Below are 57,671 nucleotides of genomic sequence, written 5' to 3'. Positions count from 1 at the left end.
CCAGGATTTCCTGGAGAATTGTGGCACGCAAATTGTAGTGCTTACCTATATACCACAGTGCAAGCTCCAGCCGGCGAACAACGCATTGGTGCTCCACCATCACCAACAGCATCACGCCAGCCGCATTGCAACTCTTGGGAAAGGTACCTACTGATGTGTAAAGCAGTTGCCATGCAACCAGTCACAATGACCATGGGGTCTGTGCAAGGCTCCCTCGACAGAGTTTGGGAGCTACAACATGGCCCGAAGTTAACCTTCAACACCAACCAGATCATTGAGGCCAAGCATATTGTTATCAGCAATACCATACTGGTCACTGTCATGCCTGGTCGTTTACTGCACAATAGCCATAAGCTGAAACTGAAAGGGAAATCGTTAAGGAGGGTAGTTAGAGAAATTACTTCACCTGATCTGTAAGATTGCTAATATCCAGATTCCAGCATTGCGAACGCAAGCTGAGCGAGTTTTAGCAGAGAAATTGATCGGGATCGCCAGAATGGCCTCCACACAGGTTGTTGGAGACAAACAATCCAACTAGTTTTGCTTCAATCACCCATAAATTATTCTCATAGGACACATCGAATGATCGATAAACAGCAAACGCCGTTACCGAATGCTAGGAGCAAAAAAATCCTGCTTTACAATTTCCTGGAGAAGTATTGATTCACCCAATACCATCTATCCACAGCCTGTGAGTTCATCCGTTTATTCAAGGACATACGTTTATGAAAAAATCCCATTGTTTCTTATCACTCCTTCTATTCAGCCTGCTTGTTGCATGTTCGGAAAGCCTGATTGTGCAGACACCTAGACAAGTGTCAGAAGCATTCATACAGGCCTACTATATTGGTGATAATTTACAACAAGCAAGAGCGCTCACCACCGGACAAGCCAGAGATAGGCTTGATAAGGAAATCACCCTGGATAAAACTTATGGCGAACATTCCAGCGATCATCCGCACATTCACAGCGAATTTATAAGTCGCACCAAGATTGATAATAATGCTACTGAAGTGAAATACAAAGTATCTACCAAAGAAGAAGGCTATTTAATTTCCACCCTTGGACTTACGCGTAACACCGAAAAGAATACTGATCAATGGCGAGTATCCACACTCGTTGAAAATAATCATTTCTCGCCGTAAGATTACCTTTCACCAGTTACAAATAGCGGCTTCAATTTTTGCATAATAATCAATAACCTATAAATAGTTCCTCCCATTGAAATCCAGATCATGGAGTTTGAAAAGCACTTTTTGACCATGCGTGAATCACCTTGGGTGATTCACGTAATTAATCGTAAAGTTTTTAGGAAAGGTTTTCGGCAAACACTCTGTAACAGCCCGGTGCTTCTAAGCAAAGTGGAATACGCTCATGAAAAGTTCAGAATGGTGTTACTGTTGATCTTTACCACTGAGAAAACGTTATCCTATACAAAAATAAATTTTTACCGCACTGTCTCAATTTAGAAATTGGCTGTAAGCAGAAAAAATTCATCCTTTATACTACCGGGTCAAAAGCAAAGAATACCCTCCTCTCGGGGTACGCTGTAAATACCTTCCTGTACGCTCGTAATCGGCGCCCATGCCTCATACGGTGCCGAGATAAGGGTATTCTTCCCTTCCGCCTTGTTAATAATTTTCAAATTCCAGAGCGGCTTGTAAATTTTTCTGTAAAAGCATCGATAATTTCAAATATTATATAGCTCACCCAGCCACTTGTAAAAACTTCTATCCGCAGTAATAATACTGCAGAGTCACCGAATTCGGAGACTACTTTTCTGGCCGTTATAAAGTTTCTAATTGGTTGTTTTTTTATGGGCATTACCAGATTGGTTCTGACAAAGTCAGACCTAAACAGTAACGTCCCCCTTGAGATAGCGGGATCTATTTATTTTCCACAGGTTCGGTTTTATCAATAGTTGCCTCCTTAATTGATGTATATCAAGCTCCTGCTTCAAACACAGACTAAAATACTATCTGAGATGAAAAGCACTTATTTAAGGTATAGCATCCCATACAATGAGACCTTTAGGCTTGGTGACACCTCATCCAACTGGCACAGACTTTCTAACACTTTAACCACCTCTAACAATACAGAGGCTTGTGTGTCGCCATGGTTGTATGCTTAAAACCCGCGTATTTATTGTGTCTATTCAAGTAGCATGCATAGCTGGGGTTGGTTGCATGAAACGCTTTAAAATCACATTGATGGGTACCGGTAGCTGCTGTAATTATGCAACACAATCTTACTGTACCTTCAAACAGTGTAGAGCACTACGAATAAATTCGAAGGCTCTACTGGCCTTAATACCGGGTCGGAAGGGAGGAATACCCTCCCTCGGGGGCACGCTGTGAATACCTCCCAGTACGCTCGTAATCGGCGTCCATGCCTCATACGGTCCCGGGATAAGGGTATTCTTCCCTTCCGCCTTGCTAGTAAGATCAGCAGCTCTCCTGAACACCAGCGTAAAAATTGCTTAACGGAGCCAGCACCGTACAAACAACTACCAATAATTCACTCAAAGGCTTAATTATAGGTAGATGCCATCCACTCACGGGTTTAAGAGTCTAGCTATCTGACTATTGTCGATCGCTTTCACTACACGTATATTATGAGAATTAGAGGGATAAAAGTTTTTATACTTAGCTGCATTTAAATTTAGTTGGTAGTGTATGCACCTGGATAACTGCCCTTTGTGGCTACTATTTCTGTTATTAGGCTAAATAATTGCAACGAACCATTGGGGAATATAGCAATGATGACAAATAGAAAACACAAAATACATAGTGTAGGTATTATAATGTTTTTTCTGGAAGGCGTAATCTGGTCGACGGGTATGCCCACATTTGCAGAGACTGATTCGCACCTTCCGATTGAGCATGCTGTGCTCACGGCGGCACCTTTCGTGCCTCCCCCCATTTCTCGGAATTATCCGGCAAAGGTGATTGTCACCCTTGAAACAATAGAAAAAGTTGGTCGCCTGAGCGATGGTGTTGAGTACACTTTTTGGACATTTGGTGGCCAGGTACCCGGTAACTTTATTCGCATTAGAGAGGGTGATCATGTTGAATTTAACCTGAATAACCATCCGTCGAGCAAAATGCCACATAACATAGACTTGCATGCTGTTACAGGACCCGGTGGCGGTGCCACCTCCTCCTTTACCGCACCGGGGCATTCTTCACGCTTTTCTTTCAAGGCGCTGAACCCGGGTTTATACGTCTATCATTGCGCCACGGCACCCGTTGGTATGCACATTGCCAACGGTATGTATGGGCTGATTCTTGTTGAGCCCAAAGAAGGTATGCCGCCGGTAGATAAAGAATATTACATCATGCAAAGCGAATTCTATACCAAGGGAAAGTATGGTGAAGAAGGTCTGCAATCTTTTGATATGGAGAAAGCACTTTCCGAAAATCCTGACTACGTTGTGTTTAATGGCTCTGTAGGTTCGATAACGGGAGATAAGTCCATACGCGCCAATGTAGGTGAGGCTGTCCGCTTATACGTCGGCAATGGTGGCCCCAATCTGATTTCTTCATTTCATGTCATTGGTGAGATTTTTGACAAAGTATATGTAGAAGGTGGTGATATGGTTAATCACCACGTGCAATCAACCCTTGTTCCTGCCGGAGGTTCAGCAATCGTGGAGTTTCTAGTGGATGTCCCGGGTACCTTTATACTAGTCGATCATTCTATTTTTCGTGCATTCAATAAGGGTGCACTGGGTATGTTGAAAATCACAGGCACTGAAGACCTCGCTATATATTCTGGCAAGCAGGATGATACGGTCTATCACCCTGAAGGTGGGGGTATTCAAAGCATTGCAGAAAGTGACAGTGCATCTGTCAGAGCCCGAAGCAAAGAAGAGCGCATATTATTTGGAGAGCGTACCTACAATCAAAACTGCATGGCCTGTCACCAATCCGGGGGTCAGGGTATTCCCGGAGCCTTTCCTCCCCTGGCAGGATCTGACTATTTGCTCGCAAAACCCCACCGTTCAATCGGCGTACTACTCAATGGGCTCTCGGGCAAGATCACAGTCAATGGACAAGCATATGATGGAGTTATGCCGGCAGTGCAATTGTCTGACGAAAGTATCGCCAATGTACTGACCTATGTGTTGAATAGCTGGAGCAACAATGGAGGTGAAATCACACCTGAACAAGTTGCCAAACGGCGTATACATTAAGGAACTGTTGGAATTGAGAAAATGAAAAACAGGCGCTTGATAACAACTGGCCTGTTGGGGTCTTCCTTGCTGATATGTCAGCCAATCCTCGGACAGGCTGATCAGGTAGCAAGCCAATTCCGCAAGCCGACTCAGAGTGAAATGGCTTATATACCCGGCGGGCAATACACTCCACTTTTCAAGGACAGTACCGCTTCGCCGATTGTTGGGCCATTCTTGCTTGACCGCTATGCTGTTACCAATCGCCAATACCATACGTTTACACAGCACAATCCAAAGTGGAGTAAAGATAATATCAAGTCTGTATTTAGCGATGAAAAATATCTACAACATATGACTCCACTTACATTGGATACACTGGCTGAGGCCCCAGTGACTAACGTATCCTGGTTTTCTGCGCGGGCCTATTGCGAGTCGATGGGCAAGCGCTTGCCATCACTTGATGAATGGGAATATGTCGCTCAAGCCAGTGGCACTAACAGGAATGGTCGTAATGATCCGGCGCACCGCCAAAAAATCTTGGAATGGTACTCCAGACCTACTGGCAGCCTGCTGCCAAATGTAAAAGATACTCCAGCAAACTATTGGGGTGTGTATGGCATGCACGGCGTAATCTGGGAACTGGTTAACGATTTCAATACCGCACTGGTTACCGGAGAATCCCGTGGAGATACACAACTGGAGCTATCCCTATTTTGTGGTTCCGGTGCTGTTTCCTCTGTTGACCCGGGTGATTACACAGCATTTATGCGCTACGCACTGCGCAGCAGTTATCGCGCATCCTATACAATGCGCTCTCTGGGTTTTCGTTGCGCGAGAGACACAAACCAGCATTGAACAATATTGGTTTTGTAATTTGATTTAAGTGGATAGGAAGGCAATAAAGCAATTCAGTCTGATTACTTTATTTTTAGGTCAAGAACCCAAAACACCCACGGAGTAAGTAATGAGCAGGTTGACCTCATATACCAGCATCTCTGGAATTGAACACGTTGAAATCAAAGATAATGAGAAAATACAATTCACATTCCTTCTCAAAAATGCAATATCAGCATCAATCACACATTACGCAAAAAATATACTACGAGCATTTTATCGGCATCACAGACGCAGGGCTACGCAAACTCTCAAACGCGAAATACTGAATCCACATTCCCAATGGATTAAAAAGGTCACCGCAGGATTTATAACCTTGATTCTGCCATTATCCTCAACCTGTTCCTTTGCTGAACTTCCCGATGACTCTGTTTACCACGCTGAATCAGAATGGCGGGACCAGAATAATAATGAAATAACTATTTCTGCCTTACAGGGAAAAGTGCAAGTAATAGCTTTTGTTTATACTTACTGCCAACATAGTTGCCCGGTGATACTTTCCAAATTAAGAAATATTGAGAAGAAAATATCTTCATCCGACATCACGGCAGTCCAATTTACCCTTGTTTCCTTGGATCCAGAACGAGATAGCCCAGAATTATTAAAACGTTATATGCAGGAGCATGATCTAGATGAATGTCGCTGGGTGATGTTGAATGGTAATCCAGATGACGTAATTGAGTTCTCAGCCCTGTTGGGTGTGCGCTATAGGCCGATGAATAATGATAAAAAAGACATAGCACATTCGAATATGATTACAGTACTGGACAAACAGGGAAAAATTAACTACCAAATGAAAGGATTAAACGAAGGGCCGGAAGAAACTGTTTCGAATATTTTAGAATTGGTTTTATCAGACATTGAGGGGGAAAATACACTTTCATCGGCCAACTGCCCGCAAACCGCCAATAATTGATATGGCAAAACTGAGGCTCCCTGAAAAACTGGTTTATACGATGGCGATCGGTCGCCTCTAGTTGCGGCTCAGATCTCGACAGATCGAAGCTGGATGCCATTCCAGATAATCCGCAATCTATGCCTGTGAATGTCCAGTTTGTTTCAGGCTGTAAATCTAGTGTCGTTCGTTTTCGGTCAGCTGGTTAAAGCTCATCAGTATTTTTTCTTGCCGGGGAAAGCGCCGACTCTATCAACTGGCCAACGCCTTACCAATTGAGTGTATTACCTAAAACCCCGTTATTATGGATATCCAGTTATTTCACGAATGGATTGATATAGCGGTTTCATCCGCTTATACATTTCCAAATACACTTCTTTATACAGTCGACCATATAGCTGCACTGTTGGAAAGTGCGGCTCAAATACATCCCCTTTTCGAGTCATATGCTGGATAGCCGTCAGGTAATCCGGGTATTCTCCCAATCCCACCGCACAGTTAATCGCGGCCCCAAGCCCAGAAGCCTCATAAGTATGTGGACGCTCTGCCGCAAGACCAAAGATATCCGCAGTTAACTGCATGGCGGCATCGCTTTGGGAGCCACCACCGGACACCCTCAGGCGTGTAATTGGAACACGGCTACGTTTCTCTATCCGTTCCTTTCCCTGCCGCAGCTCATAGGCCAAGCCCTCCAGAATCGCGCGGTATATATGTGCTCTTTTATGGACATCACCAAAACCAATCAACGCCCCTTTTCCCTCAGGTCCTGGCTGCCGCACACCCGGAGACCAATATGGCTGCATCATCAAACCCATAGAGCCGGCCGGCACCTGGTTTAAGAGATCATCAAAAAGCTGTTCTGCCTCTAGACCGAGTGCTTTTGCCTTGCGCTGCTCATAATGGGCAAACTCATTCTTAAACCAGTTCACCATCCAGAACCCACGATAGATCATCATCTCGGTGTTATAAAAGCCTGGAATCGCTGCCGTGTAGGGGGGGATAAATGGAAGGATCTCAATATATTTTGACGTGGTTGTATTAATGGTTGCCGTTGTTCCATAGCTGAGACAACCAATATGCGGTTCTGAGCCACCTGCTCCCAATACTTCACAGGCTTTATCAGAAGCTGCGGCAACCATGGGCAACCCAACTGGAAGACCTGTCATTTCTGAGGCTTTCTGCGAAATATGCCCAAGCAACTCTCCAGTTTTAACCAGTTCAGGCATCATATCCCGGGTACAGGAAAGCAGCTTCCACTTTAAATCGGACTTTTTAGCCCAGCACTGTCGTTTGTAATCATAAGGCAGATACCCCATGGTGGAGCCGGTAGCATCTTTCAATTCACCAATGAGCTGGTAGGTCAGGTAGGCTGACAGACTGACATAATGGCGTGTTCTGCTCCATATTTCCGGTTCATTCTGAGCAATCCAGTTACACCGTGATTTGGAGCGCAAATCCTCAATCAGGTTACCGAGTCCCAGCAGTTTGATACCAAAACCAATGATTCCACCAAGAGGCTCTTGTGATACTGCTCTTCTCTGATCCATCCAGACAATAGCCCGCCGCAAGGGCTTCTTCTCTTCATCCAGATTAATCATGGTGTATCGCTGGGTTGTCAGTGACACACCACGCACCTCTTCAGGTCTTACTTTACCCGCTGCCCATAACCCGTCAAAAGCTTTCCCCAGAGACTGCCAGTAATACTTCGGGTCCTGCTCAGCCCAGCCGGGGTGCTCAGAAATATAAGGATCAAGCTCTACTTTGCTTTTGACGATTTCATTACCCTGGTTATCAAAAACCAGCACACGCACACTCTGGGTTCCATTATCGATAGCTAAAAAATAATGTGACTGCTTCACATTCGTATTCCCAATTTCAGAATATTATTCTTTCTTATTCAGGCCGGGACACTGTAATGTTGTTGCCAGATTTTTTGATAACGGACTTTTTCTTCGGTCCATTTTTTCTCAGTCCAGCCCAAGGCTTCACGACAGATAGCGCATATCTTGTCTTCATAGACCATTCCGCCTTTTGCTAAAAGCAAACCCAGTCGAGTTCTGCGCAGTAGTAAATCATCAAGATGCACTACCGCCTCGTTGGCTGCGACCCAGCGCAGCTCTGCCCAGGTTGAACGGGTTCCCGGTATCAGGTTAAGTTCAGAACGGTTCGCACCAGCAACCAATGGCTCTGCATCTTTACCATAGTAACCGCAAAACCGTTTTTTCAGGTAGGAAGGGAGCCCTGCAAACAAACTATTTTCTGGCCTGTACGGGGAAAATATCGCCTTTGAATCAGCCTTGTTTTCATATTCGCGCAGATATTTGCTGGCAGTAGACAGTACATCGAGAGCAATCAATCGAAATGTGGTTAACTTACCACCACTGACCGATACCAGACCACTATCATCCCATACACTGTGATTTCGCTTTTCTTTGGAGGGGCTTAGGGCACCAGAGGCAATCAATGGCCTTACACCGGCCCAGGATGACAAAATGTCATCCTCTTCCAGTTCTGCTGAAGGAAATTGATAACGAGTCACTCCAATCAGATAATCCATTTCTTCACGGGTCATATTCGCTTCAACATTCTCAATAGCGTTCTCATCAAGATCTGTTGTACCGATTACAGTTCTGCCTTCCCAGGGGTAGATGAATATTGGTCTTCCGTCGTGCGGGTGAAATGTCGTCAATGTCTGTGCCACAGGCAGTCGCCAGAAAGGCACCACAATGTGACTCCCCCGGGCAGGTCGAATATTTTTCTCCTTTTCCATCTCACTGCGCAGTTGATCCACCCAGACACCGGTAGCGTTAATCACCACTCTGGCTTTAAGTTCGCGGCACTGATGGGTAAGCGCATCTTCTACTTCAACACCAACAACCCTGCCATCCTGTTTTAACAGGTGCCTCACGCCCATATAGTTAACAATGGCCGCTCCATCTTCCTGCGCTTCGCGCAATACCCGCATAACCAACCTTGAATCGTCGGTTATGGCATCAGTGAACTGTGTTCCGCCTACCAGATGTTTTTCATTAATATGGGGGCAAACCCATTTTGTTTCCTTCAGCGAGAGCTTCTTCCGATAGCGCCGCCCGGCAAAAATATCATAGATTCCAAGGAGAATATTAAACACCAGGGGGCCTGGAAACTTGCCTTTATAATGGGGCATCATAAAGGCCATTTTATCCACCAGACCCGGCACTTCATATATTAAGCGTTCACGCTCGTGTACAGAGTGCACTGTGGTTTTGATATCACCGGCGGCGATGTATCTCAGCCCACCATGCACCATTTTCGAAGAACGGCTGGAGGTACCCCAGGCAAAATCACGACGTTCCAGTAAAAGGGCTCTCAGGCCCCGCCGTGCGGCTTCCCGGGCAATACCTGCTCCTGTAATGCCTCCACCTGCAATGATCAGATCCCATTGCTCAGTTTCATTTTCAAGCTTGTTGAAAAGCGTTGCCCGCTGACCGGACTGCCATGTTTTCTGCCACATTGACTATCATCCCTGCCCTGATTCCTGAACCAGCAAGGTTCCGGGGTTCAGGCGAAAATCACTGTCAAACTCTTTTGTCAGGGTACGGATGATCCGCATGCCAAGCTTGCCTTTTTCTGCCTCCAGGTAGAGGGCGTGATCCTTGCCAACGCCGTGCTGATGAGAAATGGTTGCACGACTACGGGCAATCACTTCTGACGCAGAAGTTTTCATTTTTTGCCAGCGCTTTAGTGTTGCCTCGTAACTGTTTGCGCAGCGGAAAAAATAAGTTGTATAAATACTGCACCCCTGTGAATACATATGAGAAAGATGGGTAAACACCATGACTTCTTCGCTTTCATCTTTCAGAGCATTTTCCAGACTTTCTTCTATACCCTGTAGAACAGAATCCACATTCTCCCAGTCCGTGGAAGTTTCCAGTGTGTCGATGGCGATGCCTTCCTGCCAGGTAGTTTCACGAAGGTAAGGAAACTTGAAACGCCCATCTGCCCAGATCTTACCCATCACCTGGGCAATAGGGCCTCCAATACCGCCATAGCCTTTCAATATTTTTCTAATCTGCTTCAGTGAGGTTTTGTTTTGAGCCTTTGACCCCGTTACAGCAAAAGTCAGCATACAGCGATCATTCCCCAAGCCACGGAAACGCAGATAACGATCCAACAGCTTAAACTCTGACTCTTTGGTCCCTAGATGGATATGCGCCTTTGCCTCTTTGGCATTGCTGACCCGCATCATGGACATGGGTACTTTTTGTTGAATCAGCTCTCGCACCGCCTTTTTGGCAGAATTCCAGTCCGGCATAAAGACCACAAGGAATTTCTCTTCCTCCGCCAAACGGGTCACTCTCAGCTGCACTTCTGTAAATATTCCCAGTCGACCTTCTGTCCCCATGGTCATTTCACGGATATCCGGCCCTGCTGATGACGCCGGAATAGAGGGTATATCCAATGTGCCGTGAAGCGTTTCCATACTGCCACCGGCAAACAGTTGTTCTATACGCCCAAATCCAAGAGACTGCTGACCGGAAGACCGGGAAGCAATCCAGCCACCGACAGTTGATAGCTCCCAGGATTGTGGATAATGTCCCAGGGTATAACCTTGCACCCGTAGCTGGGATTCCACCAGAGGCCCGGGCGTGCCTGCGCCAAAAGTAGCTATCTGGCTTTCTTCGTTAAGATCCAATAATTGGTTCATTCTGCCCATATCAATGGTTAGAATAGCCCGTTGACTTTGCTGCGGAGTAATATGACCGGCGACGGACGTCCCACCACCATAAGGAATCACTTCAAAGTCCTGCTCAACGGCAAGATCCAGCAACTTCCGAACCTGTGAACTGCTTTCCGGATAAGCGACACCATCTGGAAAAACACCATAATCACCACTGTGCATAGCCAGCCAGTCTGGAAAGCTCTGCCCCCGGGCATGACGAACCCGTTCTTCCGTCCCTTTTGAAATCAGAAAATGGTCCGGCAATCGGGAAGGTGGCACTTTGGCCATAACCGCATCAAGGGTAGTATTGGGTAATGATTGGGGTACGCCAATGACAGAGTGGATTAAACGACGACCGTGATCAGAAACTTCTTTTACGTAACTTTCGTCACCCCAGCCATTCCAACGTCGACCCATGCTTTCACCTTACCTTAGTCTAAAACACATTAATTCTAGCTAATTATCAAGCCAACAGGAAAAGTTTAATTGACCAAACGGGACAGATGAAGTAGCAAATTCTGGTATAAGGAGCATAAACACCCTATTGGCCATCATAAGCAAACACCGATCTTGATTTGCGGCCTCTTTTCTGGGCATCTCTAAAAATTACTTATTTGGTGCCCATAAGCACCGAATGATGGGGGTCTCAGAGCCATAAATTAAAGAAAAACTCAATTTATAGAGATGCCCTTCTGTCTTTTCTGCCTCCTCAAGTGGAAGATCGAGCCAACTTTCACCGGTTTCAGCTTTCGCTAAACAACGTGAACGGCTGACCCATGAACGGGGTTTCAACTGGCTCGCAGTGACACTAATGCCTTTACGCTCACTTTAAAACATGCCTGATTACCACGCATGTTAAGCCGGGTTTTAGCAGTTTTCCGGTAGTAGTCGTGTCCTGAGAGACACGTAGGCGAGCCGTGGAATGAGCGCACAAAGGTCGAATCTGCGATGGATACGATACTGGAATTCCGCCAGATAACGCTGCGCATATTTTAGATGTATCGTGTGGTAGGTACCACGCAATGCACTCTTTCAGTTGCCGAGCAGCGTGTTCACCCAATAGAATTCAGGCTCCTCAACGGAGGCCCGATCGCCTCCGCAGACGATTTTGTCGTGGTCACAGCCGACCTCAGTGGCGGCATTGAAGCACGTGAGACCATCCGAGATAAGGGTACTGCCTTTGCTTAGGTGGCACTTGCTCCATGTGGCGATTTCAGTACTTCGAAAAGCTTTGGCTACGCAGGGTTTGACTCGGGTGGGATGGCCTTCCCTGGTGGTTTCAACAGCGCCCACGAAGCGCGCCTTGCCCTCAGCGCCACGCGCCGGCTTACATCCGGTACGCTCGCCACCGCGATTGGCGTCGCCCAACCCGATGAAGCCGGACAACTTGTATCGTTGGTCTGGCTCCAGCATCACCAGTATGCGCTTCTGTTTTATGTGCCAGGCGACGTTGTAGGAGATACCCAAATGGCAAGCCAGCTGCATGCTGGAGATGCCCTTTTTGTTCTGGATAATGCGGAAGATGGCCAGGAACCGCACGGTAAGGACCAGCATGCTGGAATCGTATATGGTGCCGGCAGTTTGCTGGCGGCAGCGGTTGTACTGCTGTGACTTCCGGTGGGTGAGTTGGCAGCACTGGTCGTGACCACAGTGAGAGCAACGAAAACCCTCAGGCCATCGCCAGTGGTAGAGAGCATTGAAGCACTTCCTACCGCTGCCATAATGATTAATGAATTCGCTCAAACCAGTGCTTTTTTGTACAACGGTATACCCTACAACACACCCTCGGTGTGATTCACAAAATCGTATTCTATGGGTCACAGATGCTAGCCCACACGACGAAGAGGGGCAGTATCACCCAATTTTTGGTAAATTAACCCGCGCAAATCTCGGGGACTGCAGAGGCTTTCTGGCTGCAATTCAATTAAAATGGAGTTTGCTATGGCCCCACCAAGGAAGGGCAAAAAACGACAAAAAAGGGCATTTGGATCAGGCTATCGACCAATTTTCGGCACTTCTGAACTCGACCATCAGTAATTAAACTCGTATTGAGGTGATCGCCCAGATCCAAGCGGGGCTGAACACCTATCGTGCACAAGCTAAAGACATGCCCCCTGACGAGTTGGCTGACGAAGGGCACAACGCAAGGCTCTTGGGGCAATTCATGACTGACGACGGCGATCCGCGTGCGCACCCACTCTGCCATGCCCATGCCATTATCTCGGGAAAGCATAACGGCACGGCCAGAGTGCACGCGGTCTTGGCATGGTTCCAGCGTAAGCGATCGAGTAACCCCACCGACAAGTTCAGCCAGATTTTTCTACTCTCCTGATTTTAATGATCAGAAAATTCAGAGACCTAATGTTTACCTTAGCCAATGATTTAAATAAAATATCTCTGCGGAAAATTGAATAGAATTCGAAGAATCCAGCAAGCCTGAATAAAAATCAATCTGCAAAAATAAAGGTTCTATCATGAGAACACGTTGTAGCCATGTTTTGCTATGGGTAAAAGATATTCATCAGGCGGTGCGAGACTTCCGCCAACTTGGGTTCACAGTAGATTATGCGACAAAGAAGCAAAATGCACAGCATGCTCATATCTGGTTTCGTGAAGGCGCTATCATAGAGCTGTTAACATCACCCTCCAATGCCCACTATTTCAAATGGTTAATTGATATCTTTGCCGGTCTGGGTGCAGGGCGCAGGATGATACGTTGGTCTCAGGAGGGAGAGGGTTTTTGCGATGTTGCCTTGGTGAGTGAGGATTTTGATAATGATTTGTCGACATTACAGCAGTCGGGAATTCAGATGGGACGAGTAGTCCCCTGGCGCCGTACCAAACCCGATGGGCAGAAAACTCGTTTTCGCTTTATTTATCCTCGTTCAGAACGGCTGCCATTTATGGTGAGCCCTTACAATCCTTCCCAGCATCCCGATGAAACGAATCATGAGAACGGCGCTACCGGTTTGCACAAAGTGCATATGGACGTGAGCGCGCAGGATTGGCAAGCCGTTCGACAGCTAACGGCTGCAGATCCCACTTTTAATCTCAAGCACGGCGCCATAACGAAAGTTACAGGCGTAGAAATTAACGGCCTCAAAGAAGATCTGGACCCGAATTTATTGCATAGTGGAAAAGTCAATCGGGCAAATTTCGTATAAATTGACTGCCCATTTGAAATCAATAAGACAGATCAACCATTTAAAGTGGCTGATCCGTGATCTTTCAAAGAGCCAGAAGCAGTTATCAGCGCATAGTTAATAACAGATTCTATCAAATTAACTTCTTATGAGTCATTATAGGCGGTAAATTGCCCCAATACCCGCACGACGACCTTTTGCCGGGGCACCAATTCTGGCCGAGGGTGCAAATATCGCATTGGTATAACCATAAAATTCAAACTGTTCATCGAGCAAATTATCGGCATACAGGTACAGCTCCATGGAATCGGCTTGCAATGCCAAGCGTAGATCCAGCTTACCATAGGCATCCAGGTTGAAATGGTTTTGTGCATCGGCTGGTCGCTCATCCACACGGCGGAAGCTAACACTGGCATTGAATGTCGGTGCGCTCAACCCCATGAATTCTGGTAATGGATGAGAATAGTTTAACGACAGGTTCGCACTCCAGCGTGGTACATCAGGTACTTTATTCCCTGCAGCGACAGGTCCACCAGAAACACCCAGCACGGCACTTGTAATTTCTGTATCCAGAAAGCTCAAGCCACCCGCGATATTAAATCCTTCCGTAACAAACCAGTTACCTTCCATCTCAACTCCAAAGGTTTCCGTATCGGCATTTACCGCAGCAGAGGCAAAGGTGGTAAAGTCAAAACCTAGTAAATGGTCATCTTTGACTGCACTATAGAACACGGCACCATTGAAGCTCAGCTTGTCTGACGCATTTTTAAAACCAAATTCAATGCTATCGACAATGGCTGGCCTATAAGGTACGCTATCGGCAGATTGCGTAGCAAAATCGTTAAAGCCACCCGATTTATACCCACGTGCAGCCACTGCATAAATATTGGTAGACTCGGTGATGGAGTAGCCGAGGGCCAATCGCCCCGTCGTATAGGTATCATCCAAATTCCGCCGGTCTTGTAAAACTCGTGTGCGTCCGCCTGGGCCAAAAGTAATATATTCCCCAATGTAATCTTTGTTCTCCCGGGTATAACGTATCCCAGCAGTGAAATCGAGACGCTGGGTTAACGGGAGCGTTGCCTCGCCATAGAGGGCCTGGCTGTCAATACCAAAATCCCTGTTTTGAGTAGCAAAGGTCACCAAATCCTGCGAATCGAAGCCTCTTTCAGCATCATGCAGATTGACCCCAGCTACCCAGAATATGGCGGCATCTGGCAGGGATGATAAGCGCAGATCCTGACTGATAGCTCGCTCATCTTGCATATCGCCGCGAAGATATTCTACCGGGAAATTGAATACAGCCCCGGCTGTGGTCTTGTCAAATCCGGTTAGGTAACTAAAGTCAGTATTAACCAATGCGGTAATCGAGGTTAATTGACTGCGATCCCACTGGTGACTGATTTCAGAGGAAAAGCGTTCAACGGTTTTATTATTATCATCGAACACTCCCGGCGTATGCTCACTGCCAGGGCTGTCCGTAAAAGGCTGCAATAACTGCAGGTTCAGAAAACCTTCTTGACGTTGCTTCTCTACTATAACCAAGGCTGACGTCTCTGGGCTGAGATCCCATAGCAGGCTGCCTCGAAACGCCAGGGCTTCAGGCTCTGTCATTGGATCACCATCCGTGGTATTTTCAATCCAGTGATCTTCACTTGTTTGGCGGACTGCCAGGCGGCCACTGAGCGATTCAGAAAAGGGACCACTGAGGACTGCCTCGTATAACCGCTGGCTTTGCTCTCCGAGCTCAATGCGACCGTAAACTTCTAAATCCCCGGTTGGCTTGTTGGTAATTATATTTATGGCGCCAGCTTCGCTGTTGCGCCCAAATAAAGTGCCCTGTGGACCTTTCAGTATTTCCAGCCTGTCGATATCCAACGTGCCAAGAGAAACATTTCCCGCTGGCATGGATACACCATCAATATTCACAACAACGGAACCGTCATCCTTGTTCACCTGGGTTAGAGAGCCAACTCCGCGAATGCGGATATTGGCGTCCACAGCCCCACTTGAAGAATAAACATCAACCCCAGGCACACTGCGCAGAGCATCCTCCACATTGAGTAACAACCTGTTTTGCAGGGTATCTCCATCGATCGCATTCACACTAAAGGGAACATCTCTGGCGTTCTCCTTAGAGTGTCGGGCAGTGACCACTACAACTTCCAGTTCAGTGTCCGACAGGCTATCGGTATTCGCAGGTTCCACAGCAGAGTGGACCATAGAGGTAGTGAGTAAGGTGGCTGACAATAATGAAATTTCCTGCGCAATCTTTCTTTTTTTATTTGGAATTTTACTGGGCATTGATCAAAGCTTCCTGTGTTTAAGTAAAAATGAAATCTTAATGTGGCTATTTCGCAGGGACTTTCGTCCTTCCGAGTAAGTTCTGCGCTGGATCACGCTGATAGGATGGCCAAACATCCAGCGCCAATACCTGTTTCGAAGGCAGACGATCAATCAGCCTATTTCCATTGATGACCTCAGCATCCAGCTCATTGATATCGGTCAATAAACGATAGCTGGCAGTTTCGGTAACCGGCTGCCACCCGCCTTTCTCCCAGCGCCAACGCTGCCCATCCAGGCGTATCTGGCCAGTTTCCAAATACTCGACTGTTAAAGCTGATGAAAGAGGAGCCCCAAGCATATTTTGTGTACGGGTCACGCCCACATAGGCGTTCAGCACACTCTCGATATTTTTCTGCTTCTGAACATCATCGAGTAATGCAGACAGGGATTCCGGGGTTTGATGAAGTGTCCAATCCAGTGCGGCGACCGGCGCGTAATACCGAGCCCAACCAGAAATCGGCGCTGTGCTTAAACGTTCAACAGGGATCTCGCTACCTGCCAAATCTCTAGTCGTTTTGTCGGAGTAGCGGACCAGTACATCATCGAGCACTTCGATGCCGTCCATTTCTGCAACACACAACAGGCCTATCGCTCCCGAAACGCCATCGCTTAACCATGCCGAACCGGCAATACGTCGTAAATCCGACCTGGCAACTAGATGCTGTCTGGCCAAGGCTCGGGCAATATCAACCCGCCTCAGCCAGCGTCCAGTTCCCTCATCGGCGATATCCCAGTGAGGCCCTTCAGACAATTGCAACAAGGTACCGCTGGCCCGCGTCTCGCCGAGTCCTCTCGGCCACTGGGCAATTCGCTTAATTTCGATATCCGTACCCAGCCGTTCATTAACGCAGGCCTGCATCTGGCCCACATCTTTTGTAATGGCGGAAACCATAGTAGAGCGGTTGGAATCATGGGGAATTTCAAAACCATCGAATTCTGCAAGTTCCGTATCAGGTGCCCATTGAATGGCGAAATCCAAGGGACCAGTTGTACTGCCGTGTTCGCTGAAGACAGGCTTGTCAGCGCTTTTAATACGAACTTGCCAGCGCCAGTCCCCTGAAGGGGCCGCGCCCTCAAGGGTTGTGGCAAGCTGTGCGGTTGGCAGCGTAAACTCATGGCTTAAACCCAGTGCTTCGCGCTCTGCTGGCACCCGCAAAATACGCTCGGGATCAATGCCTAGACGCGGAACAATATCACTGGCTTGTAACCAGACTCCGCTGGGTGTCAGCCCCGAGGGCTCCCCCTCAGCTGACCAGCCGGGAGCAGTCAGTTGCCACGATAGTTTGATATTACAACCTGGCTCAGGGCAGCCTGAGATTGGCAGAGACATATGGTCGTAACGTTGTTCAGCCGTTACTTCTCGCCCATCCACTAAAGCGTTCACCAGGACAAACCCCTGGGGCAATTCAAACTGTAGGCCCTGTCCATCAACCTGGACTTGGTGCAATTGCCACTCAGCTTCCACTGTCTGATTATCCGGGTTGATACTGATTTTCAGATCACCTCCAGATACTTCAAACTCACTGGCTTTCGGCAACCAGTATGTTTCCCAGGCTGCATCTTCCCGCTTCAGTTGCTCCGGTGATTGATAACCTCCCTGCACTACCAACTTGTCTTCCAGTACAGTACCCAGTCCAAGAAGAAATAGAGCGGAACATGCCACCAAGGCACCCTGAGGGGCTATAAGACGAGAGCGTATCAGGGCAAAGCCCCGGGACATGCGGCTATCCAATCCTCTTGGAACCCATAAAGCAGCCAGGCCGACCATCAATACGGCGAGTGCAACTTTGAATCCATCCAGGGCTAACAAATAACCGATCCAAGGTTCCCAACCACTGAGAGCCGACAGTTGAATATGTGCAGTGATACCCACTTCATAGGGAGGGTAATGCACCAGCTCCAACTCATGATTCAGTACCAAGATAAAGGTCACGAACATTGACATGGAGTAGGCAAAGCCCGCATGACGGAATAGCGCATGCACCAGGAGCACCATCATCGACAACTCCAATAACGGCGCTGTCACTATCAACAACTGGTAAGTAAATGCCTGGCCAATATCGACAGAGGCCGGTGCAGAAAGAAGCACGGCAAAGATGCCCGATAACCCCGGTAGCAATGCCAACAGCACCGTCATAGCAAATACCGTAAGGGCAACACCAAACAGGCGCATATAGTCCGGCGCTGGGGTAGCCGCCAGCATATCCTCAAACCCTGGCACCTGATCCCTGCGGCATACCAAGCCGGTCAGCGCCGCGATCACAAATGCGATCACAAGAAAAATAACGTCCTTGAGGAGCGGCAACAGCATTTCCAAACGCGGTGCCATAGGCCCTTCGGCATGCCAGATAATTTGGGTAAAAGAGCTGACGACTCCCATCACGACGAGTATCGCCACACCAACCCACCAGGCCCGACTACTCCATACATGGAGCAGCCTCCAACGGGCTTCCAGCATTAATTGACGCAGGCTGCAGCCAAGCGATGCGCTATCCGGCTTGGATGGAGAGAGATTTACTACTTTACTGGGAGCTGTCTTTTTGCTGGCTTTAGTGCGAGAAGATTTGGCTGCCCCTTCCAGAACCAGGGACTCCCTTCTCAGGTATTTCAAGTAGACAGCTAAAGCAAGCAGCGGTAAAAGGCACCAAAAAATCCGGTTTAATACCGAACCCAGAGTAAAGGGCAATAAAGAAGAGGATTTTTGCAAAGGTGTCCAGGAAGTGACTTCCGTATAAACGAAAGTAAACAGCGAAGGGTCCATTACCGCAGCCAGCTGCGGATTAATGCTTGCACCCTGAAGCACGATCACAGCAAACATCCACAACATCATCAAAGCCGCAGCAAGCCCGAAGGGGCCTGCCAGGCTTCGAGTCCGCAGTGTCATAATAAAATACAGAGCACCGATACCGACGCTGGCGGGAATCTGTAGCCAGATCCATGCAAAGCCGAGGGCTTTCCAGGGGGCTGGGCCAATCGCCGCTTCAGGCAGTAAGCCCATCCAAACCAATACCGGCGAGAATAAAAAGCCCACCAGCGCCGAGGCACTTAATATGGCCCCTATCACCGCTGCACCGATAAACCGCCCCCAAAGCATTACGCTCAGGGAATTCGGAGTTGTATAAATAACTTCGTGCAAACTGGCTTTGCGATCGCGCAGAATCGGTTGTGAGAATACCCAGGCCCAGGCAAAAAACTGGAAGAACATACACCCAGCACCCATCAGATAAATGAGCGATGGCGAGTTCCGGGGGATATCTGTAGCCCCCATTTTTTGCATATAGTCTGCGTTTACCAGATTCAATAGCAGGTAGATCACAAGCCCCCAAAAGGCCAATGCCACAATGCCGCTGCTAAAACCGGCCCTTATTTCCAGCTTTGCCTCATGGGCAATAAGCGCCAGCTTGTTCATGCCGCCTCCCGCTGGTCTTTTACCTGCTCAATCGCCAGGTGATAAATATCTTCCAGGCGTGGGGTATGGGCCGTAAAGCGAGGGTCTTCGGGTTTCTCACCGTGTACGATTACCTGGGTGCCATCGGGCTTGGCGATATTGTGCAGGGATTCCGGTAACTGCTCGCCGCGAGGAATCAGTGCTTGCCACATCTTGTCTCTATGGGGAGCAGTCACTTCCGGGGCTGTCCCCTCAACGACAATGCGCCCTGAGGCCAGTATCGCCAGGCGCTGACACAGGTTTTCGATATCTTCTACGATATGGGTGGAGAGCAATACAATGGCATCCGCCGCGACATCCGCCAAAACACAGTGAAAGCGATTGCGCTCAGCGGGGTCCAGGCCTGCTGTGGGTTCGTCGACAATAATTAGGCGCGGCTCACCGATAAGTGCAATGGCAATACCAAAGCGACGCAGCATGCCGCCGGAATAAGTTGATACAGCTCGATCGGCCACATCGGCCAAATTGACCTGCTCCAAAAGCCTGTCCACTTCGCGACGCCGTGCACTCGTTTGGGTGAAACCTTTAAGCCAGGCAAACCGATCCAATAATGCCCGCGCGGCAATTCCGGGGTATGCGCCAATATGTTGCGGCAAATAACCCAATTTACTGCGCATAAAATCCGGGTCTGCCAGAACATCCACACCATCGAGAATAATCCGGCCACTATCTGGCGTTTGCAGGGTTGCCAAAGTGCGCATCAAACTACTTTTCCCGGCGCCATTCGGCCCGAGCAACCCATACATTCCGGGGCCAACTTCTAAATCAACACCGTTTAGCGCTTTCACCCCGTTTTTATAAGTCTTAAAGAGCCCTTCAACGATCAACCCTGATTGCTTTTGCATCTCTCCTCCTAACCCCGTTTATAAGTAAAAATTCCGTAATCACTTTTTGTGCTATTTGCGTATTCTTTTAGTCGCAAGCCTGGCTAACAATATCGGTAAGCGCCTGCACTGATACTGGCTCCGGTTCCCAGGGCTGGATTAATGCCGGCATACCGATACGCGCAGTTAAATCACTCCATACCATCGACACACTCAAAGCCCACTGGCCGCTCTGCTTGCGTCTTTCGGGTTGCGCGATATCGGCGCAAAGGGAATGCAGAGCCTGGATAACGGCCTCAGGCCAAGTGAGGGCAAAAATATCGTGGTAACTGCGCATGTCCGTATCACCCAGGGTTACCATGCTGGGAACCGCCAATCGCTCGGTACCCTCACCGCTAAGTATCAGCCTGCCTGTTTGATCCCGTGGTGAATGCAGCCTTGGATTCCACAGCACGGGGCCGTGGGTATCGGCCAAAGTTAGAACACCCCCTTCACTACCTATAGCAAGTCGATGCAGTAACAGGGAGTGATTGTCCGGGTCTTGTGGGTGCACCTGATTTTGTATGCGCAACGTCAAGGGCACTCCACCAAGAGTGGCCGATAAACTTTGAAAAGGGTGTCCTTCAGCGTGTACCGGCTCGCTAAAAGACCAGGGGCGAAGGCCGCCTACCGCGCGGCCAATAACATCCAGCAGCGGATAGGCCATCTGGCTGTTACAGATAGCATCGATCATTTCCAGGCGCTGGTGCTGACGTAAATATTCGGCCGCCGCCAAAAATTGCCTGGTAGGACGCAAATTTGGATGTAGCGTATTAACCGCGTAAGCCGCATTTCCCTGCTTTGCTGCCAGCAGGTTTGCAGTAATTTCCTTGGTGTGGACCGGGTGCTCCTGCAATACATGAATACCCCGCTTGAGTAGCGATTGGGCCAATTCAGAACCCTCGCCCCCCGTTGCCCCAGAGCGAACAACAACACAGACTATGTCGACATCATCGGGGATTTGCTCTGCCTCGGTATAAAGCGGCACCCCATATTGTTCGGCACAACTTCTGGAATAATCACTACCCCGAGCCAATAAACCGGCCAATTCAAAATAATCCCGATCGGGTAATCTGGAGGAAGTCAGGGCTTCGAGATAAATACGGCCAAAGCCTGTCCCTGCAACGACAACCCGCTTGCGCTTATCAATTCCCATAGGACGAATCTCCCTGATGACTGCCCATGGACTGAGCCCATTCCTGCAACTGGGCATGGTCTACCTGTCCCTCAAGCGTCAGAGGCAACTGGTCCAAAACCTCGATAAAAATTTCTGAATCAAAATGATCGATATATTCGGCCAGGCAATCTGCCGTCAGTCGCATTTGATTTTGTTTGGCTGTACAGGCAAAGAAGCGATGCCCCTGTCTGGATAGGGGGTGTTCAGAGACAGGCAAATCCATAGCCAGCTGTAAGCCGGCAGCCTCCAGGGCATTGTGCCACTGGGAAAGTGACAGAAATGTTGCGCCGGAATCCGTGCGCTCATCGACGGCATCGACCAACATAAATGCCTGTGAAGCCATCACCCAGAACTCCTCACTGGTTGGCTCGGTCATAATGAACCAACCTCCCGGGCGCAATAACTCAGCCACTCTTCGCAGTGAGGCATCTGTGTTATGGGCGGCATTAAAAACACCACCGGCAATAATTACGTCGAAGCTATTTGGAGAAAATCCCTGGCTGCGCAACGGACGGTCAATATCAAACAAACCACGGTGCAACCAGGGGCGTTGCTCCTGATCACCATGTTGTGCAAAAAAGCTATCGAGAAAAGCCGCAGAGATATCCGTGAACTGGTAATCAAACTGAATATGGCCACTGGCACCGTCCAAAATGGGCAAGAGGGCCTGGGTTGTCGCGCCAGTGCCTGCACCAACCTCTAAAATTTTCAGGGGCTGTGGCTGCCCTTCCCAGTTATTTAAAATGGACTTCAATAAAGCATTCACTGCACGCTGTTGGTACCTGGCAGCGATACCCTCCCGGTAAAGCGCACTCGCCAACTCAGTGCTGCCACGAGGGAACAACAGGTGCACAGCCTGGACTTTGCCTCGAATCAGATCTGGTAATTGCTCCGCATTAGCGCGGGCGTAATCGATCGTTTTGCTTGCTCCAGAAAGTGCTCGCCAAGCCTGTTCCAATTGACCCCAGGCCTGGGCAAGAGCGGTATCACTGTAGCTATCTGGATCAACTTCGACACGCCAGCTGTCACCGTCAGCACTAAGTAACTGTTGCTCTTGCAAAACCCTGATCCAACGTTTAATCAAGGCTTGGTGCTGTTGGGCAACCGGTGGGGTTTCGAGTATCTCTGCCAAAGTGTGTGCTGAGTGCTGATCACAAAACAGTCCCAGGTGACTAAAGGCATTCAGCATGGAGAGCAAAGCGGTAGCGTTAAGCTGTTCGGTAACCTTTACCGCATATTCCAAGTCAATATGGGCAAATTCTGTATCCAGCTCGGTATTAATTCCTTCAAATAACCCAGCCATATCGGGCATGCCAGGCTTGTCCTGTATCTTCTCCTGTACCTTAGCTTGTGCAAACACAGCCCAGCAGTCACCCCCGGTTAGGGGCACAGTGGCAGAGTTGGCGACAGCGGGGTGTTTCGCAACGCTCTCAGTGATGGCCTCAAGCTTTTGGGTTAACGCCTGCTCCGCCTTTGCAACAGGTTCTATATCCATCTCGCTACAGACCCAACCAGATATCTCACTGGCTAAAAGGCGCCGAGCATCCTGCAACAGGGGCTGTGCCAGTAACACTTCGGTTTCATAGAGCAGACATTGCAGATTTTTCAAGTTTGTCAGGGCAATTGCAGGATGTGCGACCAATCCCTCTAATAAAGTTGCCGGCAGTACTACTCCACTAAACCCCGAGCGCTCCAAAACAACCAGTGCTTTTGCGGGATTGATTTCAGGCGACTGTAAATAGACAGAAAACCCACTACTCCATGCCGCAAAAATGGCAAATCGAGCAAATTTATTGAGAGGGGAAAATACCCCTACACTGCCCTGAAAAGCCCTTAGCGACTCTTGTTGGGATTTATACAGTGTGAAATTTGCTTCAGCGATGTCAGCCTCTGTCAGCCCCTTATCTGTTAACAACAGGGAAAGTTCTTCTAAATCAATTTTCAATAAACCTGAGGTTTGTACTTTAATTGCCAGGGGCTCAACCTCTGCATTAGCCTGGACTTCAGTTTCAAACCCGATCCCCAACCTCAGCGCCACCAAGTGCAAAAACAATGGAACGTCTTCTCTGCAACTATTGCCTGATAACAGCAGTAATTTACCTTGCAACGTATCCAGCTGTTCACTCAGATTCCCTGCTACCTCTTTTGTCCAGGCCAGTATCTGGTTGCCACTCCACTCATGGCCATCAAGGGATAATGCCGGTGTTTCCCCCAACTGCTCTAATCCACTTAAGATTTCTGCTGTTATTACTTCGATTTTCATCACAGCCCCTTAAATAGCTTTTGCAAAAAATAGAGTTTGACCCGCGACGGATAATGGCGATGTCGATGCAGGTAAGAAGCACTTAACCTCAAAGCCGGCCACAACCAGTTCTTCCTGCCATGCTGTGCTGTCGATAAACACCTGGTCGGTTCCCCCTCTCCGGTCTTCACTCCCCAGCAGAGGCTCCGATTCTGCGGGGGAAAGAAGAAACTGCATTGCCGTTAACATGGCATGGTTTTCCCGAGTGGATTCGCTAAACAACAGCCAGCCACCATTGACCAGAGAACGACGGATACACTGTAGGGTCTGACCAATATGAGCGGCGTTGTGCAAAACATTACCGGCCACAACAATGTCGGTGCTGGCTGCTGGGATTGACTGCGCGGTGAAATCCGCATTGATATCGAGCAGGCTGCAACGCAAACCAATGTGATTGCGTAATTTCTTCTGGGCAACGCTGGTGAATAGAGGCGATATATCCGTAAAGCGATAATTAATCGGCCTGCCGGCCAGAGTATCTAAAATTGCAGCAGTGGTTAGACCCGCGCCGCCGCCTAATTCGAGCACTCTTAACATAGGACCGGGTTTAACAGCCTGTTTTACAATGCTTGCCGCCGCATAATTGAGATAAGTCGTAAACCAGTTGTTCTGGTAGGCTGCCAATGCGGTTAGTATTTCGTCATTCTCGAACAGCAGTTGATTAATTGAGACCTGATCCCGCACCAGTTCAGCCAAATGCATGAGGAGCTTTTGGTGAGACTGAGCCATTTCCGGGGGAAATCCCAGCGCATCGTAGGCCCCCGGTAATTTATCTGCCCCGGCTGTACTCTCGGGAATTTTTTCCCAGGAGTAGTTGCCATTACTCAGCTTCAAAAACTCTCGTTCAACCAATGCCACCAACCAGCGGCGAACCAGCCAGTGGTGTCGGCAGGCGGCACCTAGCGTATTAATAATTTCGTCACTGCTGCGCCCAGCATTTTCGGCGGTCAACGCGCCGCTGGAAGAAAGCAACTCCATAATCGCCCGCAGGCTGATGAATTCCAGCCTCTGCATTGCAGCAGGCAGTTGCGCCAAACCACTGTCTACCGTCAGCTCAGCGGGTAGAGCTGCCAGCCCAGCCTCATGGGCGGTATTGGCAGTTGGAGGTGTTAGGTTTTTCAAATGGCTCCCTCCTCAAGGCACTCCATATCTTCAATACTTGTTTCCAGGGTGGTTAAAAAACTGAATGCCTCAATCTCCGACATGCGCTCCATCGCTGACGCCGGCGGCAATACTTGGGCGCAGTAGTGACAACCCGCTGGGATTTCTTCGCGAAGTACAGCCAAAGTGGTAACTGCGGCTACCGCTGCTGTTAGATCTGCATTACCGGTGCCCCGCAACACCGCCGTGCGAGTGCGCTCTTGCCCGTTGTATTTACCGGTAAGCTGCAAAAGCATGACCACATAAGGATGGCGCCCCGCCAGATCCAGTTCACTGGCCCGACACAGCGCAGCCCGCGCTTCATCGCGGCTTAAACCATGGGCTGTATTAAAGGCTGATAAAATATAAGAGCCCGTAATCGCGTTATACCAATCGCCTTCAGAGAGGGATAAGTCGCGGGCCAGGCGCTCGCTTTCACTGTTTAAATAAGGGAGTACAGTGGCTGTGTCGGGGAAAAATGGCAGTTCCACATCGGAGCGGCGCTTCAGCACACCATTCACCCGGCGACCATTACGCCAGGCCGCTAAGGGCTTGCTGTGCTGGTCGTTGGCGCCTTGCAAATAATCATCGGCGGCGACATCGGTAAACCGGTCGCGCAGGCCAAAATAACTGGTCAGCCTCTCTACCTGCGAAAACTCCTGCTCTGCCAGCCAGCGTGGTAGCAGACTACTAAGCCCCGGCTGTAATCCAGCAGATAAGACTGCGATCAATCCACTGTTCTGGTAATAGGATGAATCGAGTTGCTCATAGAGAGTCTCATCACCAGCAACATCGATATAGGCTGCTCCCACTTGTGCCGCAGCCTTGGCAACCCTGTCGTCAATTAAATGTGAAGGTCCTGCACAATTAATCAGGACTTTACAGCCGGATACAAACTGATCCAGTGAAGCTGCATCCAGGTAGTCCACGGTCTGATAGGAAATTACTGAATTACTGGATAACGGCTGTTTATGTGCGTTGCGACCACCGATACGCAAAAGCCCCATTTCCAAGGACTGTAAATAACCCGTAACGGCTGCGCCCACATCGCCATAACCACCTAAAATTGCAATTGTCATAGGCTCAACTCCTTATCGGGCTCAACCAGGCTCCAGCCAGTTGCCCGGCTGCGCTGGTGCCAAAAATGTGCATAAAGGCCTTGCTTTGATAACAATTCACAGTGATTTCCAGTCTCAGCCACAGTACCTGCATCAAGCACGATGATTTGGTCCGCATTCATCACGGTGGACAATTGATGGGCAATCACAATAAGAGTGGAGCCCTGTTGTAACTGCCTCAGGGAGCTGTTCAGGTATTTTTCATTGCGCGGGTCCAGCGCCGCTGTCGCTTCATCCAGCACAACGATCGGTGCGGCTTTTAATAGGGCGCGGGCAATAGAGACCCGCTGGCGTTCGCCACCGGAAAGTGCAGCGCCTCCCTCCCCTACCTGGGTCTGCCACCCCTGCGACAAGCGCTCGATAATCTCATCCACGCCAGCCAGTTTCGCCACACGTTCCAGTTCTGCCTGACTGGCTTCGGGACAGCTCAAACGAATATTCGCTTCCAGGGTGTCGCTGAACAGGTACACGTCCTGCATAACAATAGAGATCTGCTGCATCAGGTCTTCAATGCGCAGCTGCCTTAGATCCACTCCGCCCACTTTTACCTGGCCCTGATCGGTATCAAAAAAACGCAACAACAAACGGGTGATGGTGGTTTTACCGGAGCCTGAAGCACCGACAATTGCTGTGGTGGTGCCCGGAGAAGCCCTAAAGGAAAGCTCCTTCAATACCGGTTGCCCCGGCTCGTAACTAAAATTCACATTTGAAAATTCAACCAACCCACCCTGCTGGGTAAAAGGCTGAGATCTGGGTGGCTCAGGTAGCGGCTGCTCAAAAAAGATAGCGGCCAGTCTGCGTAAATCATTACCGGCCATGCGCAGCAGACCACTGCGCCCGGCGAGTTCCGCCAGAGGACCGGTAAATCGGGCCGCCAAAGCTAGCAAAGCCACCAATTCAATAGAGGGAAGTTGTTGATTGAGCGTGAGCCAAATGCCCACGGCAATCACTGCGGCAAAGGCGAGTTGCACCATTAATCCCCCTGCAAACAAACGGGGGAAGGTCTGCCGCAACATGGAACCAGCGGCTCTGCTTTGCCCGGCAATCGCCTCTTCCAGTGGGGGATAACCGCTGACATTTTTGCCAAACGACCTGAGTACCGCTTGATTGCGGGCAAACTCCACTACCCGGTTACTGGCGCGGGCACCGGCAGCATCCACTTCCGTTTCCATGGCGCCTATCCACTGGGCGGACCAGCGGTGGCCAATATAAATCAAGGGCACAAACAACAAAGCGGTCAGCCCCAGTCGCCAGTCAAACCACAACATTGCCACCCCCACTGTCAGTGGAGTGACAACACCGCTGACAACAGGGGGTAACAGATGCGCGAATACGTTGGTCACCATCAAAGTGCCCCCGGTTGCGCTGCGGGATAAACGACCCACTTTTTCAGAGTTGAACCAACCCAGGGGAAGTTGAGAGAGGTGTTCCCCCAATCGATTGTGCAGGGTTTTCAATACCAGAATGGCCAGCGCAGCCCCTTTAACGGTTTGCTGGTAACGGGCAAGGCAGGCGATCACAACAACCGAGAACAGAGCAATCAACCAGAATCCAACCGCCTGCATCTCAGAGGCCAGCAGTGCACTAAGCAGAGGCACCAGAAGTGTCACCGCGATTCCCTGCAAAACGCCATAGGCGAGAAGCCATATTGCATAAATGCCAACTTCACGGCGATGCGCGGGTCCGAGAATGATAAGTAAACTGCGAATCATGAAGGCACCCCGCTAGCTGCCTGAATATCACGATCCAAAGCCTCTACATTTGCTTCTGCATCGTTATACAGGCGCCACTGTTCAGCGTAGTGCTTGCCCTCAGCCAACAATTGTTGGTGAGTGCCACATTCAACCAAGCGGCCGCCGTCCAGGACCGCAATCTGATCCACATCGGTAATCGTGTGCAGCTTATGGGCTATCACCAGTACCGTACGATTCCTCACCAAACGCGATAATGCCTGCTGAACCAGGGCTTCAGATTCGGGATCAGCATGAGCCGTGGCTTCATCCAGAATCAGCACAGGAGCATCTGCTAAAAGCGTGCGTGCAATACTTAAACGCTGGGCTTCACCACCAGAAAAAAAGGCATCCTTGCCAAATACCGCCTGGTATCCCTGGGTGAACTGCAAAATTCGCTCATGAATGCATGCACTGCGCGCAGCTTCAATCAGCTCCTGGTCACTGGCATCCGGTCGTCCAAGACGCAGGTTATCTGCTACGGTACCTGCCAACAGCTGGGTCTCCTGAAGTACAAAACCCACATGTCGATATAAATTGTCTGGAGCAATATCACGGACATCGGCGTCCCCCAGGAGCACAGCACCTTGAGTCACGTCATAAAAACGAGGCACCAGCTTGGCCAGGGTGGATTTCCCGGCACCGGAACTCCCCACCAATGCTGTGATCGAGCCGGGGCGACAGCGCAAAGTAATATCGCTTAAGACCGGCCGATCCTGGGTATAGGCAAAACCGACCTGCTTTAAGAGCAGCCCTGCATCTTTGGGCTCTTTGGGTTTAGAGGTAACAGCCAGGGGCTCAACCTCCAATAATTGATCGATCCTGCCTGCGGCAGCTTTGGCTTTTTGCTGGGCCGTCAGCCCCTGGCTCAAGGTGAGAATGGTCTGGGGAATTATCACGGCGATCAGCGTTGTTGCGAGAACATCAATCGGCTGAATGGCAGTATTCACCACCAGCCAAGCTCCCCCAGACAAACTCACCAACATAATGACTGGCACCGACAAGGCCAGAGAGGTTACGGCCTCCAAACGGACAAGCGGTGTCACCCAGCCCGTGTAACGGCGGCTGAAATCCTCGACGGCCTGTTGGTAATTTCTGTGAGCGCGGCCGGTTTGCGAGAAAACCTTAACCACCGCAATGCCGTGAACAAATTCGACAATCGCAGCACTGACCCGAGCAAAGTCCTTATCCAGCTGCTGCATTTTTTCCCCGAAACCACGCATCATCCAGGCGTAGGACACCAGATAAACTGGCAGGGTAAGTACTGCCAACAGGGCCAAGCGCCAGTCGAGCCAGGTTAAGTAACCCAGGCCCGCCAGTGGCAGTACAAACGCAGCGGCCAACTCCACCTGGTGGTGCGCAACCATATGGTGAAGATCATCAAGGTCGTCTTGCACCGCTTTGCGCACCGCGCCGGAGGTGTGCTCGCTGTACCAACCCAGGGGCACCTGTCCCAATTTCCGCACCAGGGCCCGTCGCAGTTCCGCCTGCATACGCTGGTCGGCAATATGGGTTAACCACAAACCGATCACAGTGCAGATCCAACCCATCGTCAGCCCGGCAACTATCGCGAATACAACGGGAGTAATCGCATCGGCGATACCACTGATATCGGGCGCCAGGAACAGGCGAGCCAGCTCAACGATACCGATAAAAGGAATCAGTGAAGTGAGCGCACCACAGGCACCGAGCGCCACCCCCAGCCACACAAGGCCACGAAATGGACGCATCAGTTCCCGCAGATTGGGCTTTGGCAAAATTTGCTCAGCCATCTATTTGCCCGCTTTACCGCGCTGTAATGGTTTTGCCAAGTGCTCAACGACAGTGGCAACCTGCGGCGGCTCCATCACGCTGAAGTGATTGCCCGGCACATCGATTAATTCAAAATCACCCAGACAAACATCCTGCCAATAAGGCGCGGCCATATGGCCTACGCCGGCAGTGACACCGAAGGATTGCTCTTCCTGGCAGCGCAAGTAGGTCATATCGCCAATATAGGGAGGCAGATCAAAACAGGCAGCGCGCATACTGTGTCGGCACACCCGGAAAAGCCCCGGTATCATCGCAGCTTCAACCGGCACACCCGCCTGGGCAGAGGCCATCTCGGTATAACCGGCCAGGCGCTGCTCCTGGGTGAGTTGAGAGCGTTGCCGCACGGCTTCCGCTACCGCTTTAAGCCCGGCATCACCGTCGAGTTCTGCCATTGCACCGGCGGGAACACGACCGTTGTGTTTCTGCATTAAGGTCTCGATCGCGCGGGAAATATCTTCGCTCTCGATATGCTCACCAAATACCGCTTTTACCGGGTCGAGATTCAGGTTGGGGGCGAAAATTGCTTCGAAAGCCAGCTCTTCATCGGTATCTACAAACATTGGGATACTGTCGATCAGGCTCAGGTCAATCACATCGACACCGCGCTCCAGCAGTCTCCGCGAAACTTCCGTTGCCAGCAGACCGCCCAAGCAATAGCCAATTAACTGGCAACGCTGATAGCCCTCGTCGATGATTCTCTGGGCGTAATCATCGGCGGTGTACTCGATTAACTCTTTGGCATCAATGGACAGATACGCTTCTGTATCGGCGACAGCAATTCCAATGACCGGGCCCAGATCCTGGGCCGCAAGCGCTTTGCCCAAGTGCTGGAAATAGTCCAGCGTACCCAGGGCCGCATGGAACATAATCCGCACCGGCGCCTTTTCTTTGGATGCCTCTTTACCCTGGCCCTTACGACTGAAAGGAACCATCAAGGAGTTGCTGCCCTCGCGGGTAGTTGCAACCAGGTTTTCGCTATCAGTGTCTGCCTGTTCCTCGGCAACGGCACCCGGCTCAACTCTCAGTGCTCTGGCCAATGCAGCAACCGTTGGTCCATTGAGCATGTGGCGCAACAAGGCGTCGTAGGTGAACGGTTTCGCCTCGGGAATCTCTTCCAACAAGCGCCCTGCAACCCGCGCCATAATCAGCGAGTCACCACCGAGATCGAAAAAGCTGTCCTGTCGGCCCACATTATCGAGGCCCAGTGCATTAGCCCAGAGCTTGCACAGAGCCGTTTCCAGAGGGTCCATCTGCTCTGAGTGCGCAGCCTCTTGTGCATCGCCAGTCGCAGGGCGCCAACCGGCGAGCATTTTGCGATCGACTTTGCCATTGGCGGTGAGCGGCAGCTGGTCGAGAACTTGTAAATGGGCAGGCACCATATGCGCGGGCAATCTATTCGCTAAGAAGTCCCGCAGTTTCCCGGCACTCAAATATTGCCGATCAGTTTTCATCTGCGCGGCCAATAAGTTCATACCAAAAGCCGACAAAGGATGCTCATCTTCCGGCAGGCAGAGCACTTGGCCGGCACCATGGGCTTTTAACAGCGATTGCCATTTTTCGATAGACAGGAACTTGGTCGCACCACAAGCGCGATCATCGCCAGCCGGGTCCATCATAAAACCCTGGGTGAGTAAGATATGGGCGTGATCCACCGTTGGCTCAGTCAGGATTAACCAGCCTCCGGGCGCCAGCAATTCGACAGCACTGGCAATAGCCGCCTCTGGATCTCGGGTACTGTTGAGCATCCCAGCACATAAAATGACATCTGCACTATTGGGCGCCAAACCCTGGGCGCGATAGTCTGTATTGAGATCCATTAACCCGAAGCGCACCCAAGGCCATTCTTTAAATTGACGGCGAGCCTCAGTCAGGAAAAATGCGGTCATGTCGGTAAATAGATAGTCAACGTCATATCCATCCAACATGGGAATAACCAACGCACTGGTAGCCCCTGTGCCAGCGCCCAACTCAAGAACCGTTAACCCTCTATCGCTCTGGGCGGCAATGCGGTTAATGAATGCGGCAACGGCGGCATTGTTATAGCGGGCAATAAGATCGTCCCGATAAAGGGACAAAGCCACCTGCTGGTCGCCCTGGGGGAACAACAATTCAAACGGGTTTTGTTGATTCGCTAGTAACTGGGGTAATAACTCGACATGATCCCGGTGATATTGCAGGAATTCCCGATTACAAAAACCACTTTCAATTCCCTGTTCAACGCGCTTCCACGCTTCATCAACAGTAGAGATGTCGACTGCCTGGGTACGCGTATATTTTTCCTCAGCAGCGGCGCTGATAGTGGATAAGCTGAGCAGCTTTGCATTAACGAGAAGGTCCAACCAACGACGCACCAGCCAGTGATGCTTTTCGTGGACTTCGGCTAGTGAAAGAATTTCTTCTGCACTGTACCCCCGCTCACAATCTGTAAATGACCCCAGGCCCATCAAACCGTGAAGCATCGACAACAGGGCCGCTTGTTCAAGCGCCTGCACATAGTCGCCGATGCTGACAGCTTCCGGCTCACCCGCCTGGTAGTGTGCAAACTGACGTACTGAATTTATCAGCTCGGGATCGATAACCGCCGGCTCTGCATCGTCCAAGCAGCGACTTTCCACAAAGCCCAACAGATTTAAGTCCGCTCCCGAATCGCCCTCTTTCCTCTCAATTACCGCCGCTGCTGTTGATACTGCGGGGTGGGCCAATAATGCAGACTCCACTTCTCCCAGTTCGATACGGTGTCCACGAATTTTTACCTGTCCGTCTTCACGACCCAGGAATTCGAGTTCACCACCGGGCAAATAACGGCCCAAATCGCCGGTGCGGTAAAGGCGCTGACCGTCCACCGGATGAGAGAAGAATTTCTGTTCAGAGAGGGCCGCATCATCGAGGTAACCATCGGCTAACCCCAGGCCAGTAATCATCAACTCACCCGCTACCCACACAGGGGCATCGCGCAACTGGCTATCCAGCACCCGGAAGCCCTGGTTCGTCAGCGGCACGCCATAGGGAATACTGCTCCAGGCGGGATCGACTCGCTCAATACGGTGGTAGTTGGACCAGATTGCAGCTTCTGTAGCCCCACCCATGCCGATCAGATTGAGTGCGGGCACATGGCGCCTGATATGTTCCGGTAAAGTAACCGGAATCCAATCCCCCGATAGCATTGCCAATCGCCATTCAGACAGCGGCCGAGGTTCTGTATCCAGATAGGTGGCCAGCATTTGCAACTGCGCGGGGACGGAGTTCCACAATGTCACCCGGTGCTCATCCATGACCTCCGCCCAATGTGAAGGGTCTGCACCGCGGGCCGGATCGGGCAATACCAAAATCGCACCGACTGCTAACGGGCCAAAAATATCGTAGACCGACAAATCAAAACTGAGTTGGGCCAGCCCCAAAATGCGATCGCCCGGGCCCACTTCGAAGCGGCGATTAATATCCAGCACCGTATTTAAAGCGGCCCGATGATTAATCATCACACCCTTGGGTTCGCCGGTAGAGCCGGAGGTGTAGATAACATAAGCCAGCTGCTCGGAGTCACCATTACTGGCTACCGGAATCTCAGTTTCAGGTGCCAGGGTATCAACACTGATCACCTGCACTTCTGACGGCCACTGAATTTGGCTGGCGAGGTTGCTGAGTGTCAGGACGTATTCCGCCTCGGCACTAAGCAACAGTTTATTGAGCCGTATTTCCGGTTGTGCCGCGTCCAGTGGCAAATAGATACCACCAGCCAGGAGCACACCGAGGGTCGCCGCTATCTGCTCTCGACCTTTCGGCATTGCAATGGCCACGCGACCACCCAGCTGGAAACCTTCTTTGCTCAGCGATTTGGCGATACCCGCCGCTTTTTTCGCCAGGTCGCCATAGTTCACACTGCCATTGCTATCAATAATGGCAGTAGCTTCCGGTGTTGCCGCAGCCTGAGCAAATACGCCCTGATGCAATAATTCTGAAGGAACTGGCCCATCGGTTTGATTAACCTGATGCCTCTCCTGTTGCTGCCACTCGAGTAAAGAAACCGGAGATGTGCTAAGCCATTGCCCATCGCCACCAGCGGCAAGCGCATTCAACAAGCCGGTAAAGGCCGCGAACATATCCTCCACCAAGCCCGATGGAAAAACGCCCTGGCGCACGTCCCAGTTAATTTCCAGACCATCGGCATCGTCCCTTACCTGGCAATCCAGGGTGACTTGCGGTGTCTGGGTAATTCCCCTGCCGGACTTTCTACCGCTGGCAGGTTTTTCGGTATCTCCCAGGCCAATAGCACTGGTAAATACCACCGGCATCAATGCGGCCTCGGGTCCTCGCGCACGGGACATTTCCCGCAGTACTTCCACACCGGAGAACAAGCGGTGATCAATATCACTGAACAGCTGTTCGCCAATGCCAGCCGCCCAATCGCGAAAGGTTTTTCCATTGGAATCACCAATCGCCAATACACTGACCGAAGTAAAATCACCAATCAGCTGGTTAACCTGAGGGTGTAAGGGCAGCCGATTCAATAAGGTAAGACTCAGGCTAAAGCATGGCTGGCGGCTCCACCGCTGCAATACCGCTCCATAGGCAGCCAGCACGGCAACCGACGCGGTTAAGCCAGCAGTACCGGCTCGCTGCTTCAGTGTCTGCCAATGCGTCGTGTCCAGGCGGTAGTGGTGGCGATTAAAACGTACAGATTCCGCTTCTGAAGCAGGCGGCAAAACCGGTAACTCAGGTGCCGGCGGCAATTGCTCAAGGCGATCCAACCAATAGCGACGATCATTTTGGTAGCCCTGGCTGTCCAATAGACTTCGATCGGCCAGGAGATAATCGCGAAAATCAATCTCCAGTGACGGCAGGGCTGCACCGGGGTGAGACAGCAGAAGGTCGAGCTCATTAAATAAAATGCCCGCACTGGCCCAGTCTGCGATCAGTGCATCCATAGAGAAATGCACTATATGGCCCTTATCTGTGCGGCTATGGCGCAGCTCGAACATGGGCCACTCACCAATGGTGTAGTTGCGGTGGCCCAGTTCATCCCTCACCGATTCCAAGGCAAGTTCCAGGGCGTCCTCGTCCAAACCGGTAAGGTCCTGGCTTTTCATTTCGTAGTGCGGCACTTGGGGGAGAACCCGCTGGTATCCCTCCTGCTCGATAACCGCCCGCAACATCGGGTGACGTTCAATAAGTTGGTTCCAGGCTTCCTGTAAACCTTTTGGATTTAATCCCGGGTATTCCAGCTCCAGGTAGCCGTGGCAAGCAACGCCGCCGTAGCCAAATGCATTTTGTCGACCCAACAGGTAAGCGGTCTGCACATCGCTTAAAGGGAAAGGTTCATGCCGATTTTCCCTATCGGCCTCAACCACCACTCCCAGATCCTGGTCGTTGCCAGCGGCTGTTTGAGCCGCGCTCAGTATTTCGATAATTTGTAACTTGTGTTCCCGCAGCCTCTGCTTGTGCTGCTCCGTCAGCAGACCTTTAGCTGCGCGAAAGCGCAGTTGTTCAGACTCGGTCCAGAGTTCCACCCCAAGCCCTTGTAATTCGTCGATCAGTTCCATAGCCGTCATGGGGTTAAAACTCCGTCCAATCGCTGAAAAATAAAATTGCCGACAAGGTCATATCACGCCCTCTTCCACCGTATCGGGATCAACATCCACTAGCGGTTCCATTGCACTTAGGGCACCGGCAACATCTGCCAGTCTCGGGGAGGCAAATAAACGTCTGAGGGGAAGCAGCAAACGGTGTTGCTGTTTTAAGCGGTCAATAAAGCGGGTTGCCAGTAAACTATCGCCACCCAATTCAAAGAAATTTTGATCGCGGTTTATTACGGGCAGGTTAAGAAGTTCCTGCCAGATCAGTGCTACCAGGCGTTCGTTATCTGTCGCCAGCTCAACCGCTTTTTCCTGTTGCGGTTTTTCCACCGCATTCACGAGTTTTAATACTGAAGCCCGATCCAATTTGCCGTTTGCACTTAGGGGCATTTCCGGCAAACTCACAATGAAGTCAGGGACCATATAAGACGGCAGATGGTGGCGAAGGTACTCGCGCAATTCATCAGTATTAAACGTTGGTGGGCATTCGGGTGTGAGCACAACAGCTGCCACCAGCTGTTGTTCTTCTGTGGCCAGCACCAGTGCGTGCTGCACAAACATCTGACGATTAAATACGGTTTCGATTTCACCCAGCTCTATGCGATAGCCACGGACCTTGACCTGGCTATCGGCGCGCCCCAAAAATTCCAGGCATCCATTGGGCCAGTAGCGCCCAAGATCCCCTGTGCGATACCAGCGCTCACCATCGACCGTAACAAAGCGCGCTTCGGTCAACTCGGGCGCCCCGCGATAGCCCATGGCGACACCATCACCACCGATCCACAGCTCTCCCGTTGTCCAGTCAGGGCAATCGAGCCCCTGGGTATCCACCACCCTGAATTTCTGGTTAGCCAGGGGGTATCCGTACGGGATCGAGTGCCAGCTTGGGTCGACGTCTACAACTTCAAAACTGTTAGACCAAATAGAAGCTTCAGTGGCGCCACCCAGTGCGATAAAACGGCAATCGGGCTGTACTTGCTTTAAGCGCTGGGGTAAATCCAGGCCAATCCAATCGCCGGAATTTAATACCAAACGCAATTTGCCAGGCGGTGTACCGGCACCGACAGTGAGTAACATATCCAGTAGTGCCGGTACCGTATTCCAGATGGTGATGCCGTAGTGACATACCCGTTGATGCCAGCACTCGGCATCCCGCCGGTCCTCCTCATCAATTAATACCAGCGCACCACCGACCGATAGCAGTCCGAAGATATCGTAAACAGAGAGGTCAAAATCCAGGGCTGAAATGGCCAGTACACGATCATTTTCATCAACAGAGAAGCGTTCGTTGATATCCGCAATGGTATTCCAGGCGGCACCGTGACTGATTTCGACGCCCTTGGGTTCACCTGTGGAGCCGGAAGTGAAAATGATATAAGCCAGTTGCTCAGCTTCTGTTGCAATCGGTTCACCAATAGAAGCGAACTGTTCGGCCTGTTGAATTGCACTTTGGTCGAGTACCACTTTTACATCGGCACGGCACAACATTGACTCACGCCTTGCCTGCGGTTGATCGATACCGACAGGTAAATAAGCAGCTCCCGCTGCGAGTACCCCCAAAACAGCGGCAATCTGGTCGGGTCCTTTCGGCAGGTTGACGGCCACCACCTCAGCAGGTGAAACCTGGCTTTCCAATAACCAAGCAGTGATGCGCAAAGCACGCTCTGCCAGAACGCCATAACTCAGAGAATTATCGTCTCCCCAATATAAGGCGATATTGTCGGGATTCGCTTTTGCCTTCTGAAAAAATCGCTGCGACAAATTATCCGTTGGGTCAATTGCGATACGCTTTTCAAGCTGAGTTCTCAGCTCCCGTTGAGACTTGGGTAATAAATCAGGCGGTGTGGAATCCCATTCAGCGTCACCCGCCCATTGGAGCAAGCCGATATAGGCCTGGAACATTTCCGCACACATCCCCTCTGGGAAAAGCGCTTCGACAACATCCCAATTTAAGAAAACGCCACCCTCGACTTCGACCACCTGGTGATCCAACCAGACTTGCGGCGTTTGTGTCAGGGCCCAGACGGGCTCCCGCAGAGGTCCATTTTCCGGTGCCGCTGTACCACCGGGAATACCCAGTGCACTGGTGAAGACCACGGGCATTGTGGCTTCTGCGTCGCTCTGCCGGCGGGCTAATTCCCGCATCAGGCTAACACTGGAAATATCGCGATGTTCCAGGGCCGCGCCAACTTCCCCTTGTATTTTTTTTGCTCGCACCAACCAGCTGTCACCGGCCTCTGGCCGGTAACCCACCAGGGTCAGGGAGGTGAAATCCCCCATCACTCGATAGATATCCGGGTGAACTTCACGGCGATCAAACAGTGTAAGGTTCAAGCTCAGGTCGGGGCGACTGCTCCAACGACTAAGCACTTCGGCAAAAGCCGTTAAAAGGAGGCTCGAAGGCGTGATTCCCTGCTCAGCCGCGCGCGCAACCAGGTTTTGCCAGGTCCCTTTATCAATATGCTGTTGATGACGCACAAAGTGCGGGCGCTCAATGGATGCCGGCTCCCGTACAATGGGCAGCTGGGGCGCGGGAGGCAGCTCCGATAATTTGTGCTGCCAAAATGTTTTTGCGGCAGTCAGTGGACCTTCGGCAAGATCACTATCAAATACGGCGGTAATTTGCGGCAGTACATTGCGCACATAATCGCGGAAAGAGAGTTCGATAGAAGGTAGATGAGTATCAAGGCTCTGATAGAGGATATTTAACTCTCGGTAAAACAGCAGAATACTGAAGGCATCGAGAATCAAATTATCCAAACCGATAGCCAATCGGGTATTGCGGCCACAGCGCACCGCACGGACATCAAACAGTGGCCACCGGCTTGGCTCAAACACCTGCTCCGCGCACTCCTGTCGCAGTTGCGCAAAAGCAGAAGTTGGATCGCTGTCTACCTCTGTAACATCAATGGAAAATCTCGGCACATCGGCAAGGATGCGCTGTCGACCTTCGCTGTCGAATACAGCCCGCAGCATTTCATGGCGGGCAATCATCGCGTTTAGCGCAGACTCCAAACGCTCCAGATCGAGATCAACAACGTGGTATTCGCGATAAAAGTGACAACCGATACCACCCAAAACAAATTCTGGGTCCCTTCCCAGCCAATAGGCCCGCTGAACATCGGTAGGTTCAAAAGCGGCGTACCGATTGGCCTTATCCGATTGCCACTGTGTAGCAGCAGTTTCGGTAGTACCTTTGTTTCGCTGTGGGTTCTCAGTTGGATCTTGAACTAATGTCGCAGCAAAGTGGGCCAGGCTGGGCTGGCTAAATAATTCCGACAGTGTGACACCTTCAAAGCCAGACTCGCGCAGGTCTCGCACAACACGGGTTGCTAATAGGGAGTCACCCCCAAGTGCGAAGAAGTTATCGTCCCGCGCTATATCGGTAACATCGAGGAATTTGCACCAGGCGGCAGCCACTTGCTGCTCTAATTTACCTTGCGGTGGGTTCTGCTTTGCCTGGTACTGCGACAGGGATTCATCGGCAAACTGCTGTAAACCACCGCGATCAATTTTGCCATTGGCGGTAAGAGGTATTTCAGCGAGACAGCAAAGCTCACTGGGCAGCATGGCGCTGGTCAATCGTTGGCTCAGGAATTCACGCAGGTCGTTCAAGGGTTCCTGCAACTGCTGCAAATCAACAAAGCACTTTTCTGGATTGATATTCCCTTGCGATAATTTGGATTCCAGAGCGACAACCGCAACCACACCTCGCTGAGTCAGCAATGCAACCGCTTGCGCAATCCCTTTGTGTGCGGTCAGTGCCGCTTCAATCTCGCCGAGTTCAATGCGGTGTCCACGCACCTTGACCTGATTATCGGCGCGGCCCAAAAACTCCAGGCACCCGTTCGGCCAATAGCGGCCCAAGTCTCCGGTGCGGTACCAGTGCTCGCCTTCGTCTGTCACAAAACGGGCTGCGGTGATACCGGGAGCACCTCGATACCCCAAAGCAACGCCAGCACCACCGATCCACAACTCCCCTGTCACCCAGTCAGGGCAATCGCGCCCCAGGGCATCCACCACTCTGAATTGCTGGTTGGCTAAGGGGTAACCATAGGGAATAGATCGCCAAGAGGAATCAACTTCTTTGACTTCATAATTGTTCGACCAAATAGAAGCTTCAGTGGCGCCACCCAAAGCGATAAAGCGGCAACCGGGGTTTACGCGCTTTAATCGTTCCGGCAGGTCGAGGCTGATCCAGTCACCAGAATTTAATACCAGGCGCAGCTCTCCAGCTGGAGTATCACCACCCGTGGTGAGCAGCATATCCAAAAGGGCCGGTACTGTATTCCAAACCGTTACGCCATGTTGGCACACCAGCTGATGCCAGCGCTCAGCATCCCGCCGGGATTCCTCTTCAACCAATACCAGTGCACCGCCGGCGGACAAGAGCCCAAAAATATCGTAAACGGAAAGGTCAAAATCCAATGCCGATATGGCGAGCACGCGATCATTTTCGCTAACCGAAAAGCGCTCATTAATATCCGCTATGGTGTTCCAGGCACTCCCGTGACTTATTTCGACGCCCTTGGGTTCACCGGTGGAGCCAGAGGTAAAAATGGTATAGGCGAGATCTTTTGCCTCTTCCACAACAGGCTGGGATAAAGGCGCGACACCGGAGAGCACAGACAAGGTATCTATAACCAGTTTGGCTCCAGCAAGCTTGAGTACGCGCTCCCTACGCAACGGTGGCTGGTCTATACCCAGCGGCAGATAAGCCGCTCCTGCCGCTAATACGCCCAAGGCTGCAATAATCTGCTCCGGCCCCTTAGGTAATAAAATACCGACCAAATCACCGGGCTCAACACCTTGAAGCTGTAAATACGCGGCCATCGCCAAAGCACTGTGGGCCAACTCCCCGTAACGGATTTGATCACCGTTCCAATAGAGAGCCACTGCTTCAGGGCAGTTTTTAGCATTGCTAAAAAAATGTTCGTGTAATTGGTGAGGCTGGTATGGTTTGGCTGTGGAATTTACCTGCTGGCGCTGCTGCTTTTGCTCCGCTGGCAGCAGCGATGGTATCGGCTGGGCCCAGAATTCCGGGCTGCCGATCAGGCATTCCAATAACTGCGTAAAGGCCGCAAACATGCCATCCAGGACGCCGGGAGCAAAAGCAGCTTCCCGCGCATCCCAATTTATGGACAGGCCGCCTTTGAGCTCCATAACCTGTACGTCCAGCCAAACTTGTGGCCCTTGGGAGATAATCCAATTGACATCTCCAAAGGCACTGCGAACTGACTCGCCAAATAATTCTCCCAACCCAAGCGCACTGGTAAAGACGACCGGCGCAAACACCGTTTGTCCCTGTTGCCTGCTGAGGTCACGCAGCACTTCTACGCCGGAATAACTCCCGTACGCTACATCCTGACGGAAGTTGTGTTGTAAACGCTGTGCACGCTCAACGAAGGTTCCACTCTGGCTGCCCTGCCAGGCAAGCAAGATCGAAGAAGTAAAGTCTCCTACCAGGGAGTTGACATCCCGGTGCAGGGATTCCCGGTCGAACAGGGGGAGATTCAGCAGGAAATCTGACTCTTCGCTATAGACCGTAAGCACTTCGGCAAGCGCCGCTGCCAGGGTCATGGACAAAGTAATACCGTGACGGCTCGCAAATTCCGCTAGCTGGTTTTTCCGATCAGCAGACAGACTATAGTGGCGACGAACCACTCGACGAGTGTCTTTGGACTCAGCGCCTATTGCGGTTGGCAACTGAGGGGCACCGGGCAAATCTGCCAGGCGTTCCTGCCAGTGTTCTTTGGCCTGCTGCTTCTCAGCTCGGCGCCCTTCCTTTGAGTGGAGAGCGCTGCGATCAGCCTGGTAGCGCGAATAACTGTAACTCAGCGGTACCAGAGACTGCTCTGGTTCCAGGTAGAGCTTGGCCAGGTCATTCAGTAACACGCGCAGGCTAAAGGCATCTGCAGCTACCATATCCAGATTAATATGCAGGCGTGTGCCGCCAGCTTTTAATTCCGCTGGTAACAATGAGAGCTGTACATCAAAAACCTCGCCCTGCGATATATCCAGCTGCCGATGGGAGAGTTGCTCCCTAACAGCGATAAGACTCTGCTCCGCTTCTGCGGCAGCCTGATGCCTGAAATCATGAACCTTTAAACCGGGCCAGCTCACTTCTGCGGGAATCTGCTGTCGACCATCATCGAGGATTTGAACACGCAGCATCCCATGCCGCTCGAATAGGGATCGCACAGCCTGTTCCAATCGATCAGGTACTACTTCCTGGCCACCAAACTCATGATAAAAGTGTGCGGCAACGCCCCCTAAATATTGATTCGGGTCTCGCCCAATCCAATAGGCATGTTGCATCGGTGCCAAATCAAAGGGAGCACCTTCATCAAAAGCGTCCGGCACAGATAAATGTTCACTGGTACCTTCTTTGGTTCCAATAGCCAACTGAGGTAGAGAAAGCCAGGCTTCCAATCGAGGCACCGCGATAAGATCAGCAAATTTTACCTTGATCTTTTTCTGCCTTAATTGGCCAGCAATCTTCATGATTTGTACTGAGTTGAGCCCCAGCGCAATTAAGTCAGCCTGCGGATGAATGCCATTAATATCGACATCAATAGCCTGATAAACTAAATCCTTTAACAAACTGGCCGGGCTGATTGGCTCTGATTCACTCTGCGTCTTCTGCGACAAGAGATGCACTCCTTATTGCGTCCCGGATGACACGCATTTTTATGCAACTTTCACGATATTCGTGGGTAGGGAGGGAGGCTTCAACCAGTCCGCAACCAGCAAAGAGTGTCACCCTGCCTTGGGTTAAAAGCGCAGAGCGCAATGCAACGGCAAACTCCCCTTCCCCCCTGGCATCTAACCAGCCAACTGGCCCGGCGTACCAACCGCGGTCCAGGTTTTCATTTTTGCGGATATACTCCAGTGCTTTTTGCCTCGGCAAGCCTCCCACTGCGGCACTTGGGTGTAAATCGGATAGAACCTCCAATAGATTTACCCCTTGCTTAGCGCAGCCATATAATGGCGTCAGCAAATGCTGAATCTGCTTTAATTTACAAAGCTCGGGCTGGTCTGATACCCATACACTCTTGCAATGCTTGCGTAAAATGGAAAGGAGGTGACACACCACCAAATGATGCTCAAAGCGGTCTTTATCGCTGTTGAGGAGAGATAACCCCAGACTATAATCAGTCGCAAAATCTTTTCCCCGAGGCGCACTACCCGCCAGGGCTACAGTATTAACACACTTATCTTTCAATGCGACCAAACGCTCGGGTGACGCGCCAAGAAAGCAGCTCTTTTCCCGTACGAAAGCAAACAGAAATGCACCGGGATAGTACTCTCTCAGATACTTGAGAATATCCCCAGGACAACAATTCACGGATAGTGAGTCCGAGCGTGCAAGGACCACTTTTTGCAATTCTTTACGCTTGATTGACTCAACCGCATCAACGACGCGCTGTTGCCAAACCACTGGATCAGTATTACTGTTGTAAAGATCAACATCCTCCAGCAATAAACTGTCATTGTTAGGCGTTGTTAAGGCGCAGGATAAAATACTTTGCCACTGCGCGTTTGCTCGCTCAGCAGCAAGACTACAATCCGTTTGACTGCTAACCATCAAGTTGATTACCAGATAACTGCGGTTCTCTTCACAAAAAAGGGTCAGCTCAGGCAGTGTCAATACGGCTGGGGGAAAATCTTTCCAGAGTGGTGACGGCGCTCTCTGGCAATCAAAGGCAAATCCGCCACACAAAACCGGTTGATGGTCTCCGATCACCACCGAGGACACCAACAGCTTTTGCCAGCTAGCTTGGATTTCGGACCAGGATCCTCCAGGGGCACAGCTAAACTCACAGGCAGAACCAAAACCCACGGAGTAATAGTCACTAGAAGGTGTGCCCCACAAGCTCACGGTGCGTCCATATTGATAATTTGCCGCAAACAGTGCGAGTGGATCGCGCCTGTGGCACGGCAATGAATATGATGCCAGCACCTTAGACTGCTGATGCTTCGCTCGGGATTTTGCTTCTTGCAAGCATTGCTTCAAGCCAGCAAACTCAAAGCGCACCGTCATACATCCTCTCCCATCGACGCACGATAAGTTTTACGCCAATGCAGTGTTTGCTGATTAATAAACCACCGAATAATGTCGGTAAATAGCAATTCTATGTAGTCAGCACACAGCTTTTCCTCCTCAGCCCAGTGACGCCGATCAATTAACATAGCCACAACCCGGTCTGGAGCGGAAATACTGGTTTCATCTGGTTTGAACTGTGCGGCAGACAATACATAGCCCATACGTTGCTGCAACAACCTGATGATCTCGCGGTCTATGGCATCGATTCCCTGGCGGATTTCATTCAGATTTTTACATTCCATTGGCAACCTGGCTGCTTGCATAAAAACTCCATCACTGTAGAGCCGATCTTTTCATTGCTTTTGAAAATGATAATGATTATCATATTGATTTGCAAATCAATCAATGGCCTGGAAGGTGAGATCGGCGCCTAACTGTTCTTCCCCAGCCCAGTGACGATGATCAATCAACCTAGCCACAACCCGGTCTGGAGCGGGAATACTGGCTTCATCTGGTTTGGGCTGTGCGGCAGACAATCCATAACCTAAAGGTCGCTGCACCAATCTGATCATCCCACGGTCTACGGCATCGAAACCCTGGCGGATTTCATTCAGGTTTCCACAATCCATTGGCAGCTTGGCTACTTGCATTAAAAATCCACCACCCCAAAGTCAATCTTTTCATTGAGGCTGTGACGTTATAACATATCATTTTTCAAATCAATGGATTATTTTGAATAGCCTGATTGATCAGAGCAGAGGGCAGTGACTTTTTAGAAATTTGATGATTACGAGACTATACGATATTTACATTCCACCCGAAATTAGTGATTCAGGATGAACCCTGTAGCGGTAAGAGTAAGCGTAAAGCTTTAAACAGCAGGTTGATGGAGCGACAAGAGCACCTCAGATGCCCTATTTCGTTGTTATTTTTTACCGCGGATGCAAAAAAGTGCACCCGGCAGTGTATTTAGAGCGATCACGAGTTGAATCCGTGCAGGATAGGCAGCAATTAATTGATGATTCCCTGACAAGTTCGATCTTTTGCAGAATTAAGTTAGACCCAGTTGCTTTACTACGTGACTAACCACTAAATGGGGACTTTGAGACAAATAAAAATGATTGCCAGTATATTCATAGATGTGAAAATGACAGTTGGTCCACCGCTGCCAGCCACGAGCATCATCAGGGGTAAGCTCAGGGTCATCCCGACCCACCATGGCTGTGATTGGGCAACTCAAAGGTTGATCTGAGGACACCTTGCTGGTTTCTATCAAACGATAGTCCTGGCGTAGTGTCGGGAGTAGCAAGGCCCGTAATTCCGGTATCTCTAACAATTCGGGAGCAGTTCCACCAAGTTGTATGAGTTGTTGGCACAGGGAATCGTCATCCAGCTGATGTTGGTTTCCGCCTTCTTGAAACTGAGGGGCCTTGCGGGCAGACACAAACAAGTGCTCAGGACCACACAGGTTTCGACACTGCAAGGAGAGTATCAATTCATGAGCAACTGTTGCACCCATACTATGCCCAAATACGGCCCAGGGGCGATCGAGAATAGGGGTGACTGCGTTACCCAACAAGGTGATTAAACTCCGCATATCTGCGGGCATCACCTCATTACAGCGCTGCTCTCTGCCCGGCAAACAGACCAGCACCAATTCAATCGAATCCGGCAGTAGCTTTACCCAGGGTCGGTACAGTGCAGCAGTACCACCAGCATGGGGCAGGCACAAAAGCTGTATTGCTGCATTGGGTTTGGGATGAGGAATATTTAGCCAGGCGCAGGACATAAAACCTATCTTTGTAAAGGACTTGGATAGTAGATACTACCCTTTATTTTTAAATTTAGGAATGTGAAATAGTACCGAGTCTTATTAGTCTGCTCCAGCCACTAATTACAGGAGATCAGAATGAATAACGATTTACTTAACGGTTTCAAGCCCCATCCTGAAGAAATCGAACTTCATTACAAACAACAGAAAATTTGGGATAATCAACCTATTTGGGAACTGATTACCCGCACAGCCCGGAATTTGCCAGACCGCTGTGCAGTTCGTGATTTATCACACCAGCTAACTTACGCCGAACTGCTTAAAGAGGCCGACCTTTTTGCCGCAGGGTTACTGGCAAAAGGTTTCAACACAGGGGAGCGCGTGGTATTCCAGTGGAGTAATCAGGTCAGTTTTGCCACAACTTTACTCGGAATATTTCGAGCAGGACTGGTGCCAGTGATGGCTTTACCGGCACACCGCCAAAATGAAATCTGTCATTTTGCCCAGTTGTCTGGCGCAAGTGTGTATATCACCTCCGGTGTTGAGGGGGATGCAAGCCGACACAAAATGATAGAGCAAATCGCTGAGCAAGCCAAAACCCTGCGCGGCATATACAGCGCAGATGACAAGGATCCGTTTGAACCCTTACCCAAAGGGAAGGGCCAATTTACTCCCCCCCCCATTGACCCCGATGCCCCGGCTTTGTTCCTGGTGTCAGGCGGCACAACGGGCCTCCCCAAGCTGATTCCACGCAGTCACAACGATTATCGTTACAATATTGCCTGCGCCACTGCCGCTTGCGAATTACAAAGCGGTGAGGTTTATCTGGCCGTACTTCCTGCTGCACATAATTTCCCACTTGGCTGCCCCGGTATCCTAGGCACCCTGGCAATGGGGGGACAAGTGGTATTCACTCGAGATGCCAGCCCGGATCATTGCTTTGAACTGATAGAGCGCTTCGGTGTTACTGCTACTGCGCTCGTCCCGGCTTTGTCCCAAGTCTGGACCGCAGCGACCGCTTGGGAGGAATCGGATCTAAGCTCCATACATCTGTTACAAGTTGGTGGTTCAAAGCTCGCTAAAACCGATACTCAAGCTGCAATGGCTGCATTTCCCGGCGCCTTGCAACAGGTTTTTGGTATGGCCGAAGGGCTGGTTTGTTATACCCGTCTCGAAGATACAGATGAAGTAATTGCCACTACTCAGGGCAGGCCCATGAGCCCGCTGGATGAACTTAGAGTAGTCGATAATCAAGGGCAAGAAGTTGGCGCTGGTGACGAAGGGGAACTGCTCACTCGGGGTCCCTACACACTAAGAGGCTATTACCGAGCCGAGGAGCACAACCGCAGCGCTTTTACCTCCGACGGTTTTTATCGCAGTGGAGATCGCGTACGTATCCAGGCCGATGGCAATATAATTGTTACTGGGCGGCTCAAAGATGTTGTAAATCGAGGGGGTGAAATTTTTGCATGTGACGAAATCGAAGAGCACCTACTTGCACACCCCAACATACAACAAGCGGCTGTGCTACCTTTGCCAGACAAAGACCTAGGCGAACAAGTTGGAGTAGCGATTGTATGCACTGGCAAAACTATAACCTTACAAGCATTGCGTGACTTTTTGACCGAAAGAGGATTGGCAGCTTTCAAATTACCCGAGCGCCTAAATGTGCTTTCACACCTACCGGTAACCGCTGTAGGTAAGATTGACAAAAAGCAGATTTTATAGATCCACATGCCACCTGGATGTCTAGTTGTTTTTCTTGTTGCTGAAAATTTTAACTAAGGCTATCCGCCTCACTGTGGCAGCAATAACAGAAATGCGGAGCCATGGCATCGTGGCCTGCCCTTGCCGTAGCTGTGGCCCCTTGGCCCCTTGGCCCCTTGGCCCCTTGGCCCCTTGGCCCCTTGGCCCCTGGCAGTGTGCCGCCACTGTGCTGCCCACGCTATTGCCGCAGTGGACACAATCGCGGCCATTGGCCAGCCTCAGTAGTTTTGGGATACGGGTGGGCTGTAGGTTTACTTTGTCTCCCCAGGCATCTCCAGCCTGAACACTTAGCCCCTCCATACGCCCCCCTCAGTAGCTTCAAATCGTGAGATGTGAATACATCCTTGTACGCTCGTAATCGGCATCCATGCCTTATACGATCCTGGGAGAGGGTATTCTTCCCTCCTGCTTTACTAATAAGTGTCAAATGTTGCCGGCAGGTGCAACATATCCTTATTTGTTATGTGCAAGTTTAAGTAGATGCCTATATTTAATCAAATTAAAGTGACCATAATTCCTGATATATCCATCTAAGCCCTTTAGCCAAACCAACAGGGAAAGTTGAATAGTGATCTGTGCCTTGAACAATTTCGTCCTGTAAATTTAGCCCCTTATAATTTCTAGAACGCAAGCGGGAAACAAATTTTTTCTGTCCACTAACCATTTGCTTCATTCCATTTTCAGGTGTTTCTAACGAACCAGTGGCGTAAAAAATATTTATCTTAAGATGCTTATTACTGGCAGCATAATGCTCTTCGGTTTCGAAGATGGCATCACCTTTCCACCAAAGAGACGGGCTCGTCAATATATAGCTAGAAAATAACTCTGGTTTGGTGAGAAAGACCCAAGTACCAAAAGAACCTCCAAGTGAATGCCCGGCAAGGATACGTTTTTGGGGGTCAACACGATACTTGCCCTCAACAAAAGGGAGCACTTCACTTTCGATAAATGCAAGATACTCGAGAGCTCCACCTGTTTTGTAGCTTTTCCAGCTTTTATCATGCTCCGGTGTAAGATCACGAACTCTACTAAATTGGCCATTTTCTCCATGGGCAAAAGAAATGCCAACCACTATTGCCTTATCCATACTGCGAAAATGTGTAACACCTGAAGCAACTTTGAACGTATGGGGACCATCATTCAAATATAGAACTGGATACGTTTTCTTTTCATTTTCTGTGTTTGAATAATCATGTGGAACCTTAATATATATGTCGTATTTACGCCCAAGCACAGATGAGCTGATGGAAAAAATCTCGGAATTTTTTATCTCGAAGGAACTATCTACCTTAGTTACAGCAGCAAAAGCACTTATCTGTACTAAAAGAAAAAATACTGTAACCAATAACGCTTTATTCATATGACCTCTACTAAATGTGGATAACTCTGGTACATAACGCTTACAGCATGTGCGCGGGGATTTTCTGCGTCGCATACCTGTGATTGTGTACGCCCAGCATGGGCATATACTAATGAGGTGAAAGTCCTCTATAGGAGAGCCTGCTCACCGGGTTACCAATGATCATAACTACTAGCCGACGGCAAGGGCAACCCCGCGAGGGCTTGTCTGCAGGAAGCCCGAGCGCAAACCTGCGAGCCGACGAACAGAAATCGTATATAAGCTCCAGCTCCAGGGACGAGTTAGTACAAAGTAACGAAGTCCACAGGTTCGAGGGGTAGGGACAGTACGGCGGCTGTGCAGGGACAGATCATGTTCTTATCTGGGGAGATCTGCACCACAGGCCGGGGGCGACCCCAGCGCCACGAGGGGCGACAGTGATCTCTCCAGAATCCCAACACTGGGCCAGGCGGCAGGCAGTGCGGTTGATACTTATGCCAAACCCTCGCCCGCATCGGTTACTGTCGCACTTCCAGCTTCCTGTCCACTCATGGAATCAGTTTCTCCAGACATAAAAAAAGGGCTCAGCGGCTGGGCTTTTATTAAGGTATCAAATGTTGTAGTAGGCGCAACCTATCCTTATCTGTTATGCCTTTTTACTTATTTTTATGATTGACTCTATATATTCTTTCAAAGCAAACGCATTGTTTAATTTTAATTCCTTGGAGCCAAATAATAATGTAACTCTTTGCTTGCTGAATTCCATACAGAATTGTTCGACAAGCTCTCTTTTTTCATTTAGTTCATCGAAATATTGTATTTTAAATTCGCCCCACTTTTCTGGGTCATGGTCATACCATTTTCGTAATTCATTGGACGGAGATATTTCTTTAATCCATTTATCTATCTTGCTTTTTTCCTTAGATAGACCCCTTGGCCATAGTCGATCGACAAGGACGCGTTCACCGTCCTCTTCTTTGGCCTCTTCATAAACTCTTTTTACCTTAATTATCATCGCGTTACCTTTGTGCAGCAGTAGTGGTAGGACAGCCGGTTGCCCTAACTGCCTCCATGCAGAGCCAGACGTTTACCGTGCCCCAGGTGCTTGCTTTGTTAAGCTTTGAGCCACTTCTAATCTGGAACATTGTGAGACCACGAAGAGTGCAGAATACGCTCTGTTATAAGCCAACCATTTACACTTTTTAAAATATTAGTTGATGTCGTATGCTGCCAAGAAGAAACATTCGTTGAAAACACATTCAAAAGTTCAATTAATTCCTGTGGGTTGCCTTTCGGGCCGCCTATAGCAGTATAGTCCAATGTAGCATTATGATGAAATAGGTTTGAAAAACTCTCCCAATCCAGATCATCCAAACCTAAACAGTAGCCTGCCAATAAATCTTGTATTTCAATTCGATCATCTATTGTTAGTGCCACTAATTTATCCCCTATCAAATTTTTGAGCTGGCTTGTAGCTTAACCTTTAATACTGATCATCATTGCTAGTATCCCAAAAACTACCACCGAGCGGCATCCTCAGCATTTGACGAGGGTTATCACGCCAGTCAGATCCACCTCATCCTTCCCAGTGAGTTCAAATTTTTATAAAAAAAATGGTGTACCCTACGTTGAAACACTGTCGCAGCGCTGTCGGGCACGAAAACGGGCCCTGCTCGTTCGCCTTCCGGGTCATTAGCTCACTCCCATAAAGCTGCTCACTATGGCGCCGCGAGGGGCGAAAGTGCTCTCGCCGGAATCCCAGCACTCAGCCAGGCGGCAGACGATGTCATGAAAATCATTCTCAACACTCCTCAAACACTATCGCATGACAGCCCAGCGCCTGCAGCGGAGTCGCAGGGATTTGTGTCAGGCCCACACCCATAGAGGTGGCTATCCCACTTTCGGCTTTCTATCCATTCTTGGAGTCACTTTCTCCGGGCGTAAAAAAACCGACTCAGTGGCCGGTTTGGATGATGGGTCTCTGGCAGAGACAACAATCACAAAGTAGCTGATTGATACTCCCAAAACGCAGAAGTACCAAAACAGTAGTGGTTGAGACTAACATCAACCGCCCAAAATTCATTTTCCTTCCATTATTCACGTATATAGAGCTGGCCGGGCTTATCCAACAACCAGATATGTTGTGGCAAGCACAACATATCCTTATTTGTTAAAGTTGCCAAAAACCATGATCAACAGCCCCGTTGATGTAGATTGCAAATATTCCCTTGCCGGGGATTTCTAGCGGTGGAACAGCAATTTCTGCACCTTGAGCTTTCACTAGATCTATGGCTTTTTGGATATCATCAACTAGCCAGTATGGGCGGACTATTGGTTCTTCCGTCTCTCGCAAAGGCACACGTATACCGACAATACTACCATCAGCCAAACTGCATGTTCTGGCCCCACCGAGAAGCTGATCCGGCGCACCAAATTGGACATTATGGGCTGCTTCATAGGCTGCGCATATCCCATCAACGTCTGGAGAAACAATTTCTAGATAATGTACTTTCATGGTTTTCACTCCATCTCTGGTTGCCGTTGTGGTAGAACACCCCGTTATTGGGGCGCCCCCACGCAAATCCGGAAGTGCGAAACTACCGCATCCGGCTCTTCAGCTATATTATTTACGGCTTTCCCGCCCTTTGACTACTATGAGTTGGTCCGACGCGCAAGACACCATCGTTCGTTTCGCCTTTCAAGCAACCCTGCCCTACCCATTCCGTTGGGAGTTACCTTGGGTCTCACAAGTTCTCATTACCTCTCTGTATGCATGCCACAGCTTAAGAACTCCGCCAGATTTCCACAATCTTGCCATTCAGATAGCGAGAAGCTCTCCCTTCTGAGTCGATTGCTTTGCATGGATTTCGATGGCGTTACAAACCTCGTCACCTGGAATTTGCATTTCGAAGCGATACCATCACTTCAGGAGCGCGCACTCCCTATGGCCTACGTACTTCTCGGTCTACGCGTCACGTTGATTGTTCGCTCATGCATCCTACCTCTAAAATATCTCTAATTTAAAGCTGCGCACAACGCGCAAGACTCGATACTGGTGAGTGGCCAGCTCTTACCAGGCAGCCTGACTATAGTTGCAGCGCTCAGAGCAACCTACTTACACTTTTCCAGCCACTCACTGACTGACCACTGCCCGATAAAAAAATGGGAAAAACACCTTGCTTTCACCAACAAATTATTTCCTCAATAGCACTGCACAATACCGCTATGGACTTATTGAACCGGATAACTTAAAAAGAAAGTACCCAGAACCATACTACAGACGCTCTGCTTCGTGAAATTCTGATGTTGGAATGCCAAAACAGTATTCCGAAGCAGATTTTTGCAAGCACTCTCTATAAAATAGATCCGGTACAATAACGCTTTAATAAACTGACGAGTTAGCGGCCGGCCGGGTTGCTTTGACCTGCTCGATTTATTAGTTTAATAAGTTCACTCACGTCCCAATCAGGTTGGTCATCCTGGACAAAGTGACCGCTTCGTTCGGCCATGATTGCTCCCCCACGTGGAAACTTATGTACCCACTCAGCTTGATACTTTCCCCAAAGCTTGCGAGCTTCGGCTTCATCAAACAATCGTTTTGGCTCTTTATACTTTTTGACGCCAGCAATTAATATGACGGGTATATCTCCAATATCCTTGAAGCCGATCGAAGAACTTTTATCCCATATATCTTAAATAAGGCACCAATTAGTTTTTGCCCCCTTAGCTAGATCAGATTGCTTCAGCCCCTCATTTGCTTGTGCACCATTAATTGGATCGAGGGATTCAATAATTTCAACGTCTCTGGGATTGATGGGATCTAGAAATAACATAGCAGTTATTTTTGAGGGGTTACGCTTTGCGTACTCTCTAGCCACTTTAGATCCGTATGAGTGAGACACATAAATAATGGGGGTTGATATCTTTAGTGTTTTAAATAATTTCTCCACATCATCCACATAATCTTTAGCACTTAAGTCGCCATGACATGCAGAAGATCCACCTTCTCCTCGCCTAGAATATCTAATTGCAGTTGTATCATCAGGCAGCTTTGACCAGATACTATTCCAACCTGATATACCAGAAGTTGCACCTGCATCAAAAAGCAAAATAATGCTGCCATTTCCTTTTATTTCATATTCTATTTCAGCACCATTAATATTTATTTTTCACCATGTGCAAACAGAGATACTAGATAAACTCCGGCCACAACCAAAAATTTAAAATTCAAAACTTTCCTCTTCTGGAAAGCTAACGCTCCGGTAAAATCCGGAATTATGGTGGTTGCTTTGTGTTATTAAAGCACAAAATGAGTAAAGTAGCGAGCCTATCTTGCCCTCACTTCCGTAGTATCATACGAATGATCGGTATTTATCCTCGCCAAACTCAGTCCGAATAAAAGCGGTAAGCGCAACATATCCTTATTTGTTATAAATCTTAATTTTCTCTATCAACGACGACTTCGTACTTATTTGTCTTGAGGCCAATGATAAAAGACATAGGCAAGAAACCCATCAACAAACGCCAATCTATTGAATAGGAAATTAACATACCAAGGAATATTATAACTGAACAAACCATAGCTTGTTTTTCACAAGCCTGAACTACACTTCCACATTCAGTACATTGAGTTTTATCCTTTATTCTCGGGGAGAGTTTTGCCTTACATTTTGGACAAGCACCAAATAAATTCATGTGTTTTCCTTCACGCTTCATAACACTCGTCGCATAGGCGAGCAGCCTGTTGCGAGCCCAAAGCGCGAAGCGCGCTTATGTGTCGGCGCTTGTTATGACCACCGCCACTCTGCCCACAGAGTCTCTGAACCATTATCTGGAGGCACTTCCCCCCATGAAAGCACAATACTATTTCCTCCGTTTTGTGTAAACCTTTGAATCTCAAAGAAGCACCATAATCCATACAACCCTGAACTAATATGCAACCTCTTTTGGCCTCAATTTCACAACTGCCAAGCCTGAAAATTATTTAGGTAATAATTCACCCTCACCATACGAGGAATGAACTCTTTGAACACCTTTACTGGCCGCCAGCCTCTCGAAATAAGAATATAATATCTTTAACCGCTCCCGAGATAAAGGGCGCGCAAACTGGACTGCCTCCGATTCTTCACCACAGCTAAAAACAGGATTTATTACTGCTGTAACAAATGATAATACAATTACGATTCTCAGATTTATTGTTTCGACCCGCATTCGGACCTTACTCATAACAACCACAACAGAAGCGACCAATGCTATGCACCTTTTGTGTGAAAATAGAAGCGCAACAACCAGCACAAAAGGTGCATAACACTGGGTATCCCTTTACTTGCGTTTGTTATGATTTTGTACCGCTAGGTCTCAGCTAGCTGCTTTAGCTTTGCGAGAAAATTATCTCTAAATGTACTTTTTCTCTGATTGTAAAATTCTACAGATTCTCTGGTTGCACGCTTGGAATTAATTTCTGGTTCAAACCAATTGTAAATTCTACTCATGAACATTGATACTTGCGTCGCACCATTGGATTCACTGATGGAAACCATAGCTACGCCTTGAGATTCTTCGCCTTCTTCTACAGCAGGAAGGTTTGCCAAAAGGATCATCTTTTGAGGTATTATTTTTACCACCTCAATGTAAAACTCGCCATACAAATGAACACGATCATTTTCAGATATTTGGCTATCTTTTGGGTTTCCTTGATTCATCCATGGCATCCATTTTCCCATTTCAAGTACGTGAGGCCAGACTTCATTCGCAGGCTTGTCAATGATAATTTCAAAATGATCCACATAGTAGTACGAATCACCCAGGTTAGATTCAACATTACTCACCTGTGCAAACACATGAGACGCAAGAACAGAAAGAATAACAAATCTTATAATTTTCATTTTTAATACTTCTCTTTTTCCTGGAAACCATAACGCTTTTGGAAGGGGTAAATTGTGGCGAAGCCACGTTTTATTTTGTCCCGCTTGCCCAATTTGTTAGATAACTTACTGCTGAAACCATAGCTCCGTGTCAGTATGTTTTCTGAAGCCGTTATATTTAGTCAAATTTTCAAGCCCCTCACCCGCATGCGCTGAGGGGATAAGCCGACCTGAAACATCCCAAAAACCACGATGACAAGGATCTATAAGCCCATTGTAGCCATAAGCTTCAGCCGGTTTGAGCATACAGCCCAGATGCGTACTCAATGCTATATAAATAAAATACTCAGGCATATTCTCTAATGTGTAATTGGGTCCATTAGCAACAGTATTTAATGAAACTAGATAGTTAGCAGTTTCTTGATCTGGTTTATAAATCATAATCGGCATGCCGCGAGACACAATTAACTTGGAACCACCCGCTGGAATTTTAGCAACATCGACAATAGTAATTGTCACACTTTTTGGGTTCGGTGACCAGCTTGCCACAAATGGGACGCTAGCGAGCAGAATGCCTGCGGCCATTAGCGTAAAAACACATGTTATTAAGAACTGCTTCCTGGTCATGGTTACTATCTAACATTTATATACAAATCACCACGACCAGTATTTCAGAATTAATTTCGCGCCAATCCCTCAAAAAATCACTGCAAATCAATTAGATACAGGAGGTTAGCACTAAAGTCCCACATGGAAAAACGATTATCTTGACCAGTATCCCAAAAATGAACAATGAATGTAACCCGTTGGATTTATTCACACTTTAGGAGAAACTACCCTCGTCTCAAAAATAACGGTCACGGTGACCGAATTTCCGCTTCGCACCTGGTCATATTGCCTGTAATACGGCACCACTCTCCAGATAGGCGTATCGCCAGAGCGCTCTCCCTCTCACCCGTTGACACATCTTTCCGGTACAGCCACGGCAACACCGTCTGCAGTGATCGAGCCTTGCGCACCTACAGCGGCACCCGTGCGGAGCAGAAGAGCACTGGCTTGCCATCTTGACTACGCTCACCTCCCCATCATGACCGTACAAGAAGGCAAGCGTTTGCGATGCTGCTCAGCGCTACGTCTTTTTATTGGGGGGCTTGAGTGGTCTGAGGATGGCTGGGGGCTGATCGGTCGAGCCCTCCTCCAGCGCCCAGGCCTCTTCCAACAGTTGCAGTAAACGCACGGCCCGCATCACGCGGTTACCCTTGCCGGGGGCAATATGCAGATCCACAGCGTTCTCTCTGATAGCGACCAGCGTGATAATAAAATACCCACCCAGGTTCATCGGTTGAAACAATCGACAGGGTAATATAGGCATCTTTAAAAGCTCCTTGACTCACCTGTGGCGGAAAGGCGCAGAAAAAGTGCATCGCTTTGCGCCGTTTCTCTCGCCGCAGGCGTGATCCTTGTGAAAAAAGGGGAAACTTGCAGAAAGGGTGCGCAGCCAGAGAGGCGGTGCACGGCTGAAGTAAAGCACCACACCAATCATCACGCAATGCCACAGCACACTCCGTCGCCGGGGGCGGAAGTGACTCGAAAAGCTCGCCTTCAGGGAGACGTTGATTGAAGACGAACGAGTGTATGGCGTATCATTCAAGACAGCCTCGCTAGATACTGATCTTATCTATTGGGGTTAGCCATCTCTCGGTGTTCCCGCACTGGGAGGTGGCGTTTTTCTCTTATTTACGCGGTCATGATGCGGTCCTTCATTGTTGGCTTATTTGTTTATGGATTACCCGCGAGCGCTACTGTTATCGGGCGCCTCGCGGATTCAATCATGATCGTTGCGGTATTGGTTAACTATTTATTATTCTTTGACTGCGCCGGTGAAGCGGCCGGGTGCCAGAGGAGCAGACCTACCGTAATCCCTTTTTGAAAGGAATACAATCAAGCTGAAGCTTTATGCGACACCAAGTTGCGTTTTCCACCGGCTGGCGGTGATGTTTGCAGTGCATCAAGGCATCGACAATCCGTTTCCTGGAATTCAGGCTTTGTTCGGAAAGGGATACCTGGGTAAAATTTCACCATCCGAACGGCGTGCTTAATAAACCACCAACCTGTGCGGTGATGAGCGGGCAAGCTGGAAAGCCGCCTTTACCCGATTGGCTGCGTCGTTTTTAGGTACAAGTAAATCTATTAAATCCAGATATCCTTTTCCGCTGTAAGATCACCAGTAGAATCTCCCGTATTTACAACCCCTCTCGGCTCAACAATCATGAGTTTACATTCAGTATCAGCAACGGGTTTGTGCCGAACCCCTTTGGGTATTACGTACATTTCACCAGCATTTAGTTGTACAAAATCATCAGAAAACAGGATTTTCAATGAACCGTCAATGACGATAAAAACTTCATCTGTTTCAGGATGATCATGCCATACAAATTCACCCAGAGCTTTGACCAGCTTGAATTGATAATCATTCATTTCAGCAATAATTTTTGGAGACCAAAGCTCATGGAACTTACAAAACTTTTCCTTGAATTTTATTTTTCTACGTTCCAATTTATACGCCTTCCTTTATTAAAGCTGCTGTAATAGCAAATGCACTAACTCCCACAGCAGGGTGGCTTACCTTGGGCATACTACCGGGTCGGAAGTAAAGAATACCCTTCTCTCGGGGCACGCTGTGAATACCTCCCTATACGCTCGTAATCGGCGTCCATGCCTCTACGGTCCCGAGATAAGGGTATTCTTCCCTTCCGCCTTGTTAGTAAATGACGCCAACTGCGCACAAAGCAAGACGCCCCACGCAGGCCCGAAGGGCTGGAGTATTCTGCCTGCGATTGTTAAGACAGATTACCTTAGACTACCTTGGCCATGAGATGCACATCCGCGTACTCACCATTTCTAAACGCGTATTGGTGTGCGGTTCCTTCAATTTTGAAACCCTTTTTTTTGTATAGTTCTATAGCTTGCTGATTGTCAGTATAAACCTCCAGCTCTACACGACGAACTGCCAACCAGTTTATAGCAAGGTTGAGCATAGCCTCCAACAATTTTGAGCCAACACCACAGTTTTGATACTCCTCACTCACAGCCATGCCCATATTTGAAACATGTTTTCGCCTTGGATTTGAAAACACTTCCATGCCAATCTGCCCTATGACCCCTCCATCATTGACAGCCACCAAGCTATAGAAGTTTTGCGGAAGATCTCCAAGAAACTTTTCCCATTTATCAATAGATGGATAGGGAAGCTGTAGCGTTCCTGCATAGCATGAAGACTGTGCGTAAATATCCCTAATTTTTGCAATGTCTTCTTTTTTACTATGCCGAACTTCTATGTGCATGCTTCAGATCTCGTTTCACTTGATAGGTACCCATACGGCAGGAGGGGAGAATACCCGTCTCCCAGGATCATATATGCTAGTGTGGTGTATTAAACTATTTACTGAAATGCAAGAGCCTGCCTAGCCCTTCCTACCTTCGCCAAAATTTCATCGACTGATTTTGTCCATACAAATGGCTTTGGAGCCTTGTTATGTGCATCGATAAACCCTGTGATAGCCTCC

At 49.5% G+C, this 57,671-nt stretch carries 36 protein-coding genes and 2 pseudogenes; 7 read left to right on the top strand and 31 right to left on the bottom strand.

Translation table 11 applies throughout. The annotated features are described in order from the left end of the window. Positions 1 to 153 precede the first annotated feature (153 nt). From ACL7TT_RS01710 to ACL7TT_RS01690, 5 genes are all read left to right on the top strand, one after another. On the top strand, positions 154 to 417 hold the full coding sequence (locus ACL7TT_RS01710) for a hypothetical protein (protein ID WP_413392647.1): 264 nt from the start codon (positions 154 to 156) through the stop codon (positions 415 to 417). A gap of 308 nt (positions 418 to 725) precedes the next feature. Beyond that, positions 726 to 1,145: a hypothetical protein gene (locus tag ACL7TT_RS01705; protein ID WP_413392646.1), complete on the top strand. Its 420-nt coding sequence runs from the start codon at positions 726 to 728 to the stop codon at positions 1,143 to 1,145. A gap of 1,658 nt (positions 1,146 to 2,803) precedes the next feature. Continuing rightward, positions 2,804 to 4,195 carry a copper-containing nitrite reductase gene (nirK, locus tag ACL7TT_RS01700; RefSeq protein WP_413392644.1) on the top strand — a complete coding sequence of 464 codons (1,392 nt, stop codon included), beginning with the start codon at positions 2,804 to 2,806 and terminating at the stop codon, positions 4,193 to 4,195. A gap of 21 nt (positions 4,196 to 4,216) precedes the next feature. Continuing rightward, complete coding sequence (locus ACL7TT_RS01695; protein ID WP_413392642.1) at positions 4,217 to 5,032, top strand: formylglycine-generating enzyme family protein; 816 nt, start codon at positions 4,217 to 4,219, stop codon at positions 5,030 to 5,032. A gap of 109 nt (positions 5,033 to 5,141) precedes the next feature. Then, positions 5,142 to 5,987 carry an SCO family protein gene (locus ACL7TT_RS01690; RefSeq protein ID WP_413392640.1) on the top strand — a complete coding sequence of 282 codons (846 nt, stop codon included), beginning with the start codon at positions 5,142 to 5,144 and terminating at the stop codon, positions 5,985 to 5,987. Between the two features lie 281 nt (positions 5,988 to 6,268). Here the strand turns inward: ACL7TT_RS01690 and ACL7TT_RS01685 are convergent, their stop codons facing one another. The 4 genes and pseudogenes from ACL7TT_RS01685 to ACL7TT_RS01670 all read right to left on the bottom strand — a co-directional run bounded on the left by ACL7TT_RS01685 (position 6,269) and on the right by ACL7TT_RS01670 (position 12,477). Then, positions 6,269 to 7,825: an FGGY-family carbohydrate kinase gene (locus ACL7TT_RS01685; protein WP_413392639.1), complete on the bottom strand. Its 1,557-nt coding sequence runs from the start codon at positions 7,823 to 7,825 to the stop codon at positions 6,269 to 6,271. Positions 7,826 to 7,863: 38 nt separating this feature from the next. After that, entirely contained in the window at positions 7,864 to 9,459 is a 1,596-nt protein-coding gene (locus ACL7TT_RS01680; RefSeq protein ID WP_413392638.1) for a glycerol-3-phosphate dehydrogenase/oxidase, read from the bottom strand. Between the two features lie 6 nt (positions 9,460 to 9,465). Continuing rightward, positions 9,466 to 11,085 (bottom strand): FAD-binding oxidoreductase, encoded by a 1,620-nt coding sequence (locus tag ACL7TT_RS01675; protein ID WP_413392637.1) that lies wholly within the window; start codon positions 11,083 to 11,085, stop codon positions 9,466 to 9,468. A 450-nt stretch (positions 11,086 to 11,535) separates the two neighbouring features. Continuing rightward, positions 11,536 to 12,477 (bottom strand): annotated as a pseudogene (locus ACL7TT_RS01670) (IS1595 family transposase). A gap of 665 nt (positions 12,478 to 13,142) precedes the next feature. Here ACL7TT_RS01670 and ACL7TT_RS01665 point away from each other — a divergent pair. Further along, entirely contained in the window at positions 13,143 to 13,832 is a 690-nt protein-coding gene (locus ACL7TT_RS01665) for a VOC family protein (RefSeq protein WP_413392636.1), read from the top strand. Between the two features lie 135 nt (positions 13,833 to 13,967). Here the strand turns inward: ACL7TT_RS01665 and ACL7TT_RS01660 are convergent, their stop codons facing one another. From ACL7TT_RS01660 to ACL7TT_RS01590, 15 genes are all read right to left on the bottom strand, one after another. Beyond that, positions 13,968 to 16,115, bottom strand: a complete 2,148-nt coding sequence (locus tag ACL7TT_RS01660; RefSeq protein WP_413392634.1) for a TonB-dependent receptor — start codon at positions 16,113 to 16,115, stop codon at positions 13,968 to 13,970. Positions 16,116 to 16,161: 46 nt separating this feature from the next. Further along, positions 16,162 to 19,566 (bottom strand): ABC transporter permease, encoded by a 3,405-nt coding sequence (locus ACL7TT_RS01655; RefSeq protein ID WP_413392633.1) that lies wholly within the window; start codon positions 19,564 to 19,566, stop codon positions 16,162 to 16,164. Further along, a complete protein-coding gene (locus ACL7TT_RS01650) occupies positions 19,563 to 20,450 on the bottom strand; it encodes an ABC transporter ATP-binding protein (RefSeq protein ID WP_413392631.1) in 888 nt (295 codons plus the stop codon). The genes ACL7TT_RS01655 and ACL7TT_RS01650 overlap by 4 nt, the downstream gene beginning before the upstream one ends. A gap of 67 nt (positions 20,451 to 20,517) precedes the next feature. Beyond that, entirely contained in the window at positions 20,518 to 21,624 is a 1,107-nt protein-coding gene (locus ACL7TT_RS01645) for a Gfo/Idh/MocA family oxidoreductase (RefSeq protein ID WP_413392630.1), read from the bottom strand. Continuing rightward, a complete protein-coding gene (locus tag ACL7TT_RS01640) occupies positions 21,614 to 23,908 on the bottom strand; it encodes a class I SAM-dependent methyltransferase (RefSeq protein WP_413392629.1) in 2,295 nt (764 codons plus the stop codon). Before ACL7TT_RS01640 ends, ACL7TT_RS01645 begins: the two co-directional genes overlap by 11 nt. A 9-nt stretch (positions 23,909 to 23,917) precedes the next feature. Further along, complete coding sequence (locus ACL7TT_RS01635) at positions 23,918 to 25,069, bottom strand: class I SAM-dependent methyltransferase (RefSeq protein ID WP_413392627.1); 1,152 nt, start codon at positions 25,067 to 25,069, stop codon at positions 23,918 to 23,920. After that, positions 25,066 to 26,166 (bottom strand): saccharopine dehydrogenase NADP-binding domain-containing protein, encoded by a 1,101-nt coding sequence (locus ACL7TT_RS01630; RefSeq protein WP_413392626.1) that lies wholly within the window; start codon positions 26,164 to 26,166, stop codon positions 25,066 to 25,068. The genes ACL7TT_RS01635 and ACL7TT_RS01630 overlap by 4 nt, the downstream gene beginning before the upstream one ends. After that, the gene (locus ACL7TT_RS01625; RefSeq protein WP_413392625.1) at positions 26,163 to 27,917 is read right to left on the bottom strand and encodes an ABC transporter ATP-binding protein; all 1,755 of its coding nucleotides are present in this window, start codon (positions 27,915 to 27,917) and stop codon (positions 26,163 to 26,165) included. Before ACL7TT_RS01625 ends, ACL7TT_RS01630 begins: the two co-directional genes overlap by 4 nt. Then, a complete protein-coding gene (locus tag ACL7TT_RS01620; protein ID WP_413392623.1) occupies positions 27,914 to 29,707 on the bottom strand; it encodes an ABC transporter ATP-binding protein in 1,794 nt (597 codons plus the stop codon). The genes ACL7TT_RS01625 and ACL7TT_RS01620 overlap by 4 nt, the downstream gene beginning before the upstream one ends. Further along, complete coding sequence (locus ACL7TT_RS01615; RefSeq protein ID WP_413392621.1) at positions 29,708 to 35,293, bottom strand: amino acid adenylation domain-containing protein; 5,586 nt, start codon at positions 35,291 to 35,293, stop codon at positions 29,708 to 29,710. Between the two features lie 48 nt (positions 35,294 to 35,341). Continuing rightward, positions 35,342 to 41,977: an amino acid adenylation domain-containing protein gene (locus ACL7TT_RS01610; RefSeq protein ID WP_413392619.1), complete on the bottom strand. Its 6,636-nt coding sequence runs from the start codon at positions 41,975 to 41,977 to the stop codon at positions 35,342 to 35,344. Continuing rightward, positions 41,946 to 43,361: an isochorismate synthase gene (locus tag ACL7TT_RS01605; protein WP_413392617.1), complete on the bottom strand. Its 1,416-nt coding sequence runs from the start codon at positions 43,359 to 43,361 to the stop codon at positions 41,946 to 41,948. Before ACL7TT_RS01605 ends, ACL7TT_RS01610 begins: the two co-directional genes overlap by 32 nt. Next, positions 43,358 to 43,687: an isochorismate lyase gene (locus tag ACL7TT_RS01600; protein WP_299941380.1), complete on the bottom strand. Its 330-nt coding sequence runs from the start codon at positions 43,685 to 43,687 to the stop codon at positions 43,358 to 43,360. The genes ACL7TT_RS01605 and ACL7TT_RS01600 overlap by 4 nt, the downstream gene beginning before the upstream one ends. 75 nt (positions 43,688 to 43,762) lie before the next feature. Next, complete coding sequence (locus ACL7TT_RS01595; RefSeq protein WP_413392615.1) at positions 43,763 to 44,014, bottom strand: chorismate mutase family protein; 252 nt, start codon at positions 44,012 to 44,014, stop codon at positions 43,763 to 43,765. Positions 44,015 to 44,415: 401 nt separating this feature from the next. After that, entirely contained in the window at positions 44,416 to 45,153 is a 738-nt protein-coding gene (locus ACL7TT_RS01590; RefSeq protein WP_413392613.1) for a thioesterase II family protein, read from the bottom strand. 120 nt (positions 45,154 to 45,273) lie between these two features. Here ACL7TT_RS01590 and ACL7TT_RS01585 point away from each other — a divergent pair, with 120 nt between their 5' ends. Continuing rightward, the gene (locus ACL7TT_RS01585) at positions 45,274 to 46,863 is read left to right on the top strand and encodes a (2,3-dihydroxybenzoyl)adenylate synthase (protein ID WP_413392612.1); all 1,590 of its coding nucleotides are present in this window, start codon (positions 45,274 to 45,276) and stop codon (positions 46,861 to 46,863) included. Positions 46,864 to 47,401: 538 nt separating this feature from the next. Here ACL7TT_RS01585 and ACL7TT_RS01580 read toward each other — a convergent pair. The 12 genes and pseudogenes from ACL7TT_RS01580 to ACL7TT_RS01525 form a co-directional block, all read right to left on the bottom strand. Beyond that, positions 47,402 to 48,262, bottom strand: coding sequence for an alpha/beta hydrolase (locus tag ACL7TT_RS01580; RefSeq protein WP_413392610.1), 861 nt, complete (start codon positions 48,260 to 48,262; stop codon positions 47,402 to 47,404). A 625-nt stretch (positions 48,263 to 48,887) separates the two neighbouring features. Next, entirely contained in the window at positions 48,888 to 49,256 is a 369-nt protein-coding gene (locus ACL7TT_RS01575) for a DUF488 domain-containing protein (RefSeq protein WP_413392608.1), read from the bottom strand. 116 nt (positions 49,257 to 49,372) lie between these two features. After that, positions 49,373 to 49,678 carry a nuclear transport factor 2 family protein gene (locus tag ACL7TT_RS01570; RefSeq protein WP_413392606.1) on the bottom strand — a complete coding sequence of 102 codons (306 nt, stop codon included), beginning with the start codon at positions 49,676 to 49,678 and terminating at the stop codon, positions 49,373 to 49,375. Between the two features lie 733 nt (positions 49,679 to 50,411). Then, a complete protein-coding gene (locus ACL7TT_RS01565) occupies positions 50,412 to 50,765 on the bottom strand; it encodes a VOC family protein (protein ID WP_413392605.1) in 354 nt (117 codons plus the stop codon). A gap of 1,168 nt (positions 50,766 to 51,933) precedes the next feature. After that, a complete protein-coding gene (locus ACL7TT_RS01560) occupies positions 51,934 to 52,350 on the bottom strand; it encodes an alpha/beta fold hydrolase (RefSeq protein WP_413392603.1) in 417 nt (138 codons plus the stop codon). Positions 52,351 to 52,678: 328 nt separating this feature from the next. Beyond that, positions 52,679 to 52,936, bottom strand: coding sequence for a hypothetical protein (locus ACL7TT_RS01555; RefSeq protein ID WP_413392601.1), 258 nt, complete (start codon positions 52,934 to 52,936; stop codon positions 52,679 to 52,681). A 656-nt stretch (positions 52,937 to 53,592) separates the two neighbouring features. Next, positions 53,593 to 54,126: a hypothetical protein gene (locus tag ACL7TT_RS01550; protein WP_413392599.1), complete on the bottom strand. Its 534-nt coding sequence runs from the start codon at positions 54,124 to 54,126 to the stop codon at positions 53,593 to 53,595. A gap of 105 nt (positions 54,127 to 54,231) precedes the next feature. Continuing rightward, entirely contained in the window at positions 54,232 to 54,690 is a 459-nt protein-coding gene (locus ACL7TT_RS01545) for a Rieske (2Fe-2S) protein (protein WP_413392598.1), read from the bottom strand. 544 nt (positions 54,691 to 55,234) lie between these two features. After that, positions 55,235 to 55,477 (bottom strand): hypothetical protein, encoded by a 243-nt coding sequence (locus ACL7TT_RS01540; protein WP_413392596.1) that lies wholly within the window; start codon positions 55,475 to 55,477, stop codon positions 55,235 to 55,237. An 818-nt stretch (positions 55,478 to 56,295) separates the two neighbouring features. Continuing rightward, positions 56,296 to 56,661 carry a cupin domain-containing protein gene (locus ACL7TT_RS01535; RefSeq protein ID WP_413392595.1) on the bottom strand — a complete coding sequence of 122 codons (366 nt, stop codon included), beginning with the start codon at positions 56,659 to 56,661 and terminating at the stop codon, positions 56,296 to 56,298. A 299-nt stretch (positions 56,662 to 56,960) separates the two neighbouring features. Then, positions 56,961 to 57,449, bottom strand: a complete 489-nt coding sequence (locus ACL7TT_RS01530) for a GNAT family N-acetyltransferase (RefSeq protein WP_413392593.1) — start codon at positions 57,447 to 57,449, stop codon at positions 56,961 to 56,963. 98 nt (positions 57,450 to 57,547) lie between these two features. Next, a pseudogene (locus ACL7TT_RS01525) lies at positions 57,548 to 57,671 on the bottom strand (IS630-like element ISCARN69 family transposase); the annotation flags it as partial.

The organism is Microbulbifer jejuensis (assembly GCF_047289955.1).
Taxonomy (GTDB): domain Bacteria; phylum Pseudomonadota; class Gammaproteobacteria; order Pseudomonadales; family Cellvibrionaceae; genus Microbulbifer.
The sequence above is the reverse complement of the archived record's forward strand: the minus strand, read 5'-3'. Positions and strand labels throughout refer to the sequence as shown.

Coding starts and splice junctions, on each gene's coding strand:
- ACL7TT_RS01710 (WP_413392647.1), top strand. CDS start 154: ATGTGTAAAGCAGTTGCCATGCAACCAGTCACAATGACCATGGGGTCT.
- ACL7TT_RS01705 (WP_413392646.1), top strand. CDS start 726: ATGAAAAAATCCCATTGTTTCTTATCACTCCTTCTATTCAGCCTGCTT.
- nirK (WP_413392644.1), top strand. CDS start 2,804: ATGTTTTTTCTGGAAGGCGTAATCTGGTCGACGGGTATGCCCACATTT.
- ACL7TT_RS01695 (WP_413392642.1), top strand. CDS start 4,217: ATGAAAAACAGGCGCTTGATAACAACTGGCCTGTTGGGGTCTTCCTTG.
- ACL7TT_RS01690 (WP_413392640.1), top strand. CDS start 5,142: ATGAGCAGGTTGACCTCATATACCAGCATCTCTGGAATTGAACACGTT.
- ACL7TT_RS01680 (WP_413392638.1), bottom strand. CDS start 9,459: ATGTGGCAGAAAACATGGCAGTCCGGTCAGCGGGCAACGCTTTTCAAC.
- ACL7TT_RS01675 (WP_413392637.1), bottom strand. CDS start 11,085: ATGGGTCGACGTTGGAATGGCTGGGGTGACGAAAGTTACGTAAAAGAA.
- ACL7TT_RS01665 (WP_413392636.1), top strand. CDS start 13,143: ATGAGAACACGTTGTAGCCATGTTTTGCTATGGGTAAAAGATATTCAT.
- ACL7TT_RS01660 (WP_413392634.1), bottom strand. CDS start 16,115: ATGCCCAGTAAAATTCCAAATAAAAAAAGAAAGATTGCGCAGGAAATT.
- ACL7TT_RS01655 (WP_413392633.1), bottom strand. CDS start 19,566: ATGAACAAGCTGGCGCTTATTGCCCATGAGGCAAAGCTGGAAATAAGG.
- ACL7TT_RS01650 (WP_413392631.1), bottom strand. CDS start 20,450: ATGCAAAAGCAATCAGGGTTGATCGTTGAAGGGCTCTTTAAGACTTAT.
- ACL7TT_RS01645 (WP_413392630.1), bottom strand. CDS start 21,624: ATGGGAATTGATAAGCGCAAGCGGGTTGTCGTTGCAGGGACAGGCTTT.
- ACL7TT_RS01640 (WP_413392629.1), bottom strand. CDS start 23,908: ATGAAAATCGAAGTAATAACAGCAGAAATCTTAAGTGGATTAGAGCAG.
- ACL7TT_RS01630 (WP_413392626.1), bottom strand. CDS start 26,166: ATGACAATTGCAATTTTAGGTGGTTATGGCGATGTGGGCGCAGCCGTT.
- ACL7TT_RS01625 (WP_413392625.1), bottom strand. CDS start 27,917: ATGATTCGCAGTTTACTTATCATTCTCGGACCCGCGCATCGCCGTGAA.
- ACL7TT_RS01620 (WP_413392623.1), bottom strand. CDS start 29,707: ATGGCTGAGCAAATTTTGCCAAAGCCCAATCTGCGGGAACTGATGCGT.
- ACL7TT_RS01615 (WP_413392621.1), bottom strand. CDS start 35,293: ATGACGGCTATGGAACTGATCGACGAATTACAAGGGCTTGGGGTGGAA.
- ACL7TT_RS01605 (WP_413392617.1), bottom strand. CDS start 43,361: ATGACGGTGCGCTTTGAGTTTGCTGGCTTGAAGCAATGCTTGCAAGAA.
- ACL7TT_RS01600 (WP_299941380.1), bottom strand. CDS start 43,687: ATGCAAGCAGCCAGGTTGCCAATGGAATGTAAAAATCTGAATGAAATC.
- ACL7TT_RS01595 (WP_413392615.1), bottom strand. CDS start 44,014: ATGCAAGTAGCCAAGCTGCCAATGGATTGTGGAAACCTGAATGAAATC.
- ACL7TT_RS01590 (WP_413392613.1), bottom strand. CDS start 45,153: ATGTCCTGCGCCTGGCTAAATATTCCTCATCCCAAACCCAATGCAGCA.
- ACL7TT_RS01585 (WP_413392612.1), top strand. CDS start 45,274: ATGAATAACGATTTACTTAACGGTTTCAAGCCCCATCCTGAAGAAATC.
- ACL7TT_RS01580 (WP_413392610.1), bottom strand. CDS start 48,262: ATGAATAAAGCGTTATTGGTTACAGTATTTTTTCTTTTAGTACAGATA.
- ACL7TT_RS01575 (WP_413392608.1), bottom strand. CDS start 49,256: ATGATAATTAAGGTAAAAAGAGTTTATGAAGAGGCCAAAGAAGAGGAC.
- ACL7TT_RS01555 (WP_413392601.1), bottom strand. CDS start 52,936: ATGAATTTATTTGGTGCTTGTCCAAAATGTAAGGCAAAACTCTCCCCG.
- ACL7TT_RS01550 (WP_413392599.1), bottom strand. CDS start 54,126: ATGAAAATTATAAGATTTGTTATTCTTTCTGTTCTTGCGTCTCATGTG.
- ACL7TT_RS01545 (WP_413392598.1), bottom strand. CDS start 54,690: ATGGCCGCAGGCATTCTGCTCGCTAGCGTCCCATTTGTGGCAAGCTGG.
- ACL7TT_RS01540 (WP_413392596.1), bottom strand. CDS start 55,477: ATGCCTATATTACCCTGTCGATTGTTTCAACCGATGAACCTGGGTGGG.
- ACL7TT_RS01530 (WP_413392593.1), bottom strand. CDS start 57,449: ATGCACATAGAAGTTCGGCATAGTAAAAAAGAAGACATTGCAAAAATT.